Source organism: Curvibacter soli (assembly GCF_029211125.1).
GTDB classification, from domain to species: domain Bacteria; phylum Pseudomonadota; class Gammaproteobacteria; order Burkholderiales; family Burkholderiaceae_C; genus Curvibacter_A; species Curvibacter_A soli.
Genome location: NZ_JARGEN010000077.1, coordinates 1 through 45,273, shown reverse-complemented (window position 1 = coordinate 45,273; position 45,273 = coordinate 1). Strand labels below are relative to the sequence as shown.

38 protein-coding genes, 1 tRNA gene and 3 pseudogenes are annotated in these 45,273 nt (G+C 67.4%); 16 read left to right on the top strand and 26 right to left on the bottom strand.

Translation table 11 applies throughout. The features are described 5' to 3' along the window. Nucleotides 1–234: 234 nt before the first annotated feature. On the bottom strand, nucleotides 235–747 hold the full coding sequence (locus PY257_RS15580; RefSeq protein ID WP_275743465.1) for an OmpA family protein: 513 nt from the start codon (nucleotides 745–747) through the stop codon (nucleotides 235–237). An 89-nt stretch (nucleotides 748–836) separates the two neighbouring features. Here PY257_RS15580 and PY257_RS15575 point away from each other — a divergent pair, with 89 nt between their 5' ends. The 6 genes from PY257_RS15575 (at nucleotide 837) to PY257_RS15550 (ending at nucleotide 4,556) form a co-directional block, all read left to right on the top strand. Continuing rightward, nucleotides 837–1,436 (top strand): gamma-glutamylcyclotransferase, encoded by a 600-nt coding sequence (locus PY257_RS15575; RefSeq protein WP_275743464.1) that lies wholly within the window; start codon nucleotides 837–839, stop codon nucleotides 1,434–1,436. 81 nt (nucleotides 1,437–1,517) lie between these two features. After that, nucleotides 1,518–2,042: a superoxide dismutase family protein gene (locus PY257_RS15570; protein WP_275743463.1), complete on the top strand. Its 525-nt coding sequence runs from the start codon at nucleotides 1,518–1,520 to the stop codon at nucleotides 2,040–2,042. Between the two features lie 29 nt (nucleotides 2,043–2,071). Next, a complete protein-coding gene (gene pdxH, locus PY257_RS15565; protein WP_275743462.1) occupies nucleotides 2,072–2,725 on the top strand; it encodes a pyridoxamine 5'-phosphate oxidase in 654 nt (217 codons plus the stop codon). A gap of 96 nt (nucleotides 2,726–2,821) precedes the next feature. Continuing rightward, complete coding sequence (locus tag PY257_RS15560; RefSeq protein WP_275743461.1) at nucleotides 2,822–3,211, top strand: COG4315 family predicted lipoprotein; 390 nt, start codon at nucleotides 2,822–2,824, stop codon at nucleotides 3,209–3,211. 22 nt (nucleotides 3,212–3,233) lie between these two features. Beyond that, nucleotides 3,234–3,746 carry an RNA polymerase sigma factor gene (locus PY257_RS15555; RefSeq protein ID WP_275743460.1) on the top strand — a complete coding sequence of 171 codons (513 nt, stop codon included), beginning with the start codon at nucleotides 3,234–3,236 and terminating at the stop codon, nucleotides 3,744–3,746. A gap of 12 nt (nucleotides 3,747–3,758) precedes the next feature. Further along, nucleotides 3,759–4,556, top strand: coding sequence for an anti-sigma factor family protein (locus PY257_RS15550; protein ID WP_275743459.1), 798 nt, complete (start codon nucleotides 3,759–3,761; stop codon nucleotides 4,554–4,556). Between the two features lie 7 nt (nucleotides 4,557–4,563). On the opposite strand, the gene PY257_RS15545 is transcribed toward PY257_RS15550, so the two are convergent. From PY257_RS15545 to PY257_RS15485, 13 genes are all read right to left on the bottom strand, one after another. After that, on the bottom strand, nucleotides 4,564–5,694 hold the full coding sequence (locus PY257_RS15545) for an enoyl-CoA hydratase/isomerase family protein (protein ID WP_275743458.1): 1,131 nt from the start codon (nucleotides 5,692–5,694) through the stop codon (nucleotides 4,564–4,566). Beyond that, on the bottom strand, nucleotides 5,691–6,575 hold the full coding sequence (locus PY257_RS15540; RefSeq protein WP_275743457.1) for a DMT family transporter: 885 nt from the start codon (nucleotides 6,573–6,575) through the stop codon (nucleotides 5,691–5,693). Before PY257_RS15540 ends, PY257_RS15545 begins: the two co-directional genes overlap by 4 nt. Nucleotides 6,576–6,585: 10 nt before the next feature. Next, nucleotides 6,586–8,415: a translational GTPase TypA gene (gene typA, locus PY257_RS15535; RefSeq protein ID WP_275743456.1), complete on the bottom strand. Its 1,830-nt coding sequence runs from the start codon at nucleotides 8,413–8,415 to the stop codon at nucleotides 6,586–6,588. Then, a complete protein-coding gene (gene truB, locus PY257_RS15530; protein WP_275743455.1) occupies nucleotides 8,412–9,398 on the bottom strand; it encodes a tRNA pseudouridine(55) synthase TruB in 987 nt (328 codons plus the stop codon). Before truB ends, typA begins: the two co-directional genes overlap by 4 nt. A gap of 2 nt (nucleotides 9,399–9,400) precedes the next feature. Then, the gene (gene rbfA / locus PY257_RS15525; protein WP_275743454.1) at nucleotides 9,401–9,772 is read right to left on the bottom strand and encodes a 30S ribosome-binding factor RbfA; all 372 of its coding nucleotides are present in this window, start codon (nucleotides 9,770–9,772) and stop codon (nucleotides 9,401–9,403) included. A 5-nt stretch (nucleotides 9,773–9,777) separates the two neighbouring features. After that, nucleotides 9,778–12,636: a translation initiation factor IF-2 gene (infB, locus tag PY257_RS15520; RefSeq protein ID WP_275743453.1), complete on the bottom strand. Its 2,859-nt coding sequence runs from the start codon at nucleotides 12,634–12,636 to the stop codon at nucleotides 9,778–9,780. A 24-nt stretch (nucleotides 12,637–12,660) separates the two neighbouring features. Beyond that, a complete protein-coding gene (gene nusA / locus PY257_RS15515) occupies nucleotides 12,661–14,145 on the bottom strand; it encodes a transcription termination factor NusA (protein ID WP_275743452.1) in 1,485 nt (494 codons plus the stop codon). 91 nt (nucleotides 14,146–14,236) lie between these two features. Next, nucleotides 14,237–14,827, bottom strand: coding sequence for a ribosome maturation factor RimP (gene rimP, locus PY257_RS15510; protein WP_275743451.1), 591 nt, complete (start codon nucleotides 14,825–14,827; stop codon nucleotides 14,237–14,239). Between the two features lie 235 nt (nucleotides 14,828–15,062). Beyond that, on the bottom strand, nucleotides 15,063–15,404 hold the full coding sequence (locus PY257_RS15505) for a thioredoxin family protein (RefSeq protein ID WP_275743450.1): 342 nt from the start codon (nucleotides 15,402–15,404) through the stop codon (nucleotides 15,063–15,065). 62 nt (nucleotides 15,405–15,466) lie between these two features. Continuing rightward, nucleotides 15,467–17,122, bottom strand: coding sequence for an ABC transporter ATP-binding protein (locus PY257_RS15500; protein ID WP_275743449.1), 1,656 nt, complete (start codon nucleotides 17,120–17,122; stop codon nucleotides 15,467–15,469). After that, entirely contained in the window at nucleotides 17,119–18,195 is a 1,077-nt protein-coding gene (locus tag PY257_RS15495; RefSeq protein WP_275743448.1) for an ABC transporter permease, read from the bottom strand. Before PY257_RS15495 ends, PY257_RS15500 begins: the two co-directional genes overlap by 4 nt. Further along, nucleotides 18,161–19,192, bottom strand: coding sequence for an ABC transporter permease subunit (locus PY257_RS15490; protein ID WP_275743447.1), 1,032 nt, complete (start codon nucleotides 19,190–19,192; stop codon nucleotides 18,161–18,163). Before PY257_RS15490 ends, PY257_RS15495 begins: the two co-directional genes overlap by 35 nt. An 11-nt stretch (nucleotides 19,193–19,203) precedes the next feature. Then, on the bottom strand, nucleotides 19,204–21,009 hold the full coding sequence (locus tag PY257_RS15485) for an extracellular solute-binding protein (protein ID WP_275743446.1): 1,806 nt from the start codon (nucleotides 21,007–21,009) through the stop codon (nucleotides 19,204–19,206). Nucleotides 21,010–21,056: 47 nt separating this feature from the next. Between PY257_RS15485 and fabI the strand changes: the two genes are divergently transcribed. Beyond that, complete coding sequence (gene fabI / locus PY257_RS15480; RefSeq protein ID WP_275743445.1) at nucleotides 21,057–21,851, top strand: enoyl-ACP reductase FabI; 795 nt, start codon at nucleotides 21,057–21,059, stop codon at nucleotides 21,849–21,851. Nucleotides 21,852–21,918: 67 nt separating this feature from the next. Here the strand turns inward: fabI and phnX are convergent, their stop codons facing one another. Then, nucleotides 21,919–22,731, bottom strand: coding sequence for a phosphonoacetaldehyde hydrolase (gene phnX / locus PY257_RS15475; RefSeq protein WP_275743444.1), 813 nt, complete (start codon nucleotides 22,729–22,731; stop codon nucleotides 21,919–21,921). Between the two features lie 22 nt (nucleotides 22,732–22,753). Then, entirely contained in the window at nucleotides 22,754–23,869 is a 1,116-nt protein-coding gene (locus PY257_RS15470; protein WP_275743443.1) for a TIGR03364 family FAD-dependent oxidoreductase, read from the bottom strand. 422 nt (nucleotides 23,870–24,291) lie between these two features. On the opposite strand from PY257_RS15470, the gene PY257_RS15465 reads away from it, so the two are divergent. Continuing rightward, nucleotides 24,292–24,843, top strand: coding sequence for a phosphonate degradation HD-domain oxygenase (locus PY257_RS15465; RefSeq protein WP_275743442.1), 552 nt, complete (start codon nucleotides 24,292–24,294; stop codon nucleotides 24,841–24,843). A 108-nt stretch (nucleotides 24,844–24,951) separates the two neighbouring features. On the opposite strand, the pseudogene PY257_RS15460 reads toward PY257_RS15465, so the two are convergent. Further along, a pseudogene (locus PY257_RS15460) lies at nucleotides 24,952–25,065 on the bottom strand (cation diffusion facilitator family transporter); the annotation flags it as partial. Between the two features lie 46 nt (nucleotides 25,066–25,111). Beyond that, a complete protein-coding gene (locus PY257_RS15455; RefSeq protein WP_275743441.1) occupies nucleotides 25,112–27,487 on the bottom strand; it encodes an arginine/lysine/ornithine decarboxylase in 2,376 nt (791 codons plus the stop codon). Between the two features lie 322 nt (nucleotides 27,488–27,809). On the opposite strand from PY257_RS15455, the gene PY257_RS15450 reads away from it, so the two are divergent. From PY257_RS15450 to PY257_RS15440, 3 genes are all read left to right on the top strand, one after another. After that, nucleotides 27,810–28,232: an NfeD family protein gene (locus tag PY257_RS15450; protein ID WP_275743440.1), complete on the top strand. Its 423-nt coding sequence runs from the start codon at nucleotides 27,810–27,812 to the stop codon at nucleotides 28,230–28,232. Nucleotides 28,233–28,283: 51 nt separating this feature from the next. Continuing rightward, nucleotides 28,284–29,204 (top strand): SPFH domain-containing protein, encoded by a 921-nt coding sequence (locus tag PY257_RS15445; RefSeq protein WP_275743439.1) that lies wholly within the window; start codon nucleotides 28,284–28,286, stop codon nucleotides 29,202–29,204. A gap of 70 nt (nucleotides 29,205–29,274) precedes the next feature. Next, nucleotides 29,275–29,365 (top strand) — tRNA-Ser (locus tag PY257_RS15440). Nucleotides 29,366–29,572: 207 nt separating this feature from the next. Here PY257_RS15440 and PY257_RS15435 read toward each other — a convergent pair. The 5 genes from PY257_RS15435 to PY257_RS15415 all read right to left on the bottom strand — a co-directional run bounded on the left by PY257_RS15435 (nucleotide 29,573) and on the right by PY257_RS15415 (nucleotide 39,186). Next, on the bottom strand, nucleotides 29,573–29,779 hold the full coding sequence (locus tag PY257_RS15435; protein WP_275743466.1) for a hypothetical protein: 207 nt from the start codon (nucleotides 29,777–29,779) through the stop codon (nucleotides 29,573–29,575). Between the two features lie 454 nt (nucleotides 29,780–30,233). Beyond that, nucleotides 30,234–31,748: a Fic family protein gene (locus tag PY257_RS15430; protein WP_275743438.1), complete on the bottom strand. Its 1,515-nt coding sequence runs from the start codon at nucleotides 31,746–31,748 to the stop codon at nucleotides 30,234–30,236. A 114-nt stretch (nucleotides 31,749–31,862) separates the two neighbouring features. Further along, on the bottom strand, nucleotides 31,863–35,387 hold the full coding sequence (locus PY257_RS15425) for a class I SAM-dependent DNA methyltransferase (protein ID WP_275743437.1): 3,525 nt from the start codon (nucleotides 35,385–35,387) through the stop codon (nucleotides 31,863–31,865). 45 nt (nucleotides 35,388–35,432) lie between these two features. Continuing rightward, nucleotides 35,433–38,150 (bottom strand): cation-translocating P-type ATPase, encoded by a 2,718-nt coding sequence (locus PY257_RS15420; protein ID WP_275743436.1) that lies wholly within the window; start codon nucleotides 38,148–38,150, stop codon nucleotides 35,433–35,435. Continuing rightward, a complete protein-coding gene (locus PY257_RS15415; protein ID WP_275743434.1) occupies nucleotides 38,140–39,186 on the bottom strand; it encodes a sodium:calcium antiporter in 1,047 nt (348 codons plus the stop codon). The genes PY257_RS15420 and PY257_RS15415 overlap by 11 nt, the downstream gene beginning before the upstream one ends. A gap of 348 nt (nucleotides 39,187–39,534) precedes the next feature. On the opposite strand from PY257_RS15415, the gene PY257_RS15410 reads away from it, so the two are divergent. Continuing rightward, nucleotides 39,535–40,089 carry a DUF3617 domain-containing protein gene (locus PY257_RS15410; protein WP_275743432.1) on the top strand — a complete coding sequence of 185 codons (555 nt, stop codon included), beginning with the start codon at nucleotides 39,535–39,537 and terminating at the stop codon, nucleotides 40,087–40,089. A gap of 39 nt (nucleotides 40,090–40,128) precedes the next feature. On the opposite strand, the pseudogene PY257_RS15405 reads toward PY257_RS15410, so the two are convergent. Further along, nucleotides 40,129–40,425: pseudogene (locus PY257_RS15405) on the bottom strand (RsmE family RNA methyltransferase); the annotation flags it as partial. Nucleotides 40,426–40,547: 122 nt separating this feature from the next. On the opposite strand from PY257_RS15405, the gene chrA reads away from it, so the two are divergent. Next, a complete protein-coding gene (chrA, locus tag PY257_RS15400; protein ID WP_275743430.1) occupies nucleotides 40,548–41,795 on the top strand; it encodes a chromate efflux transporter in 1,248 nt (415 codons plus the stop codon). A gap of 273 nt (nucleotides 41,796–42,068) precedes the next feature. Here chrA and PY257_RS15395 read toward each other — a convergent pair whose 3' ends face one another. Beyond that, on the bottom strand, nucleotides 42,069–42,497 hold the full coding sequence (locus tag PY257_RS15395; RefSeq protein WP_275743428.1) for an MAPEG family protein: 429 nt from the start codon (nucleotides 42,495–42,497) through the stop codon (nucleotides 42,069–42,071). A gap of 177 nt (nucleotides 42,498–42,674) precedes the next feature. On the opposite strand from PY257_RS15395, the gene PY257_RS15390 reads away from it, so the two are divergent. From PY257_RS15390 to PY257_RS15380, 3 genes are all read left to right on the top strand, one after another. Continuing rightward, nucleotides 42,675–42,821 (top strand): hypothetical protein, encoded by a 147-nt coding sequence (locus PY257_RS15390; RefSeq protein ID WP_275743426.1) that lies wholly within the window; start codon nucleotides 42,675–42,677, stop codon nucleotides 42,819–42,821. A gap of 97 nt (nucleotides 42,822–42,918) precedes the next feature. Next, on the top strand, nucleotides 42,919–43,791 hold the full coding sequence (locus PY257_RS15385; protein WP_275743424.1) for a UDP-2,3-diacylglucosamine diphosphatase: 873 nt from the start codon (nucleotides 42,919–42,921) through the stop codon (nucleotides 43,789–43,791). A gap of 5 nt (nucleotides 43,792–43,796) precedes the next feature. Further along, the gene (locus tag PY257_RS15380; protein WP_275743422.1) at nucleotides 43,797–44,942 is read left to right on the top strand and encodes a glycosyltransferase; all 1,146 of its coding nucleotides are present in this window, start codon (nucleotides 43,797–43,799) and stop codon (nucleotides 44,940–44,942) included. Nucleotides 44,943–45,022: 80 nt separating this feature from the next. On the opposite strand, the pseudogene PY257_RS15375 reads toward PY257_RS15380, so the two are convergent. Further along, a pseudogene (locus tag PY257_RS15375) lies at nucleotides 45,023–45,208 on the bottom strand (tRNA dihydrouridine(16) synthase DusC); the annotation flags it as partial. Nucleotides 45,209–45,273 lie beyond the last annotated feature (65 nt).

The window sequence follows — 45,273 nt, the reverse complement described above, 5'->3', positions numbered from 1 at the left end:
GCATCTGTCAAACAACGGATCGACTCGCTTCGCGTCGCCGATCTCAGGTCGCTCCAGGCTCATACCTGAATTGGAAAAGACTCTCTCTCTCCCTCTGACTTGGCCGCTTGGGGTTATTGATAAACCTGCTGTATCGAGTCTTGGCGTAGTCCAGCGAAGTGCCGGGCCGGAGTCATGGCGAAATAAAAAGCCCGGCGCTGCCGGGCTTCTGCGTGCGGCTGGCGTGCGCCGCGCTCAGTTCGGCAGCAGCATCACTTCCACGCGCCGCGCCTCGGCGGCGGGGCCGCTGCCGATGGAGACTTCGGGCCGGCGCAGCTCGATAGCCGCCTCGGTTACGCCCAGGGCCTTCAGCGCGTCGCGCACCGCGAACGCGCGCTGCTTGGCCAGTTCCTCGTTGCGCGCCGCGTCACCCGTGGCGTCGTGAAAGCCCGACACCGCCACCTTGCGGCCCGCCGCGACGCCGCGCACCACGTCCGCCAGGGCGTCAGCGCCGCCGGCGGCCACTGCGGCACTGTTGGTGGCGAAGTAGAACTTCACCACGCCATCGTCCACCCGCACCGAAGCGATTTCCGCCACCACCGTGGGGGCGGCCTGCGCCGCACCGGCGACTGCTGGTGCATGGCGGAGGCCGCGCTGAACCACCACCGTGCCGACCACCGTGGAAACGACAAGCAGGACGATGGCGAAGACGAGCCCGAGGGCGAAGCGCTGGTGGCTGTCGTCGTCGTTGGCGGTGGCGAAGGACATGAGGGGAAATCTCCGTGAAAATAGAAGGTAAGCCGCATCCACTGCTCAGGCGTGGCGGGCGGGGCAATCCAAAATTGTAAGACGCAGCCATGACCCACTTTCCAGCGGCCCATCCGCGCGATCCGGCACTGTCGCTCGAACGCACGAAAACCGAATGGAGGGGCACGGGCGACCTCTGGGTCTTCGGCTATGGCTCGCTGATCTGGCGCCCCGATTTCGACCATGCCGAGCAGCGCTTGGCCCATGTCCACGGCTGGCACCGCGCGCTCAAGATGTGGAGCCGCATCAACCGTGGTACGCCCGAACGCCCCGGCCTGGTGTTCGGCATGCTTTCGGGCGGAAGCTGCCGCGGCTTGGTATTCCGCGTGCCGCAGGCGCAGGGCAGCGGGGTGCTCGACCGTCTGTGGCAGCGCGAGATGGCGATGGGCATCTACGACCCCCGCTGGCTGCCCTGCAAAACGCCGCAGGGCATGGTGCGCGCCCTGGCGTTCACCCTCTCGCGCAAGAGCCCGAGCCATACAGGCGAGCTGCGCGAGGACGAATACCGGCGCATCTTCGCCGAGGCCCGGGGCACGTTCGGCAGCACGCTCGAATATGTCCGCCGCACCCACGAGGAGCTGCGCCGCCAGGGCATCCACGACCGGGCGCTGGCGCGGCTGCTGCGGCTCGCGCACGGCGAAGACCGCTGAAATGCCCGGTTTACACCGATGCGCGCCGGCCCTACAGTGGGGGCTGCGATCCATACCCGGCAAGACTAGGAGACTGCAACCATGGCCCGTTACCCTACCCTGGCGGCAAGCGCTGCCGCCGCCCTTGCGCTGGCCGCCTGCGCATCGTATGACATGGGGCCGAGGGCCACGGCCCGGCTGGAACCCACCCGGGGCAGCAGCGTGAGCGGCACGGTGGTGTTCACCCAGGCGGGCGACACCGTGCGCGTGCGCGGCGAAATCCGGGGTCTGCAGCCGGGCACCGAGCACGGCTTCCACATCCATGAAAAAGGCGACTGCTCCAGCGGCGACGGCATGAGCGCAGGTGGCCATTTCAACCCTGGCGGCCAGCCGCACGGCCGGCACGACGGCGCCGCGCACCATGTAGGCGACCTGCCCAGCCTGCGGGCGGATGCCAGCGGCGTGGCCGTGGTCGATTTCGAGTCAAAAACCCTGGTGGTGGGCAGTGGCGCCGCAGACGCCGTGGGGCGCGGCCTGATCGTGCACCGCGATCCGGACGACTTCACCACCCAGCCCACGGGCAATTCGGGCCCGCGCCTGGCCTGCGCCGCCATCGCCAAGGGCTGAACGAGCGCGGATGGGGCCGCGCACAATCGATGTCCATGAGTTCTCTTTCCTCCTCCATCGCCGACCTGCGCAAGAGCTACGAGCGCGCCGAACTCAGCGAGGACGCCTCGCATGCGGAGCCGCTGGCGCAGTTCGAGCAGTGGCTGGGCGAAGCCATTGCCGGCGAACTGCCCGAGCCCAACGCAATGACGCTCGCCACCGTGGGCGGCGACCTGCGGCCCAGCACCCGCGTGGTGCTGATCAAGGGCTATGACCCGCGCGGCATCGTCTGGTACAGCAACTACGACAGCCGCAAGGGCCACGAACTGGCGGGCAACCCCTATGCGGCCCTGCAGTTCCACTGGGTGGAGCTGGAGCGCGTGGTGCGCATCGAGGGTCTGGTGCAGAAGGCCAGCGCCGAGGAAAGCGATGCTTACTACGCCAGTCGCCCGCTCGATTCGCGCATCGGCGCCTGGGCCAGCCCGCAGAGCCAGGTGATCGCCGGGCGCGGCGTGCTGGTGGCCAACGCGGCCCGGTACGGCGCGCAGTTCATGCTGCAGCCGCCGCGCCCGCCGCACTGGGGCGGCTTTCGCCTGGTGCCTGATGCCTGGGAGTTCTGGCAGGGTCGCAAGAGCCGGCTGCACGACCGGCTGCGCTACCGGCGCGAGGACGAAACCTGGGTGCGCGAACGCCTGGCGCCCTGAATTTTTCGCACCCGCGGGAATAAAGCGGGCCGCGCCGGTGTTCATGGGGGGCAGGCATTGCTGCACACACCACCCATCCCTTGAAGGAGATTTTCCATGCGACACCTTCTGCACACCGCCACCGCCTGTTTGACGCTTGCCGTCGCCCTGGGCGGTTGCGCCAGCTACGGCCAGGGCAACGCCCCCGCGCAGACCAGCGCGGGCATGCTGGTCGGCGCCAACGGCATGACGCTCTACACCTTCGACCGCGATGCCGCAGGCAGCGGCAAATCGGCCTGCAACGGCGCCTGTGCCGCGATCTGGCCGCCGCTGACCGCAGGCGACGCCGATGCCGCGCACGGCGACTACAGCATCGTCATGCGCGACGACGGCAAGAAACAGTGGGCCTATAAGGGCAAACCGCTGTACTTCTGGTCCAAGGACGCCAAGGCCGGCGACGCCACGGGCGACGGCTTCAACAGCGTCTGGCATACCGCGCGCCCCTGACCGCCACAACCCGCCAGTGCGCATGACGGGCAAGGTTGCCGACCACATCCCCAGCCTGCGCCGCTACGCCCGGACGCTGACCGGCGACGCCTGGGCTGCCGACGACCTGGTGCAGGACACGCTGGAGCGCGCCTGCAGCAAGTGGCGCCTGTGGCTGGCCGGCAGCGACCTGCGCGCCTGGCTGTTCACCGTGATGCACAACCTGCACGCGAACCAGCGGCGCCAGGGCATGCGCCGGGGCACGCCGGTCGACATCGACGACGTGGCGCCCATGCTGGCCGCGCCCGACGCCGGCCGCGACGACGCCATCGACCTGCAGCGCTGCCTGCTGCGCCTGCCCGAAGACCAGCGTGCGGTGCTGCTGCTCGTGACGCTGGAGGACATGCGCTACGAAGACGTGGCGCGCATCCTCGGCATTCCCGCCGGTACGGTGATGTCGCGCCTGTCGCGCGCCCGCAGCCGCCTGCACGCGCTGATGGGTGGCGCACCAGGCCCCGAAGCCGCGACGCGGCCCGCGCTGCGCCGCCTGAAATAGCCACAAGCCACCATGGATTCCCCCGCCCCGCCCCCGCATCCCGGCACCATTGCCGACGGTGAACTCCACGCGCTCGTCGATGGCCGCCTGCCGCCCGCGCACGCCGCGGCGCTCGAAGCGCGCATCGCGCAAGACCCATCGGCCTCGCGGACGCTGCGCGCATGGCGTGCGCAGCGCGATGCGCTGCGCGCCCTGCATGCTCCGCTGCTGCAGGCCGAGGTGCCCGCGGCCCTGCATGCGGCGGCTTCCGGCGGCGACCGCGCGCGCGCGCGGCAGGCGCAATGGCTGCGGTGGAGCGGCATGGCGGCCAGCGTGGCGCTGGCGTTCTGCGCGGGCTGGCTGGTGCGCGGCGGCATGGCGCCCGCTGCACGGCCCGTGGCGACCTTCGCCCACCAAGCCATGGTCGCGCACGCCGCTTTCGCGCCCGAAGTGCGCCACCCGGTCGAAGTGCCCGCCGCGCAGCAGGAGCACTTGGTGCAGTGGCTCTCCAAGCGCCTGGGTCACCCGCTGCACGTGCCGGACCTGGACGCGCAAGGCTACACGCTGGTAGGCGGCAGGCTGCTGCCGGGCGATGCCGGCGCGCGCGCGCAGTTCATGTTCCAGAACGCGCAGGGCCTGCGCCTCACGCTCTACATCGGCGCGGTGGGCGGCGCCAGCGCCACGCCGCGCGAAACCGCCTTCCGCTTCACCGACGAAGGCCCGGTGCCGGGCTTCTACTGGGTGAATGCGGGCTTCGGCTACGCCTTGGTCGGGCCGTTGCCGCGCAGCGACCTGCTGCGGCTGGCGCAGGCCGTGTACGCGCAGTTGTAGCGGCCGGTCAGTCTGCCAGCATCCGCAGCGGATGCGCGAACGCCGGCCAGGGGCTGGCGAAGAACGCCTGCACCAGGGCTGGCTCGACGTCCTCGATGCGCGCGGGGTTCCACCGCGGGCTGAAGTCCTTGTCCACGGCCAGCGCGCGGATGCCCTCCACCGTCTCGCTCTGGCCGGGGCGCAGGAAGAAGCAGTGGCGCACCATGTCGCGCTCCATGCGCAGGTCGTCGGCCAGGCCCAGGCCGCGCGCGCGGCGGATCTGCTCCAGCACCACGTGCAGCATCAGCGGCGAGCGCTTGCGCAGCGTCGCGGCGGTGTGGCGCGCCCAGTCGCCCTCCGCATGCTCCAGCGCGGCCACGATGGCGGGTACGCCGGGCAGGCTGAAATATTGGTCAATTTCGGCCCTGGCGCTTATACCACCTGCGGGAGCAGCTACATATTTAGTAGCAAACCAGGCCTTCAGCGCAGCCGCGTCGGCGAAATGCTGCGCACCCAGCGCCTGCCACAGGGCGGGCAGGTCCTGCGACGGCGCATAGGCATCGGCCAGGCCGAAGGCGATGGCGTCGCCCGCACCGATGGTTTCGCCCGTCAGCGCCAGCCACTCGCCCACGTGGCCGGGGCAGCGGCTGAGGAAGTAGCCGCCGCCCACGTCGGGGAACAGGCCGATGGCCGTCTCGGGCATGGCCATCCTGGTGCGCTCGGTGACGATGCGCAGCGCCGCCCCCTGGCTGATGCCCATGCCACCGCCCATGACGATGCCGTCCATGAAGGCGACGTAGGGCTTGGGGTAGGCGTGGATCAGGTGGTTGAGGGTGTATTCCTCGGTGAAGAAGTCTTCCAGTTCGGGGTTGCCGGTACTGCCAGCGCGGTGCAGGAAGCGGATGTCGCCGCCGGCGCAGAAAGCGCCGAACGGGCCGTCCTTGTTGCTGCCGCGAATCGCCACGGCCAGCACCGCGGGGTCGTCGCGCCAGACCAGCAGCGCGGCCATCAGCCCGCGCACCATGCCCAGCGACAGCGCGTTCAGCGCCTTGGGGCGGTTGAGGGTGATGAAGCCCACTTGGCCCCGCACCTCGGTGAGCACCTCGGGGGCTGGGGCCGCAGTGGTAGTGGTGTCGTAGGTGTTCTTCGTCTCGCTCACTTGTCTGCTCCTTTTCCGGATGATGTTGTCACTGCATTGAAAACCAGGGCCCCGACGACCAGCGCGCCGCCCCCGAGCACCGTGGGCGCGGGCCGCTCCCCGGCGCCGACCCAGGCCCACAGGATGCCGAAGATAACCTCCAGCAGGGCCAGCAGCGCCATCTCGGGGGCCGGCAGCTCGCGGGCGCAACGCACCGCCAGCACGCAGGGAATGGCCAACTGCACCAGCCCCAGCAGCGCCAACCAGGCGATGTCGCGCGCCGACGCAGCCAACGGCAGGGCGAGCGGCAGCGTGGCCAGGGCCGACAGCACGGCGCCCAGCAGCACGGCGGGCGCCAGGCTCACCTGCCGCCCGCGTGTCGCAGCATGCTGCACGAGGGTCCAGTTGAGTGCAGTGGTCACCGGCACGCACAGCGCGATCAGCGTGCCCGCCAAGCTGCCGCTGCCAAGCTGGGTGCCGTAGATCCAGGCAATGCCCAGGCCGGCGACCGCGATGGCGCCCCAGGTACGCGCCGCGATGCGGTGGCCGATGATGGCGCGGGCAAACAGCGCCGTCATCAGCGGCCCGATCGCCATCGTGACGAGCACGTGGGCCACGCTGGTGCGCGTGAGCGCAACCATGAAGGCCGTGAACATTGCGCCCCAGCACAGCCCCGAGAGCCACAGCGCCCCGCCGCCGTGCGCCAGCGCGGCAAAAGCCGCGCGGCCCTGAGCGAGCGGCAGCACGACGAGCAGCGCGAGCGCCGTCCAGGCACTGCGCCAGAACGTGACCTCGAAGCTGCGCGCCGCCTCAAGCTGGGGCGTGACCACGCCGGCAATGGACCACATGAGCGTGACGGCCACCATCAGCCACACGGCGCGGGCCTGCGTCAGGCGCGGCATGGCACGTGCTTCAAGCCCCGTCGCGACTGGCACGCTTGCGCTCGTGCTCCTTCAGGTAGCGCTTGCGCAGGCGGATGCTCTTGGGGGTGATCTCGACCAGTTCGTCGTCCTCGATGAACTCCACGCCGTATTCGAGCGTGAGTTCGATGGGTGGCGTGATCTTGATCGCGTCTTCCTTGCCACTGACCCGGAAGTTGGTGAGCTGCTTGGTACGGGTGGCGTTGACCACCAGGTCGTTGTCGCGGCTGTGGATGCCGACGATCATGCCCTCGTATACCGGATCGTTGGCCTTCACGAACATGCGGCCGCGGTCGTCGAGCTTGCCCAGGGCGTAGGTGAAGATCTCGCCGTCGTCCATGCTGATGAGCACGCCGTTTTTACGCCCGGCGATGTCGCCCTTGTGCGGCTCGTAGCTGTCGAAGATGTTGCTGATGAGGCCCGAGCCGCGCGTGAGGTTCAGGAATTCGTTGGTGAAGCCGATCAGGCCGCGCGCCGGGATGCGGTATTCCAGGCGCACACGGCCCCGTCCGTCCGGCTCCATGTTGACCAGTTCGCCCTTGCGCTCGCCCAGCGCCTGCATCACGCCGCCCTGATGCTGCTCTTCGATGTCGGCGGTGACCAGCTCTATGGGCTCGTAGCGCACGCCGTCCACGTCCTTGAACACCACGCGCGGCTTGGAGACGGCCAGCTCGTAGCCTTCGCGGCGCATGTTTTCCAGCAGGATGGTCAGGTGCAGTTCGCCGCGGCCGGCAACCTCGAAGATGCCGTCCTCGTCGGTTTCCTTCACGCGCAGGGCCACGTTGTGCTGCAGCTCCTTTTGCAGCCGGTCCCAGATCTGGCGGCTGGTGACGAACTTGCCCTCGCGGCCCGCCAGCGGGCTGGTGTTGACGCAGAAGTTCATGGTCAGGGTCGGCTCGTCGACCTTGAGCATGGGCAGCGGCGCGGGGTTGGCCGGGTCAGTGACGGTGACGCCGATGCCGATGTCGGCAATGCCGTTGATCAGCACGATGTCGCCGGGGCCGGCCTCGGTCACCTGCACGCGCTCCAGGCCCTGGAACGTGAGCACCTGGTTGATGCGGCCCTTGGTGGATTTGCCATCCGGGCCCTCCATCACCAGCACGTCCATGTTGGGCCTGACGGTGCCGGCGTTGACGCGGCCCACGCCGATGCGGCCCACGAAGGTGGAGAAGTCCAGCGCGGAGATCTGCAGTTGCAGCGGCGCCGCCGGATCGCCCGCGTGCGCGGGAACGTGCTGGAGGATGGTGTTGAACAAGGCCGACATGTCCGGGCCCCACTGCTCACCGGGCTTGCCTTCTTCCAGCGAGCTCCAGCCGTTGATGCCCGAGGCGTAGACCACGGGAAAATCGAGCTGCTCGTCGGTGGCGCCCAGCTTGTCGAACAGGTCGAACGCGGCGTTGATCACGAAGTCGGGCCGCGCGCCGGGCTTGTCCACCTTGTTGACCACCAGGATGGGCCGCAGGCCCAGGGCCAGCGCCTTCTTGGTCACGAAGCGGGTCTGGGGCATGGGGCCTTCCTGCGCGTCGATCAGCAGCACCACGCCGTCCACCATGGACAGCGCGCGCTCCACCTCGCCGCCGAAGTCGGCGTGGCCGGGCGTGTCGACGATGTTGATGTGCGTGCCCTGCCAGCTCACGGCGCAGTTCTTGGCCAGGATGGTGATGCCGCGCTCGCGCTCGATGGCGTTGTTGTCCATCACGGTGTCGACCACCTTCTCGTGCTCGGCGAAGGTGCCGGACTGGCGCAGCAGTTGGTCGACCATGGTGGTCTTGCCGTGGTCGACGTGGGCGATGATGGCAATGTTGCGAATTTGTGTACTCATAGTGCTTCCTTGGTGCACGGCACCGCTGCGGCCCCGTGCGTGTTTTCCAGAATCTGTTGGATTTCGATGGGGCTCAACAGCCGCCCCGGTATCAGTTCGCCCGCCTTCGCGCGCGCAGTGCCCAGCAATGCCCGCGGGCTGGCGCCGAACACGGCCACGCGCCCGCTGTCGGCCCAGGCGCCGCGGCGGCGCACGCCCGAAAGGAAGCGCCCGGCATCCTCGCCCGCCAGCGTGACGGGCATGTGGTCGGCCAGCAGCGATTCCACGGGCAAGAGCCGTGCCAGGCGCGCGGGTTCGTCGAGCGCCTCCAGCGCATCGAGCGCGATGGCCCCGTCCACCCGGAAATGCCCGGTCGCCACGCGCCGCAGGCGCGTCAGGTGGCCACCGCAGCCCAGGGCCTCGCCGATGTCCTCGCCCAGCGTGCGGATGTAGGTGCCCTTGCTGCAGGTTACTATCATTTCGATAGCTTGCTGCGCAGGTGTATCAGGCGCCAGGGCCAGATTCAATGCCTTGATCTGCACGTCGCGCGCAAGGCGTTCCACCTCCTGACCGGCACGGGCGTATTCATACAGCGCCTTGCCGTCCTTTTTCAGCGCGCTGTACATCGGCGGTATCTGGCGGATGGCGCCCATGAACTGGTGCTGCACAGCGGCCACCTGCGCGGGCGTGACGGCCACGGGCCGCTCGGCGATCACTTGGCCCTCGGCATCGCCGGTGCTGGTCTTCTGCCCCAGGCGCAGCGTGGCCTCGTAGGTCTTGTCGGCGTCGAGCTGCAGTTGGCTGAACTTGGTGGCCGCGCCGAAGCACAGCGGCAACACGCCGCTGGCCAGCGGGTCCAGCGTACCGGTGTGGCCGGCCTTCTCGGCGCGCAGCAGCCATTTGGCCTTTTGCAGCGCGTCGTTGCTGGACAGGCCCAGCGGTTTATCGAGCAGCAGTACCCCATGCACAGGGCGCCGCTGCACCCTGGTGCGAGGCGCTTGCATGGCTAGTCGCCCTTCGCCCGCGAGGAGACGGCCTTGGCGATCAATGCATTCATGTCGGCGGCGCGCTCGGTGGTGCGGTCGAACACGAAGTGCAGCGTGGGCACGGTATGGATGTGCAGGCGCTTGAACAGGCCGCTGCGCAGGAAGCCCGCGGCCTGGTTCAGCGCATCCTGCGTTTCCTGTGGGTCGCCCAGGAGCAGGCTGAAGAACACCTTGGCGTGGGCATAGTCGGGCGTGACCTCCACGCTCTGCAGCGTGACCATGCCCACGCGCGGATCCTTCAGCTCGCGCGCGATCAGCTCCGTCAGATCGCGCTGGATCTGGTCGGCCACCTTGAAGGCGCGGTTGGGCGTGGCGGATTTCTTCGCGGGCATGGCGGTCACAGCGTGCGCGCTATCTCCTTGATGTCGAAGAACTCCAGTTGATCGCCTTCCTTGATGTCGTTGTAGTTCTTCAGCTTGATGCCGCACTCGAAGCCTTCCTTGACCTCGCGCACGTCGTCCTTCAGGCGGCGCAGCGACTCGATCTCGCCCGTGTAGACCACCACGTTGTCGCGCAGCAGGCGGAAGTGCGCGCCGCGATGCACCAGGCCCGAGGTGACGTAGCTGCCCGCCACGGTGCCGATCTTGGAGGCCACGAACACGGTGCGGATCTCGGCGGTGCCGATGACTTCCTCGCGCTGCTCGGGCGCCAGCATGCCCGACATGGCGGCCTTCAGCTCGTCCACGGCGTCGTAGATGATGTCGTAGTAGTGGATGTCCACGCCGTTGCCCTCGGCCAGCTTGCGGGCGCCGGCATCGGCACGCACGTTGAAACCGATCACGATGGCCTTGGACGCGATGCCCAGGTTGATGTCGCTTTCGCTGATGCCGCCCACGCCCGCGTACACCACCTGCACGCGCACCTCGTCGGTGGAGAGCTTGAGCAGCGACTGCGCCAGCGCCTCCTGCGAGCCCTGTACGTCGGCCTTGATGATGATGGGCAGGGTCTTGACCTCGCCCGCCGTCATGTCGGAGAACATGTTCTCCAGCTTGGCGGCCTGCTGCTTGGCCAGCTTCGTGTTGCGGAACTTGCCCGCGCGGTAGGTGGCGATCTCGCGCGCGCGGCGCTCGTCGGCCATCACCATGAACTCGTCGCCGGCCTGCGGCACTTCGGTCAGGCCCTGGATTTCGACCGGAATGGAGGGGCCCGCATCCTTGGTCTGACGGCCGTTCTCGTCGATCATGGCGCGCACGCGGCCATAGGTCTGGCCCGCAAGCACCACGTCGCCCACCTTGAGCGTGCCGGACTGGACCAGCACCGTGGCCACCGGGCCGCGGCCCTTGTCGAGCTGTGCTTCGATCACCAGGCCCTTGGCCGCAGCCTCGACCGGCGCGGTCAGCTCCAGCACCTCGGCCTGCAGCAGCACCTGTTCGAGCAGCGTGTCGACGCCCTCGCCGGTCTTGGCCGATACGTTCACGAACGGCGATTCGCCGCCGTATTCCTCCGGCACCACCTCTTCGACCACCAGCTCCTGCTTCACGCGCTCTGGGTTGGCATCGGGTTTGTCGATCTTGTTGACCGCCACGACGATGGGAACACCCGCCGCCTTGGCGTGCTTGATGGCTTCCTTGGTCTGCGGCATGACGCCGTCGTCGGCGGCCACGACCAGGATCACGATGTCCGTAGCCTGGGCGCCGCGCGCACGCATGGCGGTGAATGCCTCGTGGCCCGGCGTGTCCAGGAACGTGATGGTGCCGCGCGGCGTATCGACGTGGTAAGCACCGATGTGCTGCGTGATGCCGCCCGCCTCGCCCGAGGCGACCTTGGCGCGGCGGATGTAGTCGAGCAGCGATGTCTTGCCGTGGTCCACGTGGCCCATGACGGTGACCACCGGGGCGCGCGACTTGGCCTCGGCCAGTTGCTGCTGCACTTCCTCGTCAGTGAAGGCCTCGGGGTCGTCGAGCGCGGCCACGATGGCCTTGTGGCCCATTTCCTCGACCAGAATCATGGCCGTGTCCTGGTCCAGCGACTGGTTGATGGTGACCATCTGCCCCAGCTTCATGAGGTGCTTGATGACCTCGCTGGCCTTGACCGCCATCTTGTGGGCCAGCTCGGCCACGGTGATGGTCTCGGGCACGTGCACCTCGATCACGCGCGTCTCCGCCGGGGCGGACTGCATCACCTCGTCGCGGTCGCGGTCGTTGCCGCGGCGCCCGCGCGGGCCACCGCGCCAACTGTTGCGCCCGACGCCGCCGGAGCTGTCGCCGCGGGTCTTGATTTCCTTCTTTTTGGCCGGATCACCGGCCCAGCTCGACGACAGCTTGGCGGACTTGATTTCCTTGCCCGCACCCGCGGGTGCCGGGGCGGCGCCGGGACGGGCCCCCGCAGTGGTGCCAGCCGGGGGCTTGTGCAGCGTGCCCTTCTTGGTGTCGCCAGCAGTCTTGGCGGCGGCGGGCTTGGCTTCCTCGGGCTTCTTGGCGACCAGCACCTTCTTGGGTGTGGCCATCATGGCGCGGATGGCCTCGGCCTCGGCCAGGGCCTTGCGGCGGCGTTCGTCCAGATCGGCTGCGCGGGCGGTTTCCTCGGCGGCACGGGCCTGGGATTCGGCATCGGCCTTGGCGCGGGCCTCGGCCTGCGCCGCAGCGCGTTCGGCGGCTTCCAGGGCCTGCTCGCGCGTGGCTTCCTCGCGCTGGGCCGTTACCTGCGCCTTCTTCTGCTCTTCCTGCGCGGCATAGGCGGCAGCGCGCTCCTCGGCCTCGCGCTCGCGGCGTTCGCGCTCCTCGCGCTCGCGGCGCTTTTCCACCAGCTCTTCTTCCTGGCGGCGGATCAGCTCCGCCTGGCGGCGCGCCTCTTCCTCGCGGCGCACGAGGTCATGGGACGGCACGCCCGTCGCAGCGGGGGGCCGCGCCACGGCAGGCGCCTCGGCATCATCGCCCGCAGAGGCTTCCGTCTCGTCCTCGCGCTTGATGAAGGTACGCTTCTTGCGCACTTCCACCTGGATGGTGCGGGCGCGCCCGGTGGCGTCGGCCTGCTTGATCTCGCTGGTGGACTTCTTCACCAGCGTGATCTTCTTGCGGTCAGCGCTCGCGGTGCCATGGCTGGCCTGCAGATAGCCCAGGAGCTTCTGCTTGTCAGCATCTGTCAGTGCATCGGTGACGGTGGACTTGGACACGCCGGCGGAGCGGAGTTGATCAAGCAGGACGTCGGGCGATTTCTTGAGCTCGGTTGCGAACTCGGCTACGGTGGTGCTGGACATATTCGGTACGTGCCTCCATGATCTTTACTCTTGACCCGCGAACCAATGCTCGCGTGCCTTCAGGATCAGAGTCTTGGCTTCATCGGCAGTCTGGCCGGTGATTTCAGTGAGTTCGTCGATGGCAAGGTCGGCCAGGTCGTCGCGGGTGTCGATGCCGTGCTCCGCCAGCTTGGCGATGAGTTCCGGCGTGAGCCCTTCCAGGTCGCGCAGATCCTGCGATACCCCGCTCGCGCTTTCCTCGCGCGCGATCTCCATGGTCAGCAGCGCATCCTTGGCGCGGGAGCGCAGCTCGTTGACCGTGTCCTCGTCGAAGCTCTCGATTTCGAGCATTTCCTGCAGCGGCACATAGGCCACTTCCTCGAGGCTGGTGAAGCCTTCGTTGATCAGGATGTCGGCGATCTCCTCGTCCACGTCGAGCTTTTCCATGAACAGCTTGCGGCTGGCATCGGTCTCGCTGGCCTGCTTCTGGGCCGACTCGGCGGCGTCCATGATGTTGATCTTCCAGCCCGTCAGGTCGGACGCCAGGCGCACGTTCTGGCCGCCGCGGCCGATGGCGATGGCGAGGTTCTCCTCGTCCACCACCACGTCCATGGCGTGCTTTTCCTCATCGACCACGATGGAGGACACGTTGGCCGGGGCCAGCGCACCGATCACGAACTGCGCCGGATCCTCGCTCCACAGCACGATGTCGACGCGCTCGCCGGCGAGTTCGTTCGTCACGGCGTTCACGCGCGTGCCGCGCACGCCGACGCAGGTGCCGATCGGATCCACGCGCTTGTCGTGCGAGAGCACGGCGATCTTGGCGCGCGAGCCGGGATCGCGGGCGCAGCTCTTGATCTCGAGCAGGCCCTGCTCGATCTCGGGTACTTCCTGGCGGAACAGCTCGATCATGAACTCAGGGGCCGAGCGCGACAGGATGATCGGCGCGCCGCGCAGCGTCAGGTCGACCTCCATGATCATGGCCCGCACGCGGTCGCCGCTGCGCAGGTTCTCCTTGGGGATCATCTCGGAGCGGCGCAGGCGGCCTTCCACGCGGCCGGACTCGACGATGATGTCGCCCTTGTCCATGCGCTTGACGGTGCCGGTGAAGATCTTGTCGCCACGCGACATGAAGTCGTTGAGCAGCATCTCGCGCTCGGCGTCGCGGATCTTCTGCAGGATGACTTGCTTGGCCGCCATGGCGCCGATGCGGCCGATGGGCACGGAGTCGACCGGCTCCTCGATGTGCTCGTCCACCTCGATGTCGGGGATCTGCTCCTTGGCCTCGAACAGCAGGATTTCCTGGTCGGGCAGTTGCAGGCCGGCCTCATCGGGCACCACGTGCCAGCGGCGGAAGGTCTCGTAGTCGCCGGTGTCGCGGTCGATCGCCACGCGGATGTCGACGTCGCCCTCGTAGAGCTTCTTCGTCGCCTGGGCGAGAGCCGACTCGACCGCGCCAAACACCACATCGCGCTCGACGTTCTTCTCGCGCGAAATGGCTTCCACCAACATCAACAATTCGCGATTCATGCCACGACTCTCCTGTTTCTCATTCATCCGAGGACCAGGCCCCGGCCATTCGTGCCCAACCCGTCCTGCTCCAGCATCCGTTCGGTTCCGGTCATTCCCCCGCCACGGCGCCCTGGCCGGCGCCGCGCCCCTTGAAATCCACTATGGGGGCGAGCCGCGCCTCGCGCAACTCGTCTAGCGAAAAGCCGAGCGCCTGCAATGGCGCCGGCTCGCGCTTCTTGCTCACGCGCTGGCCCGGCTTCGGGGGTGGCGCGTCGCTCCATACGATCTGCCAGCCCGCGGCATCGCCCTCGCCCGTGCGCTCCAGCGTGCCGCGGAACTTCTTGCGGTTGGCTCTCACCTGGCCATCGGCCACGGCGACACCCAGCGGCTCCTTCAGCGTGATGTCGATCACCGCGCCCGTGAAGCGCTCGAAGTCGCGCGCATGGCGCAGCGGGCGGTCGATGCCGGGCGACGACACCTCCAGGCGCTTGTAGTCCACGCCATCGACTTCCAGCGCGAACTGGAGCTGGCGCGTGACCTTCTCGCAGTCCTCCACGGTGACGAACTGCTCGGCGGCCTGCGCGCCCTGCCAGGGGATGTCGATGGTGATGCGCAGCAGCCCCCCGGCGGAGCGCTCGATCTCCACCAGGTCGTAGCCCAGCCCGGCCACGGTTTGTTCGACTATCTGCTGCAGCGCCACCTTGATCCAGCTTCTCCAAAAATGCTCTCATACGACTTACGCAAAAAGGATGCACCCAGCGCCGGCACGAAACCCGGCGGGGATGGAAACATGTTTGCGCAAGCCCCCCGTTCAATAAAAACGAACGACCAAAAAAAACGGGCGGTTGGTACCCGCCCGCTTGGTCGTGAAGACCCCGATTGTAGCGTGGAACGGCAGGTTTGGCAAAGAACAGAACGGGGCGCCGTCGCCGGCATCAGGCCCGCGCCTGCCGCAGCCGCTCGAATATCTGCTGGCCCAGCGCGTCCGCCGGCGCCTCCGGCGCGGGCTGGGCCTGCAGGCGCTCGATCAGCCGCGCCAGCACCTCGGCGGGCGGCGTGAGGGGCCCCAGAAAGCGCACCTGGGCCCCGTCGGCGATCAACAGCGTGGGGAAGGTCTGCACGTCCAGCTCATCGACGATGTCGGATTCGTCCTCTATGTCCAGCCATTCGAACCGCAGGCGCGGGTACTGGCGCGCCAGGGCGTGGAACACCGCGCGGTATTCGCGGCATGTGCCGCACCATTCGGCGCACAAGCAAACCACCCACCATTGGGACATGGATCCACGCTCCCGGCAAAAAGAGGCATGCTAATCCAAGCCGACCGGCATCGCCCGGGCCGTCACGCCACCGCGGCGGCGGCCACCAGCCGCTGGGTGTAGGGGTGCGCAGGAGCGTCCAGCACCTGCAGCGCGGGGCCGGACTCGACCACGGCGCCGTCCTTCATCACCATCACCTCGTGCGCCATGGCGCGGATCACGTCCACGTCGTGGGTGATGAGCAGGTAGGCCAGGCCGCGCTCGCGCTGCAGCCGCTGCAGCAGCGCGAGCACCTGCTGCTGGATCGTCACGTCGAGCGCGCTGGTGGGTTCGTCGAGCACCAGCGCCTGCGGGCGCACGATGAGCGCGCGCGCAATGGCCAGGCGCTGGCGCTGGCCGCCCGAGAATTCGTGCGGATAGCGGGCCAGCAGGCCGGGGAACTGCGCGTCGGACAGGCCCACGTCGGCCAGCGCGGCCAGCACGCGCTGGCGGCGGGCGGCGGCGTCGAGCGCCGGCTCGTGCACGCGCAGGCCCTCCTCCACGATCTCCTCCACCGTCAGGCGCGGCGAGAGGGACGAGAACGGGTCCTGGAACACCACCTGCACGCGGCGGCGCAGCGCCTGGTTGGCCGGGGTGTTGCGCAGCCCGCCGCCCTGCCAGCCCTGGCCGGCGATGCGCAGCACGCCCGCATGCGGCAGCAGACCCAGGATGGCCTGCGCCAGCGTGGATTTGCCCGACCCCGATTCGCCCACCACGCCCAGCGTGCGGCCCGGCGGCAGGCGCAGGCTGGCGCCCTGCACGGCCACGAAGGCACCCTTGCGCAGCCAGCCGCGCAGGCCCGGCACCGGCACGGGGTAGGCCACGCGCAGGCCGCTCGCCTCGATGGCGGGCGTGGCGCCAGGCGGCAGCGCGGTCTCCACCACGTCGCGCCGGGGCGTGCTGGCGAGCAGCTTGCGCGTATAGGGATGCTGCGGGCGGGCGAACACCTCGGCCACCGGGCCGTGCTCCACGATGCGGCCATGCTCCATCACCGCCACGCGGTCGGCAAAGCCGCGCACCAGGTGCAGGTCGTGCGTGATGAGCAGCACGGCCATGCCGGTCCTGCGCTGCAGGCCGGAGAGCAGCTCGAGGATCTGTGCGCGCAGCGTGACGTCGAGCGCGGTGGTCGGCTCGTCGGCCAGCAGCAGCGCGGGGCGGCTGGCCAGGGCCATGGCGATCATGGCGCGCTGGCGCTGGCCGCCCGAGAGCTGGTGCGGATAGGCGCCGGCACGCCGCGCGGGCTCCGCGATGCCGGTATCTGCTAGCAATCCGATAGCTTCCTTCGCAGATTCCGCGGGCGAAAGAGCCTGTTTTAGCTGTAGAACTTCCGCGATCTGCCGGCCCACCGGCATGAGCGGGTTGAGCGCAGTCATCGGCTCCTGGAACACCATGGCGATCTCGCCGCCGCGCACGGTGCGCAAAGCGCGTTCGGGCAGCGTCAGCAGGTCGATCGCACCGCCCGCCCCCTGGGCGAACCGCGCCGCGCCGCTGACCTGCGCGTCCTGCGCCAGCCGCAGCAGGCTGAGCGCCGTGACCGTCTTGCCCGAGCCCGACTCGCCCACCAGCGCGAGTTTCTCGCCAGGCGCGAGGGAGAAATCGATGCCATGCACGACCTCTTCGCCCGCGAAGGCGATGCGCAGGCCGCGCACGTCGAGCAGCGGGGCCGGGCCGGTGCCGGGCGCGGGGGAATTTCCGCTCATCGGTCCGCCTTCCGCGGGTCGAGGGCATCGCGCAGCGCGTCGCCCATGAAGGTCAGCAGCAGCAGCGTGGCCACCAGCACGCCGAAGGTGGAAAGCGATATCCACCAGGCGTCGATATTGTTCTTGCCCTGGCTCAGCAGCTCGCCCAGGCTCGGCGTGCCGGGCGGCACGCCGAGGCCCAGGAAGTCGAGCGAGGTGAGCGCGAGGATGGCCGCGCTCATGCGGAACGGCAGAAAGGTGACCACCGGCGTCATGCTGTTGGGCAGGATGTGGCGGCGGATGATCTGCCAGTTGGATACCCCCAGGGCCCGCGCGGCCTTCACATAGTCGAGTTGGCGGTTGCGCAGGAACTCGGCGCGCACGTAGTCCGACAGGCCCATCCAGCCGAACAGGCTCAGCAGCACCAGCAGCAGCGCCACGCTGGGCGCGAAGATGGCGCTGAAGATGATGAGCAGGTACAGCTCGGGCATGGAGCCCCAGATCTCGATGAAGCGCTGGAACGCCAGGTCGATACTGCCCCCGAAGTAGCCCTGCACCGCGCCCGTGGCCACGCCCAGCGCTACGCCGGTGATGGTGAGCACCAGCGCGAACAGCACGCTGACGCGAAAGCCGTAGAGCAGTTGCGCCAGCAGGTCGCGCCCGCGGTCGTCGGTGCCCAGCCAGTTGTCGCGCGAGGGCGCCGACGGGTTGGGCTCCCTGGCGAAGTAGTTGAGCGTGTTCGGGCCGTAGGGGTTCAGGGTGTAGAGCGCCCAGTTGCCGTTTTGCGTGATGCGCTCGCGGATGAAGGGATCGAGGTAGTCGGCGTGCGTGTCGAAATCGCCGCCGAAGGTTTTCTCGGGATAGTCGCGCAGCATGGGGAAATAGGTCTGCCCTTCGTAGCGCACCACCAGAGGGCGATCGTTGGAGAACAGCTCCGCCGCCAGACTCACGAGCACCAGCGCGCAGAAGACCAGCAGACTCCAGTAGCCCAGCCGGTTGCGCCTGAAGCGCAGCCAGGCGCGGCGGCCAGGGGACAGGCTGGCCGGCGGCGCCGGCGGGTTAGTCGAACTTGACACGCGGGTCCACCCAGACATATGACAAATCGGAAACCAGCTTGGTCACCAGCCCGATCAGCGTGAACAGGTACAGCGTGCCCAGCACCACGGGGTAGTCGCGCCGGATCACGCTCTCGTAGCTCAGCAGGCCCAGGCCATCGAGCGAGAACAGGGTTTCGATCAGCAGCGAGCCGGTGAAGAACGCGCCCACGAAGGCCGACGGGAAGCCGGTGACGATGGGGATCAGCGCGTTGCGGAACACGTGTTTCCACAGCACCTGCCGCTCGCTGAGGCCCTTGGCGCGCGCCGTCAGCACGTACTGCTTGCGGATTTCCTCCAGGAAGGCGTTCTTGGTCAGCATGGCCGTCACCGCGAAGCTGCCCAGCACCATGGCCGTGACCGGCAGCGCGATGTGCCAGAGGTAGTCCATGATGCGCGCGCCCCAGCCCAGCTCGTCCCAGTTGGCCGAGGTGAGCCCACGCAGCGGGAACCACTGCAGTTGCCCGCCGAAGACGACCAGCAGCGCCACGCCCAGCACGAAGCCCGGTATGGCATAGCCCGCCAGCACCAGCAGCGTGGTGGCGAAATCGAAGCGCGAGCCCGCGCGCACGGCCTTGGCCACGCCCAGGGGCACGGCCACCAGGTAGCTGATGAAGAAGGTCCACAGCCCCAGGCTGATCGATACCGGCAGCTTCTCCCAGATGAGCTGCGACACGGGCTTGTTCTGGAAGAAGCTGGTGCCCAGGTCGAAGCGTGCGAACTGCCCCAGCATCTGCAAGAAGCGCTCGTGCGCGGGCTTGTCGAAGCCATACAGGGCCTTGATCTGCTCGATGCGCTTCGGGTCCACGCCCTGCCCGCCACGGTAGCCCATGCCGCCCCCTTCGGCTCCGCCGCCGCCCGGGTGTGCACGGGCTTCGGCCAGGTACTGCTCCACCGGCCCGCCGGGCACGAACTGCACCACCACGAAGGTCAGCAGCAGCACGCCCAGCAGCGTGGGCAGCATGAGCAGGATGCGCTTGAGGATGTAGGCGGACATGGCGGGCGCTTTCAGTCTTTCGGGACCGCGGGCCGGGCCCACCAGGTGCCGATCACCGAGTCCTCGCCGCCGGCATAGGGCGGCATGTCGCCCGCGGGCTGCTGCAGCCGCCAGGCGTTGTAGGCCATGCGGTGCGTGGGCGCGCTCCATTGCGGCACGAGGTAGTGGCCGTGCGCGATCACGCGCTCCAGCGCGCGGCAGGCGGGCAGCAGTTGCTCGCGCGTGCTGGCGCCGGTCATGGCGCGGACCAGCGCGTCCACGGCAGGGCTGGCCACGCCGGGGAAGTTGCCCGAGCCTTCGGTGGCCGCGGCCTTGCTGCCAAACATGTCGGCGAACTCCTGGCCCGGGTTGTTGGTGCCGCCGTAGGCCAGCGAGGTGATGTCGAAGTCGAACTTGTCGAGCCGCTGCTGGTAGAGCGCGAAGTCCACGGGGCGGAAGCGCAGCTGGATGCCGAGCTTCTCCAGGTTGCGCGCCCAGGGCGTCACCACGCGCGCGCCGCCCTCGTTGCTGTCGAGGTACTCCAGCACCATGGGCTGGCCCTGGGCGTTGCGCAGCGCGCCGTCCTTCACCTGCCAGCCGGCTTCCTGCAGCAAGGCCCGCGCGCGCCGCAGGTTGGCGCGCAGCGAGGTGTCGCCGTCGGTGCGCGGCGGCACGGTCATGGGGCCGAAGGCGGCATCGGGAATCTGGCCGCGCCAGGGCGCGAGCAGCGCCAGCTCCGCCGGCGACGGCAGGCCCTCGGCCTGGCAGTCGGTGTTGCCGAACAGTCCGTTCACGCGCTGGTAGGCGTTGTAGAACATCTGCCGGTTCATCCACTCGAAGTCGAGCGCCAGGCCCAGCGCCTCGCGCACGCGCACGTCCTGCAGCAGCGGGCGGCGGGTGTTGAGCACATAGCTCTGGAAACCGGTGGGCAGGCGGTGGCGGAACTCGCCCTTGACCAGCTCGCCGCTGTCGAAGCGCTTGCCGGTGACGCGCCGCGCCCAGTCGCCGGCGGAGAAGAAGCGCATCAGGTCGAACTCGCCGGCCTTCAGGGCTTCGAGCCGCGCGGTGTTGTCCTTGTATATCTTGACCGTGACGCGGTCGAAGTTGTTGCTGCCGCGCTTGACGTTCAGGTCGCTCGCCCAGTAGTGGGGGTCGCGCACGTAGGTGATGTCGCGGCCGAAGCGCACCGGGCCGATCCTGTACGGCCCGCTGCCGATGGGCATGTCCATCACCACCTGGTCGAATGGCTTGCCCGCGCCCCACTGGTGGCTGAAGACCGGCAGGCCGCCCACGGTCAGCGGCAGCTCGCGGTTGGGCTTGCGGAAGCGAAAGCGCACTGTGCGCGGGTCGACCACGTCGAGCCCCGCCACATCCTCCAGCACCGTCTTGTAGGCCGGCGACGTGTGCGGGCCCATGAGCGTGTCGTAGGTGTAGCGCACGTCCTCGGCCAGCACCGGGTCGCCGTTGTGAAAGCGCGCCTCGGCGCGAATGTGGAAGGTGGCCGAAAGGCCGTCGGCGGCCACGTCCACGCTGTCGGCCAGCAGGCCATAGCCGGCGCCGGGCTCGTCCAGGGCGCCGGCGAGCAGCGAGTCGAACACCAGCTCCGACAGGTAGGCCGGCGCGGCCCCCTTGATGGTGAAGGGGTTGTACTTGTCGAAGGTGGACTGGCGCAGGTTGCTTACCAGCCGCAGCTCGCCGCCCTTGGGCGCACCCGGGTTCACATAGGCGAAGTGCGCGAAACCCGGCGGGTACTTGAGCGTGCCCCAGATGGCGTACCCGTAGGCGGCCCACGCGGGCACGGCGCAGGTGAGCAGCAGGCAGGCCAGAAAAATCCGCATGCGACAATTCTGATGGATTTTTCATGCGTTTTATCGGAGATGGATATATGGGTTTTCTCACCGGCAAGAAGCTGCTGATCACGGGCGTGCTCTCCAACCGCTCGATCGCCTACGGCATCGCCCGCGCCTGCCATGCACAGGGGGCGGAGCTGGCGTTCAGCTACGTGGGCGAGCGCTTCAAGGACCGCATCACCGAGTTCGCCGCGGAGTTCGGCTCCACGCTGGTGTTCGACTGCGACGTGGGCGACGACGCGCAGATCGGCAAGCTGTTCGACGACCTGTCGCGGCACTGGCCGCGGTTCGACGGCTTCGTGCACAGCATCGGCTACGCGCCGCGCGAGGCGATCGCGGGCGACTTCCTCGATGGTCTTTCGCGCGAGGGCTTCAAGATCGCGCACGACATCAGCGCCTACAGCTTCCCCGCCATGGCCAAGGCCGCCCTGCCCTACCTCAACGACAAATCGGCGCTGCTCACGCTGACCTACCTGGGCGCCCTGCGCGTGGTGCCCAACTACAACACCATGGGCCTGGCCAAGGCCAGCCTGGAAGCCAGCGTGCGCTACCTGGCCGAATCCCTGGGCCCCAAGGGCATGCGCGTGAACGGCATCAGCGCCGGGCCGGTGAAGACGCTGGCGGCCAGCGGCATCAAGGGCTTCGGCAAGATCCTGGGCGCGGTGGCCGAGGCGGCGCCGCTCCGCCGCAACATCACGATCGAGGACGTGGGCAACGTGGCGGCCTTCCTGCTCAGCGACCTGGCCGGCGGCGTGACCGCCGAGATCACCTACGTGGACGGCGGCTTCAGCCAGGTGGTGGGCGGCCTGGCCGAGCCTGCTGCCGCTTGATTCCTGCAAGCAAAATAGGCCTCCAGCGCTTTATTCATAAGCGCTGGCAGCTATCAATACAGTAGCATCAAGGCCGCTCGCCCAGCGCCAGGCGGCGGTCGATGTCTTCCAGCACGGGCCATAGATCGGCCACGCTGTCGATTACGTAGTGCGCACCGTCGGCCCGCAGTTTGGCGCTGGCGGCCTCGCGCACCTGCTGTCGGGCCGCGGCATCCAGCGCCTGCCATTCGGCCAGCGTGAGCCCGGCGGCGTTGCCGCTGACGGCCAGGCCCACGGCCCAGGTGCCGGCGTTGATGCCTTCCTGCAGGCCCACGCCTGTGTCGTCCACCTTCGCCACCGTATGCGGCGGCCAGACGCCGATGTCGGCGAAGGTGCGGTACATCATGAGCGGCGAGGGCCGGCCCTCGGCCAGGTCACCCGCGCAGACCAGGTTGTCGGGCATGTAGCCGCCCCGCGCGGCGATGGGACTGACGACCTCCATGATGGGCCGGTTGTAGCCCGTGGTGGAGCCGATCTTCAGGCCCCGCGCGCGCAGCGCGCGCACGGTGTCGAGCGCGCCGGGGATGAAGTCGCAGAAGTCGGGCACCACGGCGGCGTTCATGGGCGTGAACACTTCGTACAGGTGGTCCACGTCGGCTTCGGTGAAGGGTTTGCCGTGCCGGGCCTGCCACTGCGCGGCGATGCGCGGCAGCATGCCCAGGGCATGGATGTGGTCCCATTTGGCCATGCCCATGGGGCCGCGCGCCTCGGCGATGGTGAGGTCGATGCCGAACTGTGCGAACAGCCGCACGAAGGCGCCCATGGGCGCGCAGGAGCCGAAGTCGATGATGGTGCCGGCCCAGTCGAAGACGACGGCCTGGAGCTTGTGGTGGTCGCGCATGGGTTCCTTGTAGGCGAAGCGGCTACCAGGCGGCGAACACTTCCTCGGCGATGCCGAAGGCGGTACTGGCGCCGGTGCCGCTGGTGACGATGACCAGGCGCGTGGCGGCGTCGGGCGCGTCGATCAGGCAGTCGGTGGTGGAAGACGATGGATAGGTGCCCACCCAGCGCTCGGTGACGGTGAACCCGGGCAGCTTCAGGGCCTGCTGCATGTGGCGCAGCATGAGGTCGTCCACGCGCTGCTCGGCAAAGGGCTCCAGCACCGGGCCGTAGTGGTGCGAGTCGCCCACGACCAGCGAGCCGTCGGCGCTCTGCACCGCGATCAAGTGGATGCCGTTGGCGAGGGCTTCGCCCTCCTCTGCCTCCAACTGCGTGCGCAGCGCCGCGGCGGCGGGCTGCTGGCTATAGCCGAGGTAGCGCACCAGGCTCAGATCGGCCATGACCGAGCCCGGCAGGCGAAAGCCCGCGGGCGGCTGCACGCGCAGCATGTGCAGTTGGCACAGGCGCAGGTGGTGCGGCGCGATGCGCTCGGCAAACAGGCCGTTGATCTCGATGTTGGTGCAGACGGCCACGCGCTCGGCATGCAGCACGGCGCGCGACGTGCGCACGCGCGGCGTGGCGACTTCCAGCACCGCCTCGCCGAAGCGGAAGGCCACGCCCAGCGCCTCGGCCAGCCATCGGGCCAGCAGGCCGATGGCCGTGCGCGATTCCACGCGCATCTCGTGCGGGCTGTAGAGCACGCCCTGTGCATCGTCTAGCCGCAGCACGGGCGCGCGCCGCGCGGCCTCTTCGGTGCCCAGCAGTTCGCAGCCTTCGGCCATTTCCGTCGCCATGAACTCTTCGAGCACCGTGAGCGCCTGGGGCCGGTAGGCCGTGAGGTACAGCCCGCGGTGCAACACGGCGATGCCGGCCTGCGGCGCCACCTCGGCCCAGATGTCGCGCGTGCGGCGGGCGCGGCGCCACGTGTCGCCCGCGCCCTGGCCGGTGACGGTAACGAAGCCGAAGTTGCGGATGGAGGCACCGATGCAGGCAGCATCCTTCTCCACCACGCAGACCTTGAGGCCCTTGCGCGCGGCCGTGTAGGCATGCGCCAGGCCGACGATGCCGGCCCCGACGACGACGAGATCGAAGTTCGCCATGAAAGCCCTTTGTCGAAAAACGGAGCACTGTGGCGGCACCGCATGATGCGAATGTGACACATGGCCCAAGCAAAATCGGAGGCCGTAGACAATCCACCCCATGCGCAACAGGATTCCACCATGGTCAAGAAAAGCTCTCGCCGCACACCGCCATTGCACGGCCCCAATGGCACGGCCCCAATGCACGCGGGGCAGGCCATGTTCGGGCACGCCATGAACAGCCGCGGGCGCACGCCGGCCCATTGCCGCCATCGGCAGGCCGTGGCGCGGCCCGCCGCCTGCAGGCCGCTCGAACCTGGAAACGGCAGTTGACCGCTTCGTATCCCTTGCCAGGCCGCATGAAATCAACAACGCTTTATGGCTTCGATGGCGTTCACCTCATGGGTGAGAGCGCTATGCACCTGCCGGTTCCAGGTTGAACCATGACGCCGAACCTGTCCGACATCAGCGCCCTGTTCGCGCACAAAGGCGCCGCGCAGTACAGCGGCGAGCCGGTCACGCAGCAGGAACATGCGCTGCAATGCGCCATGCTCGCCGAGCAGGAAGGCGCCGACGATGAACTGGTTACCGCCGCGCTGCTGCACGATCTGGGGCACATGCTCAACGACCAAGGCGAAACGCCCACGCTGCGCGGCGTGGACGACCTGCACCAGTTCCATGCCCTGCCCTTTCTGCGCGGCCTGTTCCCCGAGCGCGTACTCGACGCCATCCGCTGGCATGTGGATGCCAAGCGCTACCTGTGCGCCACGCGCCCGGACTACTGGGCCGGCCTGTCGGAAGACTCCAGGCGCAGCCTGGTGTTGCAAGGCGGCATCTTCGACGAGGCGCAAGCCCACGGCTTCATGGACCGCCCGCACGCCGCCGAGGCCGTGCGCCTGCGGCGCTGGGACGACGCGGCCAAGCAGCCGGGCCTGCTGACGCCGCCGCTGGCGCACTACCTCGAACGCGCGGCCCGCTGCCGGCTGGCGGGCTGAGCCAGCACATCAGATGGTGGAATATGGGGGAGTATCGTCATAAATCCCAGGATTCATGGGCGCCACAGGCCAAGCATGCAGGGAGTATCCGCCCGTCCGGCCGGCTCAAGCCAGCGCGAATATCGCGCCGGCCAGGTTGACGCAAGACTCCATCGCATCCGACAGCAGGCCAATCGACGCGGTGGCATGCCATGCCGCCGTCTTGAGCGCGATGGTGACCACTGTGTCGCATCGCTTTTATTGGTGCCGCATAGCATCGAACACTGCACTAGATCGTGCGGCCGTAGGGGCCGTCGCTGCCCACCTGCACCAGTTCTTCCGCACGCGGCGCGGATGTATGGCTCTTGGCCGCCAGCTTGCCGGCGGAACTCGCATCCGCCACGCAGTCGGCGTAGTAGCGCACCTTGCCGGTCATCTCGTCCTCGATCTCGACCAGGCCGTGGATGTCGGTCTCGAAGCCCGGGCACTGGGTATTGAACTCGCGCGAGAACCTCAGGTAGTCCACGATCTTCTTGTTGAACACCTCGCCGGGGATCAGCAGCGGGATGCCCGGCGGGTACGGCGTGATGAGGCTGGTGGTGATGCGGCCTTCGAGGTGGTCGATCTCCACGCGCTCGGTCTTGCGGTGCGCGATGTGGGCGAAGGCGTCGCTGGGCTTCATGGCCGGCGTCAGGTCGGACAGGTACATCTCGGTGGTCAGGCGCGCGACATCGTGCCTGGCGTACATCTCGTGCACGTGCTGGCACAGGTCGCCCAGGCCCATGCGCTCGTAGCGTTTGTGCTGCTGGCAGAACTCCGGCAGGATGCGCCACATCGGCTGGTTTTTGTCGTAGTCGTCCTTGAACTGCTGCAGCGCGGTCAGCAGCGTGTTCCAGCGGCCCTTGGTGATGCCGATGGTGAACATGATGAAGAAGCTGTAGAGCCCGGTCTTCTCCACGATCACGCCGTGCTCGGCCAGGAACTTGGTGACGATGCTCGCGGGGATGCCGGTCTTGGCGAACCTGCCGTTCATGTCCAGCCCCGGCGTGACGATGGTGGACTTGATCGGGTCGAGCATGTTGAAGCCGTCGGCCAGCTTGCCGAAGCCGTGCCAGCTCTTGGCGCTGGTGCCGTTGCCGCGGATGATCCAGTTGTCGGCCCGGCCGATGCCCTCTTCCACCAGCTTGTCCGGCCCCCAGACCTTGAACCACCATTGGTCCTTGCCGAACTCCTGCTCCACCTTGCGCATGGCGCGGCGGAAGTCCAGCGCCTCCAGGATGCTTTCTTCCACCAGCGCAGTGCCGCCGGGCGGCTCCATCATGGCCGCGGCCACGTCGCAACTGGCGATGATGGCGTACTGCGGGCTGGTGCTGGTGTGCATCAGGAAGGCTTCGTTGAACAGCGGGCGGTCGAGCCTGGTGGTCTGCGAGTCCTGCACCAGCACGTGGCTGGCCTGGCTGATGCCCGCCAGCAGCTTGTGGATGGACTGGGTGGCGTAGACCACCGAGCTTCTGGGGCGCACGCGCTTCTTGCCCATGGCGTGGTAGGTGCCGTAGAACGGGTGGAAGGCCGCGTGCGGCAGCCAGGCCTCGTCGAAATGCAGGTTGTCCACGTAGCCGTCGAGCAGGCCCTTGATGGTTTCGGTGTTGTAGATCACGCCGTCGTAGGTGGACTGCGTGAGCGTCAGCACGCGCGGCTTGACGGTCTGCGGGTCCACGCCCGCCAGCAGGGGGTTGGCCGCGATCTTGGCGCGGATGGTGTCGGGCTCGAACTCGCTCCTGGGAATCGGGCCGATGATGCCGAAGTGGTTGCGCGTGGGCTTCAGGAACACGGGGATGGCCCCGGTCATGATGATCGCGTGCAGGATCGACTTGTGGCAGTTGCGGTCCACCACCACCACGTCGCCCGACGCCACCGTGTGGTGCCACACCATCTTGTTGCTGGTGCTGGTGCCGTTGGTGACGAAGAAGCAATGGTCGGCGTTGAAGATGCGCGCGGCATTGCGCTCGCTCTCGGCCACCGGGCCGGTGTGGTCGAGCAGTTGGCCCAGCTCTTCCACCGCGTTGCAGACATCGGCGCGCAGCATGTTCTCGCCGAAGAACTGGTGGAACATCTGGCCCACCGGGCTTTTCAGGAAGGCCACGCCGCCCGAGTGGCCGGGGCAGTGCCAGGAGTACGAGCCGTCCTCCGCATAGTCGAGCAGCGCCTTGAAGAACGGCGGCTGCACGCCTTCGAGGTAGCTCTTGGCCTCGCGGATGATGTGGCGCGCCACGAACTCCGGCGTGTCCTCGAACATGTGGATGAAGCCGTGCAGCTCGCGCAGGATGTCGTTGGGGATGTGGCGCGAGGTCTTGGTCTCGCCATAGACGTAGATCGGCACGTCGAGGTTCTTGCGCCGCACCTCCTCGATGAAGGTGCGCAGGTTCAGCACCGCGGGGTCGAGGTCGGGGCCGGGCGTGAACTCCTCGTCGTCGATCGACAGGATGAAGGCGCTGGCGCGGCTTTGCTGCTGCGCGAACTGGCTCAAATCGCCATAGCTGGTCACGCCGAGCACCTCTAAGCCCTCGCTCTCGATGGCCTGCGCGAGCGCGCGGATGCCCAGCCCCGACGTGTTCTCGGAGCGGAAGTCTTCGTCGATGATGACGATGGGGAAACGGAATTTCATGCGCAGGGCTCCAGGAGATCGCGAACAGGTTCTAGTGCAGTGTTCAACGCTGAGCAGCACATAAAACCGCAGCTTTTGACGCATGGCGGCGTTGCAAATCCTCGCGATAGCTACGGCTATCGCTGTGGTTTGCGCCTTGCCCTGCGCCAAAACGCATCGCTTTTATTGGTGCCGCCAAGCATCGAACACTGCACCAGGGCGGCAAAACCGAAACAGGCGCGAAGTGTAAGGAATAACGATGACCGCGCTTGGCCCCCCGTTTCTTTTGTTCCACAATGCGGCGCACATCATTCAAATTCAAAAGGGGAAGGGCATCGCGGCCATGGCTTATTCGACCCTGTGGTGGCTGGCAACCGGCAGCGCCGTCGTTGCCGAGCTGCTGACCGGCACTTTCTATCTGCTGATGATCGCAGCCGGGTTGGCCGCAGGCGCCATCGCGGCCCATGCCGGCCTGCCGCCGCCCGCGCAGATCGTCGCCAGCGCGCTCGTGGGCGGCGGCGCGGTGCTGCTGTGCTACTACGGCAAGCGCCGCAAGGGCACGGGCCGCACCAACGCCAGGCTCGACGCCGGCCTAGACGTGGGCGAACACGTGCAGGTGGATGCCTGGGCCCCCGACGCCACCGCGCAGGTACGCTACCGCGGCACGCTGTGGACCGCCATCCTGCGGCCCGGCGCCAGCGCGCAGCCCGGGCTCCATCGCATCGTGGAAGTAGTGGGCAGCCGCCTGCTGCTGGACCGCATGTGACGGCGGCCGCACCGCATCGACATTCATCTACTAACACCCCGGGAGGCCCACTTGGAAATCGCCATCGTTGTGCTCGTCATCGCAGTCATCTTCATCACCCAGTCGATCAAGGTCGTTCCACAGCAGAACGCCTGGGTCAAAGAACGGCTGGGCAAATACGCGGGCACACTCACACCGGGCCTCAACTTCCTCATGCCCTTCATCGACCGCGTGGCCTACAAGCACAACCTGAAGGAAATCCCGCTCGACGTTCCCAGCCAGATCTGCATCACGCGCGACAACACGCAACTGCAGGTGGACGGCATCCTGTACTTCCAGGTGACCGACCCGATGCGCGCGAGCTACGGGTCGAGCAACTACATCATGGCCGTGACCCAGTTGGCCCAGACCTCGCTGCGCAGCGTGATCGGCAAGCTGGAGCTGGACAAGACATTCGAGGAGCGCGACATCATCAACGCCCAGATCGTGACCGCCATCGACGAGGCCGCGCTGAACTGGGGCGTAAAAGTGCTGCGCTACGAGATCAAGGACCTGACGCCCCCGAAGGAAATCCTGCACGCCATGCAGCAGCAGATCACCGCCGAACGCGAGAAGCGTGCGCTGATCGCGGCATCCGAAGGCCGGCGCCAGGAGCAGATCAACATCGCCACCGGCGAGCGCGAGGCCTTCATCGCCCGCTCTGAAGGGGAGAAGCAGGCCGTCATCAACAAGGCGCAGGGCGAAGCCGTCTCGATCACCGCCGTGGCCGAAGCGACAGCCCAGGCCATCGAGCGCATCGCCCTGGCCATCCAGCAGCCCGGTGGCGCACAGGCCGTGCAATTGAAGGTGGCCGAAAAGGCGGTGGACGCCTATGGCCAGGTGGCATCCGACGCCACCACCACGCTGATCGTGCCCGGCAACATGACGGAAGTGTCGGCCCTCATTGCCTCGGCCATGAAGATGGTGCAAGCCGGGCGCCCCGCAGCCTCCTGAGCGGCTCACAGATTTGCGCGGCACAGGGGCACTTCGCCGCCGTGCCCTGCCTGCTAGAATCGAGAGCTTCGGAGCGGTGGATGAGTGGTTTAAGTCGCACGCCTGGAAAGCGTGTGTGGGTTAATAGCCCACCGCGGGTTCGAATCCCGCCTGCTCCGCCAGAACATGGCCTAAGTGGTTGATCCACTTAGGCTTTTTTAATTTTCTGCCCTTGCGTTATACGTCTGGTTCTACGGATCAGTCACCGACGTATTGCCTCGTTCAGGGCTGGACTCTGACCCAGATTGAGCTGCCTTGAGCGAGGCTTCTTGGTCAGGGCGAGTCAGACGATGGCGGCCACACGCCTGGTTCACGGTTGCCAACGGTACTCAAGCGGCTGCGCGTCGTTTTTTGATGGCTGTCAGTGCTGCGCGCGCATCTTGGGTGCGTCCTGCCGTCACGTCATCCAGGCCCTTGGATGCTTCGTCGATCAGCAGCAGGTGGATGCGCTCGCGCTCTAGCTGGTGGTAGTAGTCGAGGCGCTTCGCGTCAATGATGGCGATGTAGGCTGGGTATTCCGGACGAACGTGACCGATGAACCTGGAAACGGCAGTTGAACCAACCGAAAAACTGAAGAAACCCAATACCCATGCGGGTTTCCAAAGACTTCGCGTGACTGCAGAGCAGTTCCAGATGGGTGAGTCTGGAAAGCATGGAAACTCAATGCGTGACAGGCAGTTGCTCGAATTTTGGGGATTCAACCTAGAAACGGCAGTTGGATGCGCCTGCCGGTGCCGTGATCGGGGTGCCAGGCAAGGCGCGACGACGCGGCGGGCTACTGCCCGCAAGGAGGGGCAACGCCGCATGGCGCCCCGAGCGCGGTGCTGGCAGGTGCATAGCGCTCTCACCCATGAGGTGAACGCCATCGAAGCCGTCAACGCTTGATTTCATGCGGCTTGTCAAGGGATACAAAGCGGTCAACTGCCGTTTCTAGGTTCAACTGCCGGATTTAGGTTGAATCATGAACATGATGCTCCATCGAGGTTTTTTTCAGTCTTCGTCTGCTGTGCCGGGCAGCGGCTGGCCCTGCATGCGCCGGGCCACCGCCGCTTCAATGGCGTCGAGCACATGCGCTTGCACGCGGTCGGCAAAGCGCTTGCGCCGGTTGCTTGAGAGCTTGCCGCCGTTCTGGTAGGTGGCGACGATCAGCGTGCCCAGGTCCGTGCCGCGCAGGTCGTAGCGGTCATTGATGTGCCGGGCCACGTCGTCAAACAGCCCCAGAAACTCCACCTCTTGGCGCAGGTGGATCTCCAGCGAAGCCTGGGCCATCGCCAGCGTGAAGGCCACGCCCTCGGTGACATCCATGTAGCGCAACCACAGGTCTTCGCCGGGCTGCCATGTGTAGCTGTACTGGTCATCGCCCGACCAGAGCACCTGGCACAGCTCCCGGGCGGGCCGGCTGAACGCCGTCAGCGCCTGCCAGTATTGATCTTCGTGCTTTTTCATCGCCACCGACACGGGCAGCAGAAAACCCGCAGGCAGACCGCCCGACTGTCCCAGGCAGTGGTGAATCAGAAAGCGCGACAGGCGCCCGTTGCCATCCATGAACGGGTGCAGAAAGACAAACGCGAACGACACCACCCCAGCATGCGCCAGCGGGTCCAGCCCAGCGGGGCGCTGGTTAGACAGCGCCATCAACTGCTCCATCAGCTCGGCGCACAGCTCGGGCGCGGGCGGCACATAGGTCACGCCCGCCGCGCCCAGGGCGTTGCCCTGCAGGTGGTTTTGCTCGGTACGGAACTGCGCCGCCTTGTCGAACGGGTTGCTGACGGTGGCGTTCTGCAGCTCGATCAGATAGTCCTCGCTCAGGGGGCGCGGGTCGTGCGCCCGCCTGAGCAGCGCGGCAAACCGGCGGGCCTTGTCCTCGCTGGGCGTTTCGCCCTCGATGGCAAACGAGCCCTCGGTCTCGCTCAGATACGCCCACGACAGGGCACGCTCCAGCATCTGCGCGCCGATGGATGCGGCAAACAACTTGGCATGGGCCAGCACATCGTGCTGCAAGCCCTGCAACACCGCATCGGTCTTGCGCACCACCGGGCAAAACGGCAGATCGCCCAGCCCGTTGAAGTCCACCCGCCAACGCGCATTGCGCCGCGATGCCCCGGTCAGGTAGGCCGCCGGGTCGAACATGGGCACATACGCTGCCGCCACGGGCTGCCGCTCCACCGCCGGCAGCGGGCGCTGGTGGGCGGCCTCCCACAGCAGGCACAGCTTGCGCACATAGGCACCGTTGGGCGTGCGCAGGAATTCCGCCGCCATCTCCTCCTGGCCGACCTGGCGCAGGGCCGCCGTCAGGTAGTCCAGCCGCACCCCTTCGTGCTTGATGGCAAAGAGCGCGTGGTCCAGCCAGCGTGCGCCGGGCGCCAGCTTGGCAGGCACCAGCAGCGCCCCTTCGGCCAGCCGCTGCAGGCTTTGCACAGCCGCCAGCCGCGCCTTGTGGGCACCCAGAAAGTCCGGGGCCTGGAGCGCGTCCTGAATCCAGGCGTAGCCGACAGCGGTGCTCATGTCAGTGGGGCGGTGCGGGGCAGAAAAAACCTCAGTGTCCGGGAATTTTCTTCAAAAATGAAGAAGTGCTCGATGTTTTTCTCAGAAGACACCCCCCGGCGCACCCCCGGCGCATCACCCCCGCCACGCCAATTCGCCACCGGTCGCCACCGCCTGCGCGCGGCCCAGGGCCTCCAGCGTTTGCAGCAGGGTGGGCAGGCTTTTCTTCCAGGGGCCGCGGCCTTTGAAGCGCAGCTCGATGGCGGCCAGGGTGAGGGGCGCGGGGGTGTGGGCCAGCACGGCGGCCACGGCGCGCACTTGTTCGGGCAGGGTGGCAGGCCAGGGGTGTTGCGGGGGGGTGGTTTGCTCTTGTTTTGATAGCGATTTTTCACTATCAAAATCGGCCTCTGGCGCCCGTTCTTCCTGCGGTAGCAGCTCCTGTTTTTGCAGTGAATTTTGCGGATTTTGAAACGCGGGCCGCAGCCAGCGCACGCGGCCCTGGGCTTCTTCGGCGGCGCGCTGGGTGTTGAGCTGCACCAGGTGGGCCAGGATGCCGTCGGTGCTGGCGTTGGCGGGCAAGCCATAGGCCGCCAGCACTGCGGCGTCCAGCTCGTCGTGCAGCTCGCGCAGCACGCCCACCAGGCCCTGGGTGTGGATGGTTTTCTCTTTGGGCGTGAGCGCGCGGCCCTCGCGCAATGCCGTCAGCACGTTGTAGATGCCGGTCAGCGTGAGGCCCGCGTTGCCTGCCTCGGGCGCGAGCACGCGCTTGCGGTGGGCGTCGATCTGCTCGGCGAGATGGGCGATGCGCTCGCGCAGGGGCGGGGTCAGGCCGGTGTCTTCGTCGGGGAAGGGGAAGGTGTCGAAGCAGGTGGATTTGCTGTAGACGGGGTCATTGCCAACGCCCAACCGGCCACCGAGCGCCAATGCCCAGCAGACATGCAATTGGCTGGAGAGGACGCCCAGGGAGAAAGCGTCGTCGAGTGCGATGGCAATCAGCTTGTCATCGGGGAGGATGCTTGCGTCCAGGAATTGGAAGACGCGGTGTTTGGCAACTTGGCCAGTGACGATGTAGCGTTTGAGGCCGGACAGGGAAGCGCGCATCACAACTCGGGCTTCTGCAAAAAGCCACCACAGGTCACGAACTCTCGCTCTGTTGTTTTGTTCGCGGTCGGGTTTGACTCGCTCCAGCAGCCATTGGTAGATAGCCGGGTATTTGTCGCGTAATTCTTCTGCGCTGAGGCCATGAGCGTCGATGACAAATGCGCCACGCGGTGTCTCGGTGAGATCGCGCCCATTTCGATATGCGCGAATGATTGGAGGGTTGCCCAATTTGGCAGCTTCTTCCTTTGAAACGATAAAACCCGCGCCGTGCGGAATAACCCCGCGGTTACCAATCTGTGCATTGGCCCGCAATGGCGTGGCTGCCGCCACATTCGCTCCCACAGTCAAGTCTGCGTGCACCAGGCCGGGCTTTTTCGTTAGCGTTACTGCGACTTCACCATGCTCGCCGGGTATTTCCTGTTCCACAGTCAGCACCGAGCCTTCGCCCGTGCTCGACGCCAAAACTGTCATGGCAATGCGCACCGCAGCACCATTGGCGCTATCGACCCACGGGTGGTCGGCAATCGCCATGTGGAGGTGCGTTCCTTTGTCCAACGCCGCCTGCACCACGCGCCGGTTGAAAACCATCGTCAGGCTGTTGGTGGTTATCAACCCCATGCGCCGGGTGTGGCCTGCAGCCACCTGGGCGGCAGCGTGGTGCCACCAGAACATCACAAAGTCGGCGCTTTCAGGAATCTCGGGCCAGGCGCCGCGCAGGGCTTGCACATAGCCGTCACCGAGCGCATCGCGCATCCGCTTGTTTCCTATGAACGGCGGGTTCCCCACAATGAAATCCGCCTGCGGCCATTGCGCCTTGCGGGCGCCCAGGTAGCGCCATTGCGGCACCTGGGCGGCTTCGTCGGGCACTTGCTCGCCCGTTACGGGGTGGGTTTTGAATGTGCGGCCGTCCCAGCGGCTGAGCAGCTGGCCGGCGGCGTTGTAGGCGAGCTCTTGCGCGTCCCAGGCCAGCACGGCGTCGCGGCATTCGATGTTGCCGTAGTTGTGCACCACGGGTTCGGCCACGGCGGCGTTGCCGCGGGTGCGGATATGCCATTGCAGGTAGCCAATCCACAGCACCAGCTCGGCCATGGCGGCGGCGCGTTCGTTCAGTTCGATGCCGCGCAGTTGCTGCAGCGTGACGGTTTCGCCTTCAAAGCCGAGCTGGTCTTGCGTGTGGCCCAGGGCTTCGAGCTGGTTGACGATTTCGCCCTCCAGGCGCTTGAGATGTTCCAGCGTCACATACAAGAAGTTGGCACTGCCACAGGCGGGGTCGAGCACGCGGGTGGTGCACAGCTGGTGGTGGAATTTTTTGACCTCGGCGCGGGCCTCGGCCAGCTTGGCTTCCATCGCCTTGCCTTGCAGCATGTTGGCTTCGTGGGCCAGCACCAGGGCGGCGGCCTGGGCGTCGGACCAGGCTGCGCGCAGGGGCTCGATGACGGTGGGCAGCACCAGGCGCTCCACATAGGCGCGGGGCGTGTAGTGCGCGCCCAGGGCGTGGCGCTCGGCGGGGTCGAGGGCGCGTTCGAGCAGGGTGCCGAAGATGGCGGGCTCGACCTCGCGCCAGTTGGATTGGGCGGCGGCTATGAGCAAATCCACCTGCGCGGGGGTGAGCAGCAGGCTGTAGCCGTCTTGCCCCGCGCCTTTGAAGAGCTTGCCGTTGAAATGCAGCACGGGCTTGGCCAGCGCGGCGCTAAAGCCGCCCCGGTCCATGTCGGCCCACAAAATGCGCAGCATTTGCTGCAGCGTGGCGGGGTCGTCGCGGTGGGTTTGCAGCAGGCCCAGAAAGGCGCCTTTGGGCAGCAGTTCCACGTCTTCGGCAAACATGCTGAACAGGCAGCGGGTGAGGTAGGCTGCTACGGTTTCAGGAGCTATTGGCGCTTGCTGGATAAGCGCTAGAGGCTGATTTGGCTTGAAGTTTGCGCCATTGCCCTCCAGCGACTTGGCCAACTGGGCCAGCAGGGCGGCCACGTCGCGGGTGACCTGGGCGCTGATGCGCGCGGGGTTGAGGCTGTCGGGGTCGGTCCAGATGCGGCGCAGGCGGTCTTGCACCTCGGGCCGGGCCAGGTCGGCCAATTGCAGGCGGTGGCTGCGCGGGTCGGGATAGGGGGTGTAGGTGCCGCCGGTTTTGCTGAACTCGGCATACACCTCGATGACGGTGCCCACGTCCACCACCAGCACAAAGGGCGGGCGGCCCTCGTGCGCGGGCAGGGCGCGGGCGTAGGCCTCGCCCTGGCTGCGGGCGCGCAGCAGGCCGTCGTCAAAGCCCTTGGTATGGCCGGCGGCCTTGAGCTTTTTGGCCTCCAGCACAAAATGGCCGCGCCGGTAGCAGTCGATGCGGCCGCTGCTGGTGCTGCCGTCGCCATGCGCAAAGGTGACGGGGCGCTCGAACATGTAGTCCTGCCCGGGCGTGGGGTGGGGCTTGGCTACCCCCAGCAGTTCGCACAGGTCCATCACAAAGCTTTGCGCGGTGGCCAGTTCGCTGGCGGTGTTGTGCTGCCAGCGCTGGATGAAGGCCTGGGTGGCAGTGGCGTCGATGGCTGCGGTGGCGGTAGAGGTCATGCAATGGCGGGGATGAAAGTCTTTGATGAGCGACGACCTATCGGCTCATGCGGGCGGCTCGTCCGGGGCCATGGCGGCGGGCCGGCGGTTGCGGCGCCAGGCTTTTTCCAGCTCCACCACCACGTACACCACCATCGCAGCCGCCAGGCAGATGCCCAGCTCGGCCGCGCTCAGCGGCTCGGTTTTGAAGATGGGGTTGAGCCAGGGCAGGTAGATGGTGGCCATCTGCAGTGCAAACGTCAGCAGCACGGCGCCCAGCAGGGGCCGGTTGCTGGCCAGGCCCAGGCGCCACAGTGGCTCGGTTTCGGAGCGGATGGCCATGACAAGGGTCATTTGTGACAGGGTGAGCACCGTGAACACCATGGTCTGCCAGTGGGCATGGCCGGTGGCGATCGCCCAGGCCTGCACGGCCAGGCACAGGCCGCCAATCAGCAGGCCGATGCCCAGAATGCTCTGCCACATGCCGCCGGCAAACAGGCTCTCGGTGGGCGGGCGCGGCGGGCGTTGCATGATGCCGCGCTCGGCGGGTTCGGCCGCCAGCGCCAGGCCGGGCAGGCCGTCGGTCACCAGGTTGACCCACAGGATGTGGATGGGCAAGAGCGGAATGGGCAGCGTCAGCAGCGGCGCCAGGAAGATGGTCCAGATCTCGCCCGAGTTGCCGGTCATGGCGTAGCGCACGAACTTGCGGATGTTGTCGTAGATGCGCCGCCCTTCTTTGACGGCGGCAACGATGGTGGCGAAGTTGTCGTCCAGCAGCACCAGGCTGCTGGCCTCGCGCGCCACGTCGGTGCCGTTTTTGCCCATGGCCACGCCAATGTCGGCGCGCTTGAGGGCCGGGGCGTCGTTCACGCCGTCGCCGGTCATGGCCACAAAATGGCCCCGCGCCTGCAGCGCCTCGACGATGCGGATTTTTTGCGCCGGATCGACGCGCGCGTAAATGCGCACCTGCTCGACCCGCTGGGCCAGGGTGGCGGTGTCGAGTTCGGCCAGTTCGACGCCGGTGAGCACCGGGGCATCGCTGCTGCCGACGATGCCCAGCCGGCGGGCAATGGCGCGCGCAGTGGCAGGGTGGTCGCCGGTGATCATCACGGGGGTGATGCCGGCGGTGATGCAGTCGCGCACGGCAGCCTTGGCCTCGGGGCGGGGCGGGTCGATGAGGGCGATCAGGCCCAGCAGTTCGAGCTGGCTCTCGACGGCGTCGATGGCGTTGGTGTCGGGCAGGCGCGGGTGGTTGCGCCGGGCCAGGGCCAGCACGCGCAGGCCTTGTGCGGCCAGCGCGTCGGCGCTGGCCAGCACGCTGGCGCTGTCCAGGGGGGCGCTGCCATCGGGCGTCCACTGCGCGGTGCAGCGGGGCAGCACCGATTCGGGGGCGCCCTTGGTGTAGGCCACGAAGCCGGCACCTTCCTTGTGGAAGGTGGTCATGCGCTTGCGGCCGGAATCGAAGGGCTGCTCTTGCACGCGCGGCTGTGCGGCGTCGAGCTCGGTTTTTTCGAAGCCGCCGGCATGGGCGGCCAGCACCAGGGCGGTCTCGGTGGGGTCGCCCAGCCAGGTGGCGGGTACGTGGGTATGGCCGTCATCCTCGTCATGGGCGCCCTGGTGGCTGGCGTCGTTGCACAAGGCGGCGGCGCGCAGCGTTTCGGCATGGACGGCGCTGGGCAGCGGGTCGCCGGGTGTCCAGCGCTGGCCCTGGGCCAGCAGCAGTTCGGCGTGCATGCGGTTTTGCGTCAGGGTGCCGGTCTTGTCGGTGCAGATGGTGGTGACCGAGCCCAGCGTCTCTACCGACGGCAGGCGCCGCACCAGTGCATTGATGGCGACCATGCGCCGCGCGCCCAGCGCCAGCAGCACGGTGACCACGGCGGGCAGCGCCTCGGGGATGGCGGCCACGGCCAGGCTGATGGCGGTGAGCGCCATCAGCAGCGGGGCCTCGCCGCGCAGCACGCCCACCACAAACACGATGGCGCAAATGCCCAGCACGGCCAGCGCCAGCCGTTTGCCAAAGGCCGCCAGGCGCCGCTGCAGCGGCGTGCTGCGGTCGTCGGTGTCCAGCAAGGCGGCCACCTTGCCCAGCTCGGTGTGCATGCCGGTGGCCACCACCAGGCCGCGTGCGCGCCCGTGGGTGACCGTGGTGCCCTTGAAGGCCATGTTGACGCGGTCGCCCAGTGCAAGGGGGGCATCACCGGTCAGGGCGTCTGTCTGCTTGGCCACCGTGACCGACTCGCCCGTGAGGGCCGATTCATCCACCTGCAGTTGCGCGATTTCGATCAGGCGCAGGTCGGCCGGTATCTGGTTGCCCGCCTCCAGCAGCACGATGTCGCCTGGCACCAGCACGCTGGCGGGCACCACCTGCACCTCGCCGCCACGCAGCACCGTGGCGTGCGCCGCCGCCAACTGGCGCAGCGCGGCCATGGCCTGGTCGGCGCGCCAGGCCTGCACAAAGCCGATGACGGCGTTGAGCACCACGATGACGAGGATGACCAGCGTGTCGGTGAGCTCGCCCACCATGCCAGAGACGATGGCGGCACCCAGCAGCACCAGCACCATGAAGTCCTTGAACTGGTCGGCCAGCAGCGCCAGGGGGCCGCGGCGGCTGTGGTCTTGCAGCTCGTTGGCGCCGTGCTGCAATGCGCGCTGCGCGGCTTCGTCATCGTGCAGGCCGGTGCGGGGGTCCACCCCCTGCTCGCGGGCCAGGTCGCGTGCATCACGCAGGTGCGCGTTGTCTGGCGGGGGAATGCCGGAGCGCGGGGCAGGAGCTTCAGGCACCATAAAGGAAGACCACGTAGGTGTTGAGCAGATAGACCGCCGCCAGGGCCAGGCTGACTGCGCCCACGGCGCGCAACACCCGGCCGCTCGGGCGAAAGAACAGGCCCACCAGGGCCAGTGCGGTCATCACGATGGCCGAGCTGGCGGTAACGGCATGCACGAGCGAGACATCGGACAGCAGTATGCCCGGGCGGTAGAAAAAGTCTTCCACGGCAATGATGGTCACGTTGAACAGGTTGCTGCCCAGCAGGTTGCCGATGGCCATGTCCAGCGCGCCCAGCCGCAAGGCCGACAGCGTGACCGCCAGCTCTGGCAGCGAGGTGGCCGTGGCCACGAACAGGCTGCCGACGAAACTGCGGTTCCAGCCCATGCTGTTGGCCAGATCCACAGCAGCAAACGGCAGCCATAAGCCTGCGCCCACCACCACTGATGCGGCCAGGGCGAAGCGCATCAGGGCCTGGCGCAGTGGCAGTGCGGGCGGGGCATCCTCTGCAGCCGATGGGTCGGGGTTCGAGCGCTCGTAGGCAAACAGGGTCCGCATGGCGACAAGGTACAGCATGAGCATGATGGGCGTCATCAGCCCCACGCCCCAGACCGATGCCCAGACCGATGCCAGGGACGCGCCCGGGGAGCCCGATTGAGGGCCCAGCTGACCGATCAGCAGGCCCATCAGCAAAAAGCCCAGCAGCACCAGGCTAAGAGCGGCCGTCAGCACATGGCTCTTGCTCGCCCGGCTCCAGACGGGCGCGCGGCGGTAGATGAGGTCGATCAGCACCAGGAAAGCCAGGTTCACCACGCAGCTGCCCAGCGCATTGCCCACGGCCAGGTTGGGCGCATGGGCCAGGGTTACGCCGGTGATGCCCGTAGCCAGTTCGGGCAGCGACGTGACGCTGGCCACCAGCGTCAGCCCGATCCAGCTGCCGGACAGCCCGGTTTGCCGCGCAATGGCATCGCCATAGCGGGAGAGCTGAAAACCCGCCGCGCCGATGAGCAGCGCGCAGGCAATGAACTGCAGCCAGGCCCAGGCGGGCGCGCTCATGCCGCCATGCCCTGGTGCCGGGCGGTTGGGAAGCTTGCGATCATCAGAAATGTCGAGGTCATGGGGTGTTGCATCCTTTCGGCCCGCTTCCAGCGGGGTCAGGCGGGGCGCTGGGGGCGGGTGGTGTAGAACTTGTTTGATCAGGGCTCGCAAAGCAACCTACTTATTACCTTTACGAGCCCTTGTTTCTTATTTCACCACGCCCGAGCAATTGCGTGCGCCGCTCGCCGCACCTGAGCGCCCCGCGCTTGCACTGCCGGGTGTTGGGTCCGCGCACCGGCCATTGGCAGCCCGGCGCGGCTTGGGAATACTGTTGGTCTTTCGTCATCCTGTCCGGGGAACCCTGCCATGCAAATACTTGCCATCGCCGTGACCACTGCTGTACTTATGCCCGGCGCCCTGGGCCTGGCCCATGCCCAGGTGCAAAAAATGCGGCCCGGGCTGTGGGAGCACAGCGTGGTGATGAAGAGCCAGAGTGGTCAGATGGAAGCCGCCATGGCCAAGATGCAGAAGTCCCTGGCCGGCATGCCGCCCGAACAGCGCAAGCAGATGGAGAAGATGCTGGCCCAGCAGGGCGTGAGCATGGGGCCCAAGGGCCAGACGGTGAAGATCTGCGTCACCAAGGAGCAGGCCGATATGGACAACATGCCGCAGCAGGAGGGTTGCACGCAGAAGGTGCAGCGCATCAGCGCCGACACCATGAAAGTCGCCTTCAGTTGCAAGGGTCGCCAGGGCCAGCCGCCGTCGAGTGGCGAGGGCACGGTCAGCCTTCAGGGCACCACGGCCTACACAGGCCAATTCAAGTTCAAGACCGAAAACGAGGGCAGGCCCGAGCAGATCGACATGGCGCAATCCGGCAAATGGCTGTCGGACAACTGCGGCGCCATCAAGCCTGCGCGCTGAGCGGGGCTGGGCTGCTCGTTCAGGCCAGCGTCATGCCGCCAGCGGCGCGGTTTCGGCGCGCAGCGACAGCAGCAGGCGCGTGCCCGGCGTGGGCAACGGTGGGTGGGCGCGCAGCCAGCCAGCGAGGTCGATGGCGTCGTGCACCACGGGCACGCGGTTGCGGCCGCATTGCTCGCAGGCGGCCACGGCCACGGCCTGCCAGTGGGCGAGCTTTTTCTCGGCGCGCTCGCCCCTGAGCCTGAGCACGCTGCGCTCGGCCAGCAGTGGCGTGCTGCTGGCCACGCCCAGTTCGGTGGCTTTTTCCACCAGCCAGTCCATGCGCTCGTTGGCGATGATCCTGGAAACGGCAGTTGGATGCGCGCGCCGGTGCCGTGATCGGGGTGCCAGGCAAGGCGCGACGACGCGCCGGCCCGGTCACTGTCGCAATGGCGCGGTGACAATGGCCTTTGCTGATCACCATGCATCAACACCCATTAGCTGCGGCAGCCACACCCTCGCCTCACACCTCGGCCTGGCAGGTGTTCTGGATCTTTTTGCGCCTGGGCCTCACGTCGTTTGGCGGCCCGGTGGCGCACCTGGGCTACTTTCGCGATGAATTCGTGCAGCGCCGCCAGTGGCTGACCGAGCGCAGCTATGCCGACCTGGTGGCGCTGTGCCAGTTTCTGCCCGGGCCGGCCAGCAGCCAGGCGGGTATGGCGCTGGGGTTGATGCGGGCGGGCATGCCGGGGGCGCTGGCGGCATGGCTGGGGTTCACGCTGCCATCGGCGCTGGTGCTGGCCTTGTTCGGGCTGGGGTTGGCGGGCGGGCATGCCGTGCTGCCCGCAGGCGCCATCCATGGGCTCAAGGTGGTGGCGGTGGCCGTGGTGGCGCAGGCGGTGTGGGGCATGGCGCGCAGCCTGTGCATGGGGCGGGCCCGGGTCACGATGATGGTGCTGGCCTGCTGCGCGGTGCTGCTGGTGCCCGGTGTGTGGGGCCAGGTGGGCGTGATGCTGGCAGCGGGTGGGGCGGGTTGGTGGCTGTCTGGACGGGGCAGGACGGTAGTGGCAGAAACGGCCATCGACACGCCGGATGGCCTGCAGGTGCCGCTGCGCCGGCGCACAGGGGCCGCGCTGCTGGCCGTGTTTGCCGCCTTGCTGGTGCTGCTGCCGCTGGCCATGCACCTGTGGCCCGGCTCGCTGCTGGCCATGGTGGATGCGTTCTACCGCGTGGGCGCGCTGGTGTTTGGCGGCGGCCATGTGGTGCTGCCGCTGTTGCAGGCCGAGGTGGTGGGGCCGGGCTGGGTGTCGGCCGATGCATTTCTGGCCGGCTATGGCGCCACGCAGGCGGTGCCGGGGCCGCTGTTCACGTTTGCGGCGTTTCTGGGCGCGTCCATGCAGGTCTGGCCTGGCGGCTGGCTGGGGGCGGCGGTATGCCTGGTGGCAATTTTTGTACCGTCGTTTTTGCTGGTGGCGGGTGCCTTGCCGTTTTGGGAGCCACTGCGGCGCAACCCGCATGCCCAGGCGGCACTGGCGGGTGTGAACGCGGCGGTGGTGGGGCTGCTGCTGGCGGCGCTTTACAACCCCGTGTGGACCAGTGCCATCCACAGCGGCGCTGATTTTGGCCTGGCACTGGCCGCCTTTGTGGCGCTGATGTTCTGGCGTGTGCCGCCCTGGGCGGTGGTGCTGGCCTGCGGCGTGGGTGGCGCCTTGCTGGCACTTGGGGGTTGAACCTGGAAACAGCAGTTGACCGCTTTGTATCCCTTGCCAGGCCGCATGAAATCAAGCGTTGACGGCTTCGATGGCGTTCCCCTGGTGGGTGAGCGCGCTATGCACCTGCCAGCACCGCGCTCGGCGCGCCATGCGGCGTTGCTCCTCCTTGCGGGCAAGTAGCCCGCCGCGTCGTCGCGCCTTGCCTGGCACCCCGATCACGGCACCGGCAGGCGCATCCAACTGCCGTTTCCAGGTTGAATCCGCAACTGAAAATAGCCTCTGGCGCTTTGTTTATGCCCCTGCATGGGTGATATGCACACCTGCGCCCACCCAAAGTGCGGCGAGGACGGCATTGCTGATGGCGAACGCGACAAGACGATGCTGAACCCGGTTATAGGTCAAATGAATGAGGCTGTGAACGATGCGCAAGGCGACGTAAGACCAAGCCAGCACGACTGCTGTGGGGGTTACTCCAGAGATCACGAAAAGCAGCACGCATACGACATAGAACAGCATGGGTGCCTCAAGCAGATTCATGTAGTTCCGATTCGGGAGGCTCACGCGTGGCGGGACAGAGGCCGACTCTCCGAACTTGAAGTCATCCGCCCGTACTTCTCGGCGAAAGCCCGCTCGAAAGCGCGCCACTGGGATGAGTAGTAGCACCAGGCCAGTCCATGCCGCCAGCGCCAGGATCGGGTAGAGGATTTCGGAGGAGTGCATGTTGGGATGAGACTAGCACCGGGCCGGCTATGCACCTAACCAATGAAAGGGACTTCCCCGTCCCGAACCAGCCGCATCGCGGCAACCGGCAGCCATCTGGGCGAACGCGTCACACTTGGAGGTTTCGGAATTGCGCAATGTGCCGTACGCTATCAGGCTTTTACATCGGAGGCTCCCATGGCCAAAGGCGACCAGCACAAGGAAAAGATGACGAAGAAGCCCAAGAAGGACGCTGCGCCGCCCAAGCAGCCCGGCGCGTCGGACCGGCCCACGCCGCCCGTGACAGCAGTGCTGCCGCGCGGCAAGCTCAAGAACAAGTCATAAGACCACAAGACAACGGCCGCGGCACATGTGGCACCGTCATGCAACAGACATCGTTTCGTCATGCCATTGTCACCGACGGTGCCGACCATGGCGACTCATGCAACGCGACGACGCTTTTCTGCGCGCATGGCGCACCATGGACGTTCCGGCCCACGGAACGGCGGATGACGAACCGACGCGCCCCGCGCAAAAGTACCGCACGCTCTGGATATCCGACCTGCACCTGGGCACGCCCGGCTGCAGCACCCGGGCGCTGCTGGACTTCCTGAAGCACACCGAGTGCGAGACGCTGTTCCTGGTGGGCGACATCATCGACGGCTGGCAACTGCGCCGCCACTGGTACTGGCCGCAGGCGCACAACGACGTGGTGCAAAAGCTGCTGCGCAAGGCGCGCAAGGGCACGCGGGTGATCTTCATCCCCGGCAACCACGACGAGTTCGCGCGCAAGTACCTGGGCCTGAACTTCGGCGGCATCGCCGTGGCGCACGAATGGGTGCACGAGACGGCGGATGGCCGCAAGCTGTGGATCATGCACGGCGATTTGTTCGACGGCGTGATCCAGTGCGCCAATTGGCTCGCGCATGTGGGCGACACGCTCTACGAGTTCACGCTCAAGCTCAACCGGCACCTCAACACGCTGCGCGCGCGCATGGGGCTGCCGTACTGGTCGCTCTCCAAATACCTCAAGCTCAAGATCAAGCGCGCCGTGAGCTACGTGGGCGATTTCGAGCAGGCCGTGGCGCGCGAGGCGCGCAAGCGCGGCGTGCAGGGCGTGGTGTGCGGCCACATCCACCACGCGGAGCTGCGCGACATCGACGGCATCCTCTACGCCAACGACGGCGACTGGGTGGAAAGCCTGACCGCCCTGGCCGAGCACGCCGACGGCACGCTCGAAATCCTGCAGTGGGCCGAGCACATGCCGGTGGCCCGTGCGCGCGCCCGCCGCCGCAGCGAACCGGTGACCGCATGATGTCCATGCCTACAGTGGAATTGATCTATTTCAACGCCGGCGGCGGCCACCGCGCCTCGGCGCTGGCGCTGGAGGCCGGCATACGCCGCGCCGGCCTGCCCTGGAACATCCGGCGCACCAACCTGTTCGACGTGCTCGACGCGCAGGGGCGCTTCCGCCGGCTGACCGGCATGGACCCCGAGGACGTCTACAACAAGCGGCTGGCGCGCGGCTGGACGCTGGGGCTGGCGCAGGAGCTGAAGCTGCTGCAGGGCATGATCCGCTGGAGCCACAAGGCGCTGGTGCGGCGGCTGGAGCACCATTGGCGCGCGGCGCGGCCCGACATGGTGGTGTCGCTGGTGCCCAACTTCAACCTCGCGCTCGGCGAGTCGGTCGCCTCGGCGCTGCCGGGCGTACCCTTCGCCCTGGTGCTTACCGACCTGGCCGACTACCCCCCGCATTTCTGGATCGAGCCGGGGCTGGACCAGCACCTGATCTGCCCCTCGCCTCGCGCCGTGGAGCAGGCGCGCGCGGCGGGCTACCCCGCCGGGCGCATCCATGCGACATCGGGCGCGCTGATCGGCCCGCAGTTCTACGACACCCAGCCCATCGACCGCGCCGCCGAGCGGCAGCGCCTGGGCCTCGCGCCCGACCGCCCCACCGGGATGGTGCTGTTCGGCGGCCATGGCTCCAAGGCCATGCAGAACATCGCCCTGCGCCTGCCCGACACGCAGCTCATCCTGGCCTGCGGCCGCAACGCCGCGCTGGCGCAAACGCTGCGCGCCCTGCCCGCCCAGACGCCACGGCTGGTGCTGGATTTCACGCCCGAGGTCGCCCGCTATATGCAACTGGCCGACTTCTTCATCGGCAAGCCCGGCTGCGGCAGCCTGAGCGAAGCGGTACACATGCAACTGCCGCCCATCATGGTGCGCAACGCCTGGACCATGCCGCAGGAACGCTACAACACCGACTGGGTGCGCGACCAGGGGCTGGGGGTGATCCTGCCCAGCTTCCGGCACGTGGCCGGCGCGGTGAAGGAAGTGACCGGCAACCTGGAGCGCTACCAGGCCGCGCTGCGCGGCCTGCGCAACCGCGCGGCCTTCGAGGTGCCGGCGATCCTCTCCAGCATCCTGGCCCAGGCACGGATGCCAGTGCAGCGGCGGCGGGCCTGAGCACGGCGCGCCCGGCTGCCGGCGTCCGAAAAATACAAGCGTTTTAGGCCTCCAGCGCAGGTATTACCTGCGCTGGCAGCTCACTTTTCGATAGCAATCAGCGCATCCATCCAGGCGCTGATCTGCGCCTGCCCGGTCATGCCGCGCACCTGGACGAAAGCGTCTTGTGCCTCGGGGTGGCGGCGGCGCAGCAGGTTGAGCCACTGCTTGAGCCGCCCCGCGCGCTGGCCAGACTCCAGCCGCAGGCACACGAGTTGCCAGAAACGGGGTCTCCTCGTTTTCAGTGCAATAAGTGACGGTACGCAAAGCTAGCACTGGCGCGGGGGTGGTC

Excerpts from the sequence above, each read along its gene's own strand:
- PY257_RS15555 (WP_275743460.1), top strand. The coding sequence starts at position 3,234 with ATGACGGGCAAGGTTGCCGACCACATCCCCAGCCTGCGCCGCTACGCC.
- typA (WP_275743456.1), bottom strand. The coding sequence starts at position 8,415 with ATGAGTACACAAATTCGCAACATTGCCATCATCGCCCACGTCGACCAC.
- PY257_RS15580 (WP_275743465.1), bottom strand. The coding sequence starts at position 747 with ATGTCCTTCGCCACCGCCAACGACGACGACAGCCACCAGCGCTTCGCC.
- PY257_RS15415 (WP_275743434.1), bottom strand. The coding sequence starts at position 39,186 with ATGAGCGCGCCCGCCTGGGCCTGGCTGCAGTTCATTGCCTGCGCGCTG.
- PY257_RS15575 (WP_275743464.1), top strand. The coding sequence starts at position 837 with ATGACCCACTTTCCAGCGGCCCATCCGCGCGATCCGGCACTGTCGCTC.
- fabI (WP_275743445.1), top strand. The coding sequence starts at position 21,057 with ATGGGTTTTCTCACCGGCAAGAAGCTGCTGATCACGGGCGTGCTCTCC.
- PY257_RS15455 (WP_275743441.1), bottom strand. The coding sequence starts at position 27,487 with ATGAAATTCCGTTTCCCCATCGTCATCATCGACGAAGACTTCCGCTCC.
- rbfA (WP_275743454.1), bottom strand. The coding sequence starts at position 9,772 with ATGCCCGCGAAGAAATCCGCCACGCCCAACCGCGCCTTCAAGGTGGCC.
- PY257_RS15450 (WP_275743440.1), top strand. The coding sequence starts at position 27,810 with ATGGCTTATTCGACCCTGTGGTGGCTGGCAACCGGCAGCGCCGTCGTT.
- infB (WP_275743453.1), bottom strand. The coding sequence starts at position 12,636 with ATGTCCAGCACCACCGTAGCCGAGTTCGCAACCGAGCTCAAGAAATCG.
- PY257_RS15410 (WP_275743432.1), top strand. The coding sequence starts at position 39,535 with ATGCAAATACTTGCCATCGCCGTGACCACTGCTGTACTTATGCCCGGC.
- nusA (WP_275743452.1), bottom strand. The coding sequence starts at position 14,145 with ATGAATCGCGAATTGTTGATGTTGGTGGAAGCCATTTCGCGCGAGAAG.
- pdxH (WP_275743462.1), top strand. The coding sequence starts at position 2,072 with ATGTCCATGAGTTCTCTTTCCTCCTCCATCGCCGACCTGCGCAAGAGC.
- PY257_RS15560 (WP_275743461.1), top strand. The coding sequence starts at position 2,822 with ATGCGACACCTTCTGCACACCGCCACCGCCTGTTTGACGCTTGCCGTC.
- PY257_RS15425 (WP_275743437.1), bottom strand. The coding sequence starts at position 35,387 with ATGACCTCTACCGCCACCGCAGCCATCGACGCCACTGCCACCCAGGCC.
- PY257_RS15465 (WP_275743442.1), top strand. The coding sequence starts at position 24,292 with ATGACGCCGAACCTGTCCGACATCAGCGCCCTGTTCGCGCACAAAGGC.
- PY257_RS15380 (WP_275743422.1), top strand. The coding sequence starts at position 43,797 with ATGCCTACAGTGGAATTGATCTATTTCAACGCCGGCGGCGGCCACCGC.
- chrA (WP_275743430.1), top strand. The coding sequence starts at position 40,548 with ATGCATCAACACCCATTAGCTGCGGCAGCCACACCCTCGCCTCACACC.
- phnX (WP_275743444.1), bottom strand. The coding sequence starts at position 22,731 with ATGCGCGACCACCACAAGCTCCAGGCCGTCGTCTTCGACTGGGCCGGC.
- PY257_RS15470 (WP_275743443.1), bottom strand. The coding sequence starts at position 23,869 with ATGGCGAACTTCGATCTCGTCGTCGTCGGGGCCGGCATCGTCGGCCTG.
- PY257_RS15550 (WP_275743459.1), top strand. The coding sequence starts at position 3,759 with ATGGATTCCCCCGCCCCGCCCCCGCATCCCGGCACCATTGCCGACGGT.
- PY257_RS15395 (WP_275743428.1), bottom strand. The coding sequence starts at position 42,497 with ATGCACTCCTCCGAAATCCTCTACCCGATCCTGGCGCTGGCGGCATGG.
- PY257_RS15390 (WP_275743426.1), top strand. The coding sequence starts at position 42,675 with ATGGCCAAAGGCGACCAGCACAAGGAAAAGATGACGAAGAAGCCCAAG.
- PY257_RS15500 (WP_275743449.1), bottom strand. The coding sequence starts at position 17,122 with ATGAGCGGAAATTCCCCCGCGCCCGGCACCGGCCCGGCCCCGCTGCTC.
- truB (WP_275743455.1), bottom strand. The coding sequence starts at position 9,398 with ATGCAAGCGCCTCGCACCAGGGTGCAGCGGCGCCCTGTGCATGGGGTA.
- PY257_RS15505 (WP_275743450.1), bottom strand. The coding sequence starts at position 15,404 with ATGTCCCAATGGTGGGTGGTTTGCTTGTGCGCCGAATGGTGCGGCACA.
- PY257_RS15485 (WP_275743446.1), bottom strand. The coding sequence starts at position 21,009 with ATGCGGATTTTTCTGGCCTGCCTGCTGCTCACCTGCGCCGTGCCCGCG.
- PY257_RS15385 (WP_275743424.1), top strand. The coding sequence starts at position 42,919 with ATGCAACGCGACGACGCTTTTCTGCGCGCATGGCGCACCATGGACGTT.
- PY257_RS15495 (WP_275743448.1), bottom strand. The coding sequence starts at position 18,195 with ATGTCTGGGTGGACCCGCGTGTCAAGTTCGACTAACCCGCCGGCGCCG.
- PY257_RS15430 (WP_275743438.1), bottom strand. The coding sequence starts at position 31,748 with ATGAGCACCGCTGTCGGCTACGCCTGGATTCAGGACGCGCTCCAGGCC.
- PY257_RS15540 (WP_275743457.1), bottom strand. The coding sequence starts at position 6,575 with ATGCCGCGCCTGACGCAGGCCCGCGCCGTGTGGCTGATGGTGGCCGTC.
- PY257_RS15490 (WP_275743447.1), bottom strand. The coding sequence starts at position 19,192 with ATGTCCGCCTACATCCTCAAGCGCATCCTGCTCATGCTGCCCACGCTG.
- PY257_RS15570 (WP_275743463.1), top strand. The coding sequence starts at position 1,518 with ATGGCCCGTTACCCTACCCTGGCGGCAAGCGCTGCCGCCGCCCTTGCG.
- PY257_RS15420 (WP_275743436.1), bottom strand. The coding sequence starts at position 38,150 with ATGGTGCCTGAAGCTCCTGCCCCGCGCTCCGGCATTCCCCCGCCAGAC.